Origin of the sequence: Herbiconiux sp., assembly GCF_023264855.1 — a bacterium.
Classification (GTDB): Bacteria; Actinomycetota; Actinomycetes; order Actinomycetales; family Microbacteriaceae; genus Herbiconiux.
The window spans coordinates 1-51282 of sequence record NZ_JAHFUW010000034.1 but is presented as its reverse complement, the minus strand read 5'-3'; the positions used below and the strand labels follow the sequence as shown (position 1 = coordinate 51282).

The 51282-nt window shown below is 70.0% G+C and carries 48 protein-coding genes; 28 read left to right on the top strand and 20 right to left on the bottom strand.

Translation table 11 applies throughout. From position 1 onward, the window contains the following. Positions 1–944 (bottom strand): ABC transporter substrate-binding protein (locus Q0D75_RS14045; RefSeq protein ID WP_291054492.1); only part of this gene is annotated, 944 nt, incomplete at its 3' end. Between the two features lie 162 nt (positions 945–1106). Then, a complete protein-coding gene (locus Q0D75_RS14040) occupies positions 1107–1826 on the bottom strand; it encodes a GntR family transcriptional regulator (protein ID WP_291054489.1) in 720 nt (239 codons plus the stop codon). A 193-nt stretch (positions 1827–2019) separates the two neighbouring features. Between Q0D75_RS14040 and Q0D75_RS14035 the strand changes: the two genes are divergently transcribed. From Q0D75_RS14035 to Q0D75_RS13985, 11 genes are all read left to right on the top strand, one after another. Beyond that, a complete protein-coding gene (locus tag Q0D75_RS14035) occupies positions 2020–2871 on the top strand; it encodes an SDR family oxidoreductase (RefSeq protein ID WP_291054486.1) in 852 nt (283 codons plus the stop codon). Between the two features lie 99 nt (positions 2872–2970). After that, complete coding sequence (locus tag Q0D75_RS14030; protein WP_291054483.1) at positions 2971–3900, top strand: NAD(P)H-binding protein; 930 nt, start codon at positions 2971–2973, stop codon at positions 3898–3900. Between the two features lie 14 nt (positions 3901–3914). Continuing rightward, on the top strand, positions 3915–4727 hold the full coding sequence (locus tag Q0D75_RS14025) for an N-acyl homoserine lactonase family protein (RefSeq protein ID WP_291054479.1): 813 nt from the start codon (positions 3915–3917) through the stop codon (positions 4725–4727). Position 4728: 1 nt separating this feature from the next. Continuing rightward, positions 4729–5664 carry an NAD(P)-dependent oxidoreductase gene (locus Q0D75_RS14020; RefSeq protein ID WP_291054476.1) on the top strand — a complete coding sequence of 312 codons (936 nt, stop codon included), beginning with the start codon at positions 4729–4731 and terminating at the stop codon, positions 5662–5664. Positions 5665–5668: 4 nt separating this feature from the next. Next, positions 5669–6091, top strand: coding sequence for a carboxymuconolactone decarboxylase family protein (locus Q0D75_RS14015; RefSeq protein WP_291054473.1), 423 nt, complete (start codon positions 5669–5671; stop codon positions 6089–6091). Beyond that, positions 6088–6984, top strand: a complete 897-nt coding sequence (locus Q0D75_RS14010; protein ID WP_291054470.1) for an NAD(P)-dependent oxidoreductase — start codon at positions 6088–6090, stop codon at positions 6982–6984. The genes Q0D75_RS14015 and Q0D75_RS14010 overlap by 4 nt, the downstream gene beginning before the upstream one ends. Then, a complete protein-coding gene (locus Q0D75_RS14005; RefSeq protein WP_291054467.1) occupies positions 6981–7736 on the top strand; it encodes a carboxymuconolactone decarboxylase family protein in 756 nt (251 codons plus the stop codon). The genes Q0D75_RS14010 and Q0D75_RS14005 overlap by 4 nt, the downstream gene beginning before the upstream one ends. Next, a complete protein-coding gene (locus tag Q0D75_RS14000; protein ID WP_291054464.1) occupies positions 7733–9298 on the top strand; it encodes an FAD-binding oxidoreductase in 1566 nt (521 codons plus the stop codon). The genes Q0D75_RS14005 and Q0D75_RS14000 overlap by 4 nt, the downstream gene beginning before the upstream one ends. Positions 9299–9350: 52 nt before the next feature. Beyond that, on the top strand, positions 9351–10733 hold the full coding sequence (locus tag Q0D75_RS13995) for an FAD-binding oxidoreductase (protein WP_291054461.1): 1383 nt from the start codon (positions 9351–9353) through the stop codon (positions 10731–10733). Positions 10734–10758: 25 nt separating this feature from the next. Further along, entirely contained in the window at positions 10759–11577 is an 819-nt protein-coding gene (locus Q0D75_RS13990) for an SDR family NAD(P)-dependent oxidoreductase (protein WP_291054458.1), read from the top strand. Then, positions 11574–12701 (top strand): zinc-binding dehydrogenase, encoded by a 1128-nt coding sequence (locus Q0D75_RS13985; RefSeq protein ID WP_291054455.1) that lies wholly within the window; start codon positions 11574–11576, stop codon positions 12699–12701. Before Q0D75_RS13990 ends, Q0D75_RS13985 begins: the two co-directional genes overlap by 4 nt. A 39-nt stretch (positions 12702–12740) precedes the next feature. Here Q0D75_RS13985 and Q0D75_RS13980 read toward each other — a convergent pair whose 3' ends face one another. From Q0D75_RS13980 to Q0D75_RS13970, 3 genes are read right to left on the bottom strand one after another with little or no spacing between them, the layout of a single operon-like run. Continuing rightward, on the bottom strand, positions 12741–13346 hold the full coding sequence (locus Q0D75_RS13980) for a phosphoribosylanthranilate isomerase (protein WP_291054452.1): 606 nt from the start codon (positions 13344–13346) through the stop codon (positions 12741–12743). 36 nt (positions 13347–13382) lie between these two features. Next, a complete protein-coding gene (locus Q0D75_RS13975) occupies positions 13383–14969 on the bottom strand; it encodes an FAD-binding oxidoreductase (RefSeq protein WP_291054449.1) in 1587 nt (528 codons plus the stop codon). A gap of 12 nt (positions 14970–14981) precedes the next feature. Next, entirely contained in the window at positions 14982–15380 is a 399-nt protein-coding gene (locus Q0D75_RS13970; protein ID WP_291054446.1) for a cupin domain-containing protein, read from the bottom strand. A 157-nt stretch (positions 15381–15537) separates the two neighbouring features. Between Q0D75_RS13970 and Q0D75_RS13965 the strand changes: the two genes are divergently transcribed. Then, positions 15538–16668 (top strand): flavin reductase, encoded by a 1131-nt coding sequence (locus tag Q0D75_RS13965; RefSeq protein ID WP_291054443.1) that lies wholly within the window; start codon positions 15538–15540, stop codon positions 16666–16668. Between the two features lie 26 nt (positions 16669–16694). Here Q0D75_RS13965 and Q0D75_RS13960 read toward each other — a convergent pair whose 3' ends face one another. Then, positions 16695–17540 carry an SDR family NAD(P)-dependent oxidoreductase gene (locus tag Q0D75_RS13960; protein WP_291054440.1) on the bottom strand — a complete coding sequence of 282 codons (846 nt, stop codon included), beginning with the start codon at positions 17538–17540 and terminating at the stop codon, positions 16695–16697. Positions 17541–17640: 100 nt separating this feature from the next. Here Q0D75_RS13960 and Q0D75_RS13955 point away from each other — a divergent pair, with 100 nt between their 5' ends. The 7 genes from Q0D75_RS13955 (at position 17641) to Q0D75_RS13925 (ending at position 27117) form a co-directional block, all read left to right on the top strand. Continuing rightward, complete coding sequence (locus Q0D75_RS13955; RefSeq protein ID WP_291054437.1) at positions 17641–17895, top strand: hypothetical protein; 255 nt, start codon at positions 17641–17643, stop codon at positions 17893–17895. Continuing rightward, positions 17892–19928, top strand: coding sequence for a hydantoinase/oxoprolinase family protein (locus Q0D75_RS13950; protein ID WP_291054434.1), 2037 nt, complete (start codon positions 17892–17894; stop codon positions 19926–19928). The genes Q0D75_RS13955 and Q0D75_RS13950 overlap by 4 nt, the downstream gene beginning before the upstream one ends. Then, positions 19925–21898 carry a hydantoinase B/oxoprolinase family protein gene (locus Q0D75_RS13945; protein ID WP_291054431.1) on the top strand — a complete coding sequence of 658 codons (1974 nt, stop codon included), beginning with the start codon at positions 19925–19927 and terminating at the stop codon, positions 21896–21898. Before Q0D75_RS13950 ends, Q0D75_RS13945 begins: the two co-directional genes overlap by 4 nt. A gap of 119 nt (positions 21899–22017) precedes the next feature. Beyond that, entirely contained in the window at positions 22018–23196 is a 1179-nt protein-coding gene (locus Q0D75_RS13940) for a substrate-binding domain-containing protein (protein WP_291054428.1), read from the top strand. Positions 23197–23259: 63 nt separating this feature from the next. Then, positions 23260–24474 carry a substrate-binding domain-containing protein gene (locus tag Q0D75_RS13935; RefSeq protein WP_291054425.1) on the top strand — a complete coding sequence of 405 codons (1215 nt, stop codon included), beginning with the start codon at positions 23260–23262 and terminating at the stop codon, positions 24472–24474. Between the two features lie 4 nt (positions 24475–24478). Next, complete coding sequence (locus Q0D75_RS13930) at positions 24479–26026, top strand: sugar ABC transporter ATP-binding protein (protein ID WP_291054422.1); 1548 nt, start codon at positions 24479–24481, stop codon at positions 26024–26026. After that, complete coding sequence (locus tag Q0D75_RS13925; protein ID WP_291054419.1) at positions 26023–27117, top strand: ABC transporter permease; 1095 nt, start codon at positions 26023–26025, stop codon at positions 27115–27117. The genes Q0D75_RS13930 and Q0D75_RS13925 overlap by 4 nt, the downstream gene beginning before the upstream one ends. A 33-nt stretch (positions 27118–27150) precedes the next feature. Here Q0D75_RS13925 and Q0D75_RS13920 read toward each other — a convergent pair whose 3' ends face one another. Genes Q0D75_RS13920 through Q0D75_RS13905 form a run of 4 tightly spaced genes read right to left on the bottom strand, consistent with a single transcriptional unit; the run spans position 27151 to position 30952 of the window. Further along, on the bottom strand, positions 27151–28077 hold the full coding sequence (locus Q0D75_RS13920) for an alpha/beta hydrolase (protein WP_291054416.1): 927 nt from the start codon (positions 28075–28077) through the stop codon (positions 27151–27153). Between the two features lie 3 nt (positions 28078–28080). After that, on the bottom strand, positions 28081–28764 hold the full coding sequence (locus Q0D75_RS13915; RefSeq protein WP_291054413.1) for a helix-turn-helix domain-containing protein: 684 nt from the start codon (positions 28762–28764) through the stop codon (positions 28081–28083). Positions 28765–28769: 5 nt separating this feature from the next. After that, entirely contained in the window at positions 28770–29975 is a 1206-nt protein-coding gene (locus Q0D75_RS13910) for an oxidoreductase (RefSeq protein WP_291054410.1), read from the bottom strand. Between the two features lie 53 nt (positions 29976–30028). Continuing rightward, on the bottom strand, positions 30029–30952 hold the full coding sequence (locus tag Q0D75_RS13905) for an MBL fold metallo-hydrolase (protein WP_291054407.1): 924 nt from the start codon (positions 30950–30952) through the stop codon (positions 30029–30031). A gap of 251 nt (positions 30953–31203) precedes the next feature. Between Q0D75_RS13905 and Q0D75_RS13900 the strand changes: the two genes are divergently transcribed. From Q0D75_RS13900 to Q0D75_RS13890, 3 genes are read left to right on the top strand one after another with little or no spacing between them, the layout of a single operon-like run. Continuing rightward, on the top strand, positions 31204–32406 hold the full coding sequence (locus Q0D75_RS13900) for an acyl-CoA dehydrogenase family protein (RefSeq protein ID WP_291054404.1): 1203 nt from the start codon (positions 31204–31206) through the stop codon (positions 32404–32406). Positions 32407–32414: 8 nt separating this feature from the next. Further along, positions 32415–32984 (top strand): flavin reductase family protein, encoded by a 570-nt coding sequence (locus Q0D75_RS13895; protein ID WP_291054402.1) that lies wholly within the window; start codon positions 32415–32417, stop codon positions 32982–32984. A gap of 46 nt (positions 32985–33030) precedes the next feature. Further along, entirely contained in the window at positions 33031–33417 is a 387-nt protein-coding gene (locus Q0D75_RS13890; RefSeq protein WP_291054400.1) for a RidA family protein, read from the top strand. Positions 33418–33465: 48 nt separating this feature from the next. Here Q0D75_RS13890 and Q0D75_RS13885 read toward each other — a convergent pair whose 3' ends face one another. Further along, positions 33466–34365, bottom strand: a complete 900-nt coding sequence (locus tag Q0D75_RS13885; protein WP_291054398.1) for an NAD(P)-dependent oxidoreductase — start codon at positions 34363–34365, stop codon at positions 33466–33468. Beyond that, entirely contained in the window at positions 34362–35744 is a 1383-nt protein-coding gene (locus Q0D75_RS13880; RefSeq protein ID WP_291054396.1) for a Xaa-Pro peptidase family protein, read from the bottom strand. Before Q0D75_RS13880 ends, Q0D75_RS13885 begins: the two co-directional genes overlap by 4 nt. A gap of 159 nt (positions 35745–35903) precedes the next feature. On the opposite strand from Q0D75_RS13880, the gene Q0D75_RS13875 reads away from it, so the two are divergent. Continuing rightward, positions 35904–36599, top strand: a complete 696-nt coding sequence (locus Q0D75_RS13875; protein ID WP_291054394.1) for a helix-turn-helix domain-containing protein — start codon at positions 35904–35906, stop codon at positions 36597–36599. Positions 36600–36604: 5 nt separating this feature from the next. Here the strand turns inward: Q0D75_RS13875 and Q0D75_RS13870 are convergent, their stop codons facing one another. Further along, positions 36605–37660, bottom strand: a complete 1056-nt coding sequence (locus Q0D75_RS13870; RefSeq protein ID WP_291054494.1) for an alcohol dehydrogenase catalytic domain-containing protein — start codon at positions 37658–37660, stop codon at positions 36605–36607. A gap of 5 nt (positions 37661–37665) precedes the next feature. Next, positions 37666–37977, bottom strand: a complete 312-nt coding sequence (locus tag Q0D75_RS13865; RefSeq protein WP_291054392.1) for a Dabb family protein — start codon at positions 37975–37977, stop codon at positions 37666–37668. Between the two features lie 175 nt (positions 37978–38152). On the opposite strand from Q0D75_RS13865, the gene Q0D75_RS13860 reads away from it, so the two are divergent. The 3 genes from Q0D75_RS13860 to Q0D75_RS13850 are packed head-to-tail and all read left to right on the top strand — an operon-like array spanning position 38153 to position 41282. Then, on the top strand, positions 38153–39181 hold the full coding sequence (locus tag Q0D75_RS13860; RefSeq protein ID WP_291054390.1) for a 2-dehydropantoate 2-reductase: 1029 nt from the start codon (positions 38153–38155) through the stop codon (positions 39179–39181). Further along, positions 39178–40137 (top strand): DMT family transporter, encoded by a 960-nt coding sequence (locus Q0D75_RS13855; protein WP_291054388.1) that lies wholly within the window; start codon positions 39178–39180, stop codon positions 40135–40137. The genes Q0D75_RS13860 and Q0D75_RS13855 overlap by 4 nt, the downstream gene beginning before the upstream one ends. A gap of 41 nt (positions 40138–40178) precedes the next feature. Beyond that, positions 40179–41282 carry a zinc-binding dehydrogenase gene (locus tag Q0D75_RS13850; protein ID WP_291054386.1) on the top strand — a complete coding sequence of 368 codons (1104 nt, stop codon included), beginning with the start codon at positions 40179–40181 and terminating at the stop codon, positions 41280–41282. 116 nt (positions 41283–41398) lie between these two features. Here the strand turns inward: Q0D75_RS13850 and Q0D75_RS13845 are convergent, their stop codons facing one another. From Q0D75_RS13845 to Q0D75_RS13830, 4 genes are read right to left on the bottom strand one after another with little or no spacing between them, the layout of a single operon-like run. Continuing rightward, complete coding sequence (locus Q0D75_RS13845; RefSeq protein ID WP_291054384.1) at positions 41399–43492, bottom strand: sugar-binding domain-containing protein; 2094 nt, start codon at positions 43490–43492, stop codon at positions 41399–41401. Between the two features lie 6 nt (positions 43493–43498). Further along, on the bottom strand, positions 43499–44377 hold the full coding sequence (locus Q0D75_RS13840; protein WP_291054383.1) for a carbohydrate ABC transporter permease: 879 nt from the start codon (positions 44375–44377) through the stop codon (positions 43499–43501). A gap of 4 nt (positions 44378–44381) precedes the next feature. After that, positions 44382–45260 (bottom strand): sugar ABC transporter permease, encoded by an 879-nt coding sequence (locus tag Q0D75_RS13835; protein WP_291054381.1) that lies wholly within the window; start codon positions 45258–45260, stop codon positions 44382–44384. A gap of 14 nt (positions 45261–45274) precedes the next feature. Then, positions 45275–46642, bottom strand: a complete 1368-nt coding sequence (locus Q0D75_RS13830) for an extracellular solute-binding protein (protein ID WP_291054379.1) — start codon at positions 46640–46642, stop codon at positions 45275–45277. Positions 46643–46761: 119 nt separating this feature from the next. Here Q0D75_RS13830 and Q0D75_RS13825 point away from each other — a divergent pair, with 119 nt between their 5' ends. Further along, positions 46762–47781, top strand: a complete 1020-nt coding sequence (locus tag Q0D75_RS13825) for a LacI family DNA-binding transcriptional regulator (RefSeq protein WP_291054377.1) — start codon at positions 46762–46764, stop codon at positions 47779–47781. A 43-nt stretch (positions 47782–47824) separates the two neighbouring features. Here Q0D75_RS13825 and Q0D75_RS13820 read toward each other — a convergent pair whose 3' ends face one another. Further along, complete coding sequence (locus Q0D75_RS13820) at positions 47825–48502, bottom strand: GntR family transcriptional regulator (protein ID WP_291054375.1); 678 nt, start codon at positions 48500–48502, stop codon at positions 47825–47827. Between the two features lie 4 nt (positions 48503–48506). After that, the gene (locus Q0D75_RS13815; protein ID WP_291054373.1) at positions 48507–49037 is read right to left on the bottom strand and encodes a VOC family protein; all 531 of its coding nucleotides are present in this window, start codon (positions 49035–49037) and stop codon (positions 48507–48509) included. A gap of 157 nt (positions 49038–49194) precedes the next feature. Between Q0D75_RS13815 and Q0D75_RS13810 the strand changes: the two genes are divergently transcribed. After that, a partial coding sequence (locus Q0D75_RS13810; protein WP_291054371.1) for an alpha-ketoacid dehydrogenase subunit alpha/beta occupies positions 49195–51282 on the top strand: 2088 nt, incomplete at its 3' end.

Genomic DNA, 51282 nt, shown 5'->3' with positions numbered 1-51282 from the left:
TGGATGTCCTCGAGGCGGTTCTCGCTCTGGTAGTCGAGCATCACCTCGGCGGCGGCCACCGCGGCGGGGGCGCCGAGGAAGGAGGAGAACTGGGTCTCGAACTCGGCGCGGTCGGCGGCGAGGGCGCCCTGGGCGCCGAAGATCGAGCACTGGATGGCGGCGATCGTGTTGGGGTTCTTCTCCGCGAAGGCGCGGGAGGCCACCCAGCCCGACTCGGCCATGCCCTCGTACTCACCCGATCCGTAGTCGAACACGGTCACGCTGCCGAGCCCGCGCACGGCGGCGAGGGTGGGGCCGACGGCGCTCGAGGCGTCGATCGTGCCCTGCTCGAGGGCCGCGGCCACCTCGCCGTAGGGCAGCTCGACCCACTTCACGGCATCCGGATCCAGCCCCTCCTGCAGCATGGTGTTGCGCAGCTTGATGGCGTGGCTGCTGCTGAGCGAGATGACGTTGACGGTCTTGCCCTCGAGGTCGGCGAGCTCGGTGATGCCCGAGCTCGGCAGGGCCTCGAGCGATCCGGTGCCCGGCGTGCTGGCCCAGCCCTCGGCGATCACCACGAGGTCCAGGCCCTGCTTGATGGCGTCGATCACGCCGAAGTAGCTGGTGTTGGCGGCCGCGGCGTCGCCCGAGATCACGGAGGTCACGGCCACGCCGCTGTTGTCCACGAAGTAGGGTTCGATGGTGAGCCCGTAGTCGGCGGCGGTCTGGTCGGCGGCGTACTGCAGCGGGATGGTGCCGGGACCCTTGATGCCGGTGAGTTTGACCTCGGTGGTCTCCGGGGCGTTCGGGTCGCCGGGGGTGAGTTCGGCGACCGGGTCACCGGATCCGGCCGAGCCTCCGGCGCCACCGGCCGAGCAGGCCGCGAGCGATGCGGCGAAGGCCAGGGCGAGTGCGCCTCCGAGCGCGCGTCGCCGGGCCGAAAGGTGCGGGGTGCGTGCGGGCATGATGACTACCTCTCCATTGAGTCACTGATCATCGTGTTTGTCCGACAATATGATGGTCACCCTGAATGGTCAACCCCTCCCCGTCCCGATCCAGAAGTCGAAAATGGCCCCTATCCACAGGGAATAGGGGCCATTTGCGACTTCTCGACGATCGGCGCGAGGCTAGGGGGCGGCGGTGCCCTTTTCGGCGAGGCGGAGGTGCTTGAGGGCGGTTTTGGAGGCGTTGCGGACGTGCGTGGCGCACAGCTGCGCGGCCTTCTTCGCATCGCGCTTCTGCGCGGCCGCGGCCATCGCCCGGAGCTCGGCGGCGGCTTCTTCGGCACGGCCCGGCTCGCCCATCGAGGTGGCGCGCAGGATGCGCACGCGCGCCTGGATGCCTTCGATGATGTTCTTCAGCGCCGGGCTCGCGGCGCCCTCGATCAGCACCTCGTAGAGGTAGTCCTTGGCGTCGAGGATGACCCGGATCTCGTGGCTGCCCGCCGTGGTGACGGCGAAGTGCTCGACGGCGTCGTGCAGCCGCGCGAGCTGCTCGTCGCTGGCGCGCTCGACGAAGCGCTCTACCAGAACCGACTCGAGCACGGCGCGGATCTCGTAGAGGTCTTCTGCCTCGGGCAGCGACGGGGCGCTCACGATGGCGCCGCGCTGGGGCACGACTGTCACGAGTCCCTCACTGGTGAGCTCGCGCAGGGCCTCGCGGATGGTGGTGCGGGAGACGCCGAGCTGCTCGATCAGCTCACGCTCCACCAGGCGCTGGCCGGGGCGAAGGGTGAAGTCGAGGATGGCGGCGCGCAGGGCCGCGATCACCTGTTCGCGCAGTGGCGCGGCGACCCGGTCGACATGGGCGCTCGTCCAGGCTTCGGAGAGGGTGTTCGGAGCGGTCATCGTGACTCCCTTACGGCATGATGTGTGCCGATCATACAGGGGCCGTGCGTCGGAGGCGGGAGCGCCGGGGTTGCAAGTGGTGCAATCCGATCGGCAATATATTACTGTCAGACAATCTGAGGTGAGTGACGGGACGCGACGGCGCGTCCGGCCACCCGGAGCGGCCCGCAGTGGCCGGACGGAAGGCGGCACGATGACGTACGCAGGAATCGACGGCAAGGTCGCGATCGTGACCGGAGGCGTCGGCGGCATCGGATCGGCCGTCGTGCAGCGCCTCTCGGAGGCGGGTGCGAAGCTGGTGGTCGTCGATCTCGACGGCGACCGTGCGAAGGCCGCGGCCGACGCGCTCGAGGGGGAGGCCATCGGGGTGGGGGCGGATGTCTCCACCGAGGCGGGTGTCGACGCCTACCTCGAGGCGGCCATCCAGACCTTCGGCTCCGCCGACCTGCACCACCTGAACGCGGGCATCGCCGGCAAGCCGGGCGTGCAGCTCACGGATGCGGCGGTGGACGAGTGGGATGCGGTGATGGCCGTGAACCTGCGCGGCCCGTTCCTCGGCACCCGCGCCGCGCTGCGGCACTTCGTGGCCACCGGCACCACCGGTTCGGTGGTGGTCACGGCCTCGATCGCGAGTCTGCGCGGCGCGGCCGACCTGCTCGCGTACACCACCTCCAAGCACGGCGTGATCGGCCTCGTGCACGGCGCCGCCGTGTACGCAGGCCCGATCGGGGTGCGCGTGAACGGCGTGGCGCCGGGCATCGTGCCCACCCCGATCTTCGGCGAGGCCGGCATCCAGGACATGAAGAAGCGCGCGAGCACCTCGCCTCTCCGCCGTGCGGGCGAGCCCGACGAGGTGGCGGCGGCCGTGGCCTTCCTGCTGAGCGAGGACGCCTCCTACATCACCGGAGCGGTGCTCTCGGTGGACGGGGGCGCGAGCGTGCAGAACACCAACCGCTACGGTGGCGGCGCGGGCCTGTGGGACACCGCCCCGGTGGACGCCGAGCTCGTGCAGGCCTTCGGCGCCGGACTGGCTGCGGGTTCCTGATCGAGCAGATTGTCATACGATATTGACATCATACAATCCGTGCGTCAGCATGGGACCGAGGGCCACATCGCGGCCCGGCCGTTTCAAAGGAGAAACCGCATGTACATCGTCACCGGCGTAGGCGGCTTCGTCTCGTCCGCCGTCGCCGAGCACCTCCTCGGGGAGGTCGATCCGGCCGAGATCATCGTCACCAGTCGCGACGAGCAGACGCTCGAACGCTGGCGCGCACGCGGCGTCGACGCCCGCCGGGCCGACTACGAAGACCGCGACGCGCTGGTCGAGGCGTTCCGCGGCGGTGAACGCCTGTTCCTGGTCTCGGCCATGGAGGCGGGCCCCAGCCGCCAGCGGCAGCACCGCAACGCCGTCGAGGCCGCGGTCGAGGCTGGGGTGCAGCACATCGTCTACACCTCCTTCATCGGCACGGAGCGGCCCGAGGTCAACTCGGTGGAGGTGGCCGATCACAAGGTCACCGAGGCTCTGATCCTCGGCAGCCGCCTGGGCTGGAACATCCTGCGCAACAACCAGTACGCGGATGCGATGGCCGAGAACCAGGCGGCCATCGCCATCACCTCGGGCCGGAGCATCGGCAACGCCGGCGAGGGTCGGGTGGGCTTCGTGGCCCGCGCCGACGTGGCCGAGGTGGCCGCCCGGGTGCTGCTCGGCGAAGGCGAGCCCGACACGGCCTACGACGTCACCGGCCCCGAACTGCTGACCTACCGCGAGGTGGGCGAGATGATCGCCGAGCTGAGCGGGGCGCCGATCGAGATCGTCGACCTCACCGACGACGAGATGTACGCCATGTGGGACGCACTCGGCGTGCCGCGCGACGCCACCGGCGACTTCTCGAACTCGCCCGTGCCCTGGGCCAGCGACGGCATGGTGACCTTCGGCCGGATGATCCGCGCCGGCCATCTGGGCCGCCTCACCGATGTGGTCGAGCGCTTCACCGGCCGCCCGCCGCGCGCCCTGCGCGAGCTCATGCTCGAACGACGTGCCGGCTGGCCGCCCGTGCCGGAGCCCGCCGCATGAGCGAGGATGCCGGAATGGACGACCCGTACGAGTTCACCATCGTGAAGTACGGCACTCGGCACGGCCACCGCGCCGAGGTGTACCTCAACTACCACCTGCACGGCGAGCCCGACGGCCCCATCGACATGGACTACTTCGTCTGGCTGGCCCGCAACGCCGAGCGCACCGTGCTGTTCGACACCGGGTTCTCCGAGCAGGGCGGGGCCAACCGCAACCGCAGCTTCGTGGCCCGGATCGCCGACATCTACGCCGCGCTCGGCATCGACATGCAGGCCGAGCACACCCTCGTGGTCACCCACGCGCACTACGACCACATCGGGAACCTGGCCGCGTTCCCGAACGCGCGGATCGTGATCGCTCAGGCCGAGCTGGACTTCTGGCTCTCGCAGATGGGCACGCGCCGGCAGTTCCGCTGGTCGACCGAACCGGAGGAGATCGACGCCCTGCGCGCGGCGCTGGACGAGGGCCGGGTCACCGCCTTCTCCGGCCGCTACGAGGTGGCGCCGGGCATCGAACTGCTCGAGGTGGGAGGCCACACCCCGGGCCAGGCCATCGCCCTGATCGACACCGCCGAGGGCCGCGTGCTGCTCGCCTCCGACGCCGTGCACTACTACGAGGAGCTCGAGGACGACATGCCGTTCGCCTTCGTGGCCGACCTGCCGAAGATGTACGCGGGCTTCGACCGCATCCACGAACTGCTGGCCGGCGGGGTCGAACACCTCGTCTGCGGCCACGACCCCGACACCCTCAATCGCTTCACCCCGGTGCAGGACGGCCCGCTCGCCGGGATCGCCGCCACCATCGGCTCGCCTGGGAAGGACACCTGACATGACCGATCGGATCGGCTTCATCGGCCTCGGCAACATGGGCGGCCGGATGACCCGCTGCATCGTCGACGCGGGCGTCGAGGTGCACGGCTTCGACATGCAGCGTGCCGCGGTGGAGTCCGCCGGCGCGATCCCGCTGGGCTCGTCGGCGGAGGTGGCGGCGCAGAGCGACGTCGTCTTCCTGTCGCTGCCCGACAGCAAGGTGGTGGAGAAGGTGGTGCTGCAGGATGCGGCGTTCCTCTCCTCCCTCGCATCCGGATCCGTCGTCGTCGACCTCAGCACCGCCGCCCCCTCCTCGACCCAGCGCATCCACGAGCGGCTCGCCGAACAGGGCATCGCCTACCTCGACGCCGGCATCTCGGGCGGCGCGGCCGCGGCCGAGAAGGGGGCGCTCACTCTCATGGTGGGCGGCGACGCGGCGGCGCTGGAACGGGTGCAGCCCGTGCTCGCGCACTTCGCCACGAAGGTGTTCCACATGGGCGCCTCCGGGGCGGGGCACAGCACGAAGCTGCTCAACAACTTCCTCAACGCCATCGCCCTCTCGGCCACGGCCGAGGTGATGGTGGCGGCCAAGAAGGCGGGGCTCGACCTCGCCACGGTGCTGGACGTGCTGAACGCCAGCTCGGGCGTGAACTTCGCCACCCTCAACCGCTTTCCCAAGATCATCACGGGCGACTACCTCAAGGGCGGCCTCACCAACGCGCTCATGATGAAGGACGTGGTGCTCTACGTCGACCACCTGCACGAGCTCGGGGTCGCCTCGCCCAACTCCTCGGGCCCGCTGGCGAGCTTCGGACTCGCCCAGGCACTCGGCTACGCCGACCAGATCAGCAACACCGTCGTCGATGCGATCGGGGACGTCTCGGGCCATGTGCGCCTGCACGATCCCGATCCGGCCGGCGACGGCGCGGCACGACCCACCGACACGAAGGACTGAGACCATGACCGACCAGGAGAAGACGACGCGCGACGACACGCGCCGCGAGACCTACGAGGCGGGCCTCGCGGTGCGCCGCGAGGTGCTCGGGGCCGAGCACGTCGACCGCTCGCTCGGCCAGGTGACCGAGTTCTCCCGCCCCATCCAGGAGCTCGTGACCGAGTACTGCTGGGGCGCGGTGTGGACCGACGACGGCATCGACCGCCGCACCCGGAGCCTGCTCAACCTGGTGATGCTCACCGCCCTCAACCGTTCGCACGAACTCGGCGTGCACGTGCGCGGCGCCATCCGCAACGGCGTGACCATTCCCGAGATCCAGTCCACGCTGATGCAGACCGCCGTGTACGTGGGCGTGCCCGCTGCGCTGGAGTCGTTCCGGGTGGCGGAGGCCAAGATCACCGAGATGAAGGAGGCCGGCGAACTGTGAGCGACGCGATGACCGTGGCCTTCGTGGGCCTTGGCAACATGGGCAGCCCGATGTCGGAGCGCCTGGTGGCGGCCGGCTATCCGGTGCGCGGCTTCGATCTCGCCCCCGCGGCGCGCGAGCGCCTCGAGGCGGCCGGCGGCGAGACCGCCGACTCCGCGGGTGCCGTGGTGGCCGAGGCCGACCTGGTCATCCTGATGCTGCCGAACTCCGCGATCGTCGAGGCGGTGCTCACGGGCGAGAGCGGCGTTCTCGCCCAGGCCCGCCCGGGCACGCTGTTCGTGGACATGAGCTCGTCGGAGCCGCTGCGCACCCGGGCGTTGGCCGAGGTCGTGCAGGCAGCCGGATCGCGGCTGATCGACGCGCCGGTCTCCGGCGGCGTCAAGGGAGCCGTCGCCGGCACGCTCACCATCATGGTGGGCGGCGCAGAGAGCGACCTCGACGAGGCCCGCGGGGTGCTCGAGGTGCTCGGCAAGCCCGCGCTGGTGGGCCCGATCGGGGCCGGCCACGCGCTGAAGGCCATCAACAACCTGATGTCGGCCGCGCACCTCTGGGTCACCAGCGAGGCGATGCTCACCGGCATCGAGTTCGGCCTGGACCCCACCGTGATGCTCGACGCCATCAACACCTCCAGCGGCCGGAGCGGCTCGACGCAGCTCAAGTGGCCGAACTTCATCGTGGGAGAGACCTACGACTCCGGCTTCGGCCTGAGCCTCATGCTGAAGGACATGCGCATCGCCACCGGCCTCGCCGAGAGCCTGGGCGTGCCGCACACCCTGAGCGACCAGGCCGTGGCGCACTGGAGCACCGCGAGCGAGGATCTCGGCCCCGCGGCCGACCACACCGAGGTGGCGCGCTGGCTGCGCGCTCAGGAGAAGGAGGGGAGCGCGGAATGACCGACGACGCCCGCAAGGCCGAGATCCGCCGCGAGTACGAAGCCGCCCACGGCGAGTGGGACGGCGGCACCCAGGCCGTGCTCGACCTGGACCCCGAGTTCCTGGCCGCCTACTCCAAGCTCGCCGCGGTGCCGGCGAAGGTGGGCGCGCTGCCCGAGAAGGTGCAGCACTTCGTGCGCCTCGCCGTGGCCGCGAACTCCACCCACCTGTACCTGCCTCCCGTGCGCGGCCACATCCGTCGGGCCCTGCAGGCCGGCGCCACCCCCGCCGAGGTGATGGAGGTGCTGGAGTGCTGCGCCACCCTCGGCATCCACTCGATGAACATCGGCGTGCCCATCCTCGTCGACGTGCTCGAGCAGGAGGGGCTGCGCACCGAGGCCGCCGCCCTCGACGGCTACCAGGAGAAGCTCAAGGCGGAGTTCACCGAGAAGCGCGGCTACTGGCACGCGTTCTGGGACGAGATCCTCGAGCTCGCCCCCGAGTTCTTCGACGCTTACACCGAGTTCTCCTCGGTGCCGTGGGTGAGCGGGCCGCTCGAGCCGAAGGTGAAGGAGTTCATGTACATCGCCTTCGACACCGCCGCCACCCACCTCTACACCTCGGGTCTCCGCCTGCACATCGAGAACGCGGTGCGCTACGGCGCCTCCGCCGCCGAGATCGTCGAGGTGATGGAGATCGCCGCCACCCTGGGCATCCACGGCGTCTTCGAGGCGGCGCCGCTGCTCGTCGACGAAGCGAGGAAGCTCTCATGACCCCGGATGCCACCCCCTATGTGCTGAGCGACGAAGCGGTGAGCCGCTTCCGCGAGGAGCTCGGCGACGAGGCCGTCGTCACCGACCGCGCCGGCCGCGACGAGTACGCCGATCCGTACTGGATCAAGGGCGACCGCACCTACGACTCCTCCGCCGTGCTCTACCCCGCGAGCACCGAAGAGGTGCAGGCCGTGGTGCGCATCGCGGCCGAGCTCGGCGTGCCGCTCTGGGTCTCGTCGCAGGGCCGCAACAACGGCTACGGCGGCCCCTCCCCGCGGGTGGCCGGATCCGTTCTGGTGAGCCTGCGCCGGATGAACCGGGTGCTCGAGATCAACGCCCAGCTGGCCTACGCCGTGGTGGAGCCCGGCGTGAGCTGGATGGATCTGCACGCGGCCATCGCCGAGGCCGGTCACGACGACCTGCTGGTCTCGGTGCCCGACCTCGGCTGGGGCTCCGTCGTCGGCAACTCGCTCGACAGCGGTGTCACCTACCTGCCGCTCGGCACCGACTTCCAGGCCCCTACCGGCATGGAGGTGGTGCTCGCCGACGGCTCGCTGCTGCGCACCGGCATGGGCGGCATTCCGAACTCCAAGGCCTGGCACGCCTACAAGCGCGGCCTCGGGCCGGTGCTCGACCCGCTGTTCGTGCAGTCGACCTTCGGCATCGTCACCTCGATGGGCTACTGGCTGATGCGCAAGCCCGAGGCCTACGCACCTCTCTTCCTCACCGTGCCGCGCGACCACCAGCTCGAGCAGGCCATCGACATCCTGCGGGAGCTCCGCCTGGACGGCGTCATCCGCGGGGTGCCCGTGATGCAGAACACGCTCACCCTCGCCTCGCACTTCCCCGAGCTGCTCGGGCAGATGCAGGCGGGCGGCACCCTCGGCCCCGAGCAGCTCGACGAGCTCGCCGACGTCTCGGGCGTCGGCCGCTGGGGCATGCGCACGGCGGTCTGGGGCGACGAGGTGGTGGTGGCCCGGCAGGTCGAGAAGATCCGTGAGGCCTGGTCGGCCATCGAGGGCGCCCGGATCGACCACCACCGCACCTTCCTGCGCGACGAGTGGGACCAGATCGAACACTTCGCCGACAAGGTGCAGGCCGGCATCCCGAACCTCGACATGCTCGAGTCGATGCCGCCCGACTTCGGGCACGTGGGCTTCTCGCCCGCCGTGCCGCTGGTGGGCTCGGAGATGCGCGCCGTGGTGGACACGCTCGAGCAGATCGTGACCCGCGACACGGGAGCGAGTTTCCTCGCGGGCATCTGCGTGGCGAGCGACCGGAGCGCCCTCGTGGTGAGCGGCTTCGGCTTCGACACCGCCGACGACGAGGCGACCCGCAACGCCTACGCCACCGTGAAGACGATGATCCGCGCGGTGGGTGAGCTCGGCTACGGCGAGTACCGCGCCCACCTCGACTTCATGGAGGAGGCCTCGGCCGAGTACTCCTTCGGCGATCACGCCTACCGCCGCTTCGTGGAGCGGATCAAGGACGCCGTCGATCCCGAGGGCATCCTCTCGCCGGGCCGGCACGGCATCTGGCCCGCGAACCGCCGCACCCCCTGAGCCCCGACCCCACCCGGCCCCATCCATCCGACGCCGTCCCCAAGGAGCAACGATGCCCCCGATCGCCGAGGCGGACCTCACCGCCTTCCGTTCCGCCCTCTCCGGCCCGCTGTTCGAGCGCGGCGACGAGGGCTACCAGGCCGAGATCGACGGCTTCAACTCGCTCTCGCCGATGCGGCCCGACCTGGTCGTGGGGGCGCAGGACGAGGCCGACGTGCAGACGGCGGTGCGCTTCGCCGCCGCGCACGGCCTCGAAGTGGTGGTGCAGGCCACCGGCCACGGATCCTACCGCGGGGTCGACGGTGGTGTGCTCATCCACACCCGCCGGCTGGACTCGATCGACATCGACGCCTCCGCCCTCACCGTCACCATCGGTGCGGGCGCACGCTGGATGGACATCCTGCCGCGCCTGGGCGAGCACGGCCTCGCCGCGGTGACCGGATCGTCGCCGAGCGTCGGCGCCGTGGGCCTCGTGCTCGGCGGCGGCGTGGGACCGCTCAGCCGCACGCTCGGCTGGGCCGCCGACCGGGCTGTCGCGTTCCGGGTGGTGATCGGCGACGGCAGCGTGGTGGTGGCCTCGGCCGAGAGTGAGCCCGAGCTGTTCTGGGCGCTGAAGGGCGGCAAGGTCGGTCTGGGTGTCGTGACCCGGCTCACCCTCGCGGTGCTCGACCTGCCCGAGATCTACGGCGGCGGCCTCTTCTTCGCCCAGGAGCACATCGACACGGTGCACCGCGCCTGGCTGGACTGGGCCGAGACGCTGCCCGAGTCGGCCAACACCTCCATCGCCATCCTGCGCCTGCCGCCCGAAGGCGTGCCCGAGCCGCTGGCCGGCCGCACCCTCGCGCACGTGCGCTTCGCCTACGTGGAGACGGGGGCGGATGCCGCGCAGCTCGCCGAGCGCGGCGAGGCGCTGCTGGCGCCGCTGCGGGAGGCGGCTCCGGTGTACCTCGACGGCGTGGGCGTCATGCCCACCGCGGAGTGCGGCTCGATCCACGCCGAGCCGTTCGGCCCGCTGCCGATCTGGGAGCGGGGCGAGTTCCTCGACCGCATCGACCAGGACTACGTGGAGCGCATCCTGGAGCAGGCGGGCGGATCGGCCGAGTCGCCGTTCGCCACGGTCGAGACCCGGCTGCTCGGCGGCGCGGTCGCCCGCGACCCGAAGGCGCCCAACGCCATCGGCGGGCGAGGCGCCGCGTTCTCGTTGCTCGTGATCGCCGCCGTCGTCCCGGGCCTCAACGACCAGGCGCTGCCCGTGGCCGGCCCGGCCCTGTTCGACGCGGTGGCCGGCTACTCACACGACGAGATCAACTACAACTGGGCGGGGCATCCGAGCCCCGAGGTGTTCGCGCGCCTCTGGCCCGCCGACACGGCCGCGAAGCTCGCCGGGGTGCGCAAGCGCTACGACCCCGCCGGCACCTTCGGCTTCGGCAATTGATACCCCCTTATAAGAGGAGCACTTCATGACCAGCATCAGCGGGCGCGTCGCCGTCGTCACCGGAGGGGCCTCCGGCATCGGCCGCGGCATCGCCGAGCAGCTCATCGCCGAGGGCGCCGAGGTGGTGATCGCCGACGTGCAGCAGGATGCGCTCGACGCCACCGCCGCCGAGATCGGGGCCGTGGGCATCCGGGTCGACGTCACCGACCCCGCGAGCGTCGAGGCGCTCGCCGCCGCCGTGCTGGAGCGCTTCGGCCGGGTGGACATCGTGGTGAACAACGCCGGTGTCGGCCCGCTCGCCCGCGTGGCGGAGCTCTCCCTCAGCGACTGGAAGTGGCTGGTCGACGTGAACCTCTGGGGGGTCATCCACGGGGTGACGACCTTCCTGCCGCTGCTGCAGGCCAATGAGGAGGGCGGGCACATCGTGAACACCGGATCGATGGCCTCGTTCGCGCCGATGGCCGGCGGCGGCGCCTACTCCGTCACGAAGTTCGGGGTGCGGGCGCTCACCGAGTCGCTCGCGCTGGAGCTGGAGGAGGACGGATCGAAGGTGCACGTCACCCTGCTCGCGCCCGGCACCGTGCGCACGAACATCAAGAACAGCCTGCGCAACCGGCCCGAGGGCCTCGCCGGGGCGCTCGCCGACGTCGACATCTCCGAGGGGGTGGCCGCAGGGCTCCGCTGGATCGACCCGATCGAGGCGGGCGCGATCGTGACCCGGGCCATCCGCAACGACGACCTGTATGCGCTCACGCATCCGGACTGGTGGAACATCGTGGAGGAGCGGCATCAGGCCATCGAGGACGCCTTCGTGAAGTACCCGGTGGACGGGGCCTCCGCATGAACACCTGGCGGGGTGCCGCGGGCGTGCTGCGCACCATCAAGCAGCCGTTCTCGATCGAGGAGGTCGAGCTGCTGCCCCTGGATCCCGGCCGCGTGGTGGTGAAAACCCACGCCAGCCCGTTCTGCTCCACGGATGTGAAGAACTGGAAGGGGCTGCTCTACAAGATCCCGCCCACTATCCTCGGCCACGCCTCGATCGGCGAGGTCGTGGAGATCGGATCGGCGGTGCAGGGCATCCGGGTCGGCCAGCGCGTGGTGGTACCGGGCACCCCCGAGTGCGGTCAGTGCTACTACTGCGCCATCGGCGAGCCCTGGCAGTGCGGCGAGCTCTTCGACCTCGGCGGCATCTACCCCGACATCGCCCGGGGCGACGACGGCGCACCGATCTCCTGCGCCGGCTGCGTGGGCGGCTACGCCCAGTACATGTCGATCTCGGGCAACCAGGTGTTCCCGATCGAGTCCGACCTGCCCTCCGACGTGCTCTCGATGCTCGGCTGCGGCATCACCACGGGCGTCGGCTCGGTGTTCAACGTCGCCCGGGTGCAGCCCGGCGAGTCGGTGGCCATCGTGGGCGCCGGCCACCTCGGCCTGTGGATGCTGCAGGCCGCCCGGCTCGCCGGGGCCGGAACCGTCGTCGTGGTCGAGCCGCACGACGGCCGTCGCGCCCTCGCGGGCGAGCTCGGCGCCGACGTGCTGATCGACCCGGGATCCGCGGGCGACACCGAGGGTGCCGCCTCGGCGCTCGCCGCGGTGCGCGCCGCCACGGGCGGTCGCGGCGCCGACGTCGTGCTCGAGGCCGCGGGCCCCGCCCTGGCGCAGAGCTTCGCCGTGCAGTCCTCCCGCCGTGGCGGCCGCACGGTGCTCACCGGTTTCGAGATCGGCGGCGCCACCCTGCCCCTGCCCCAGGTGGAGACGGCCCTACAGAGCCGCCGCATCCTGAGCTCGCAGAACGGGCAGGTGCACATGAAGAGCGACCTGCAGCGCTACGCCGGCTTGCTCGAGCGGGGCCTGCTCGACCCCGCGCCCATCCTCACCCGCACCTACGCGATCGACGAGCTCGACCTCGCTCGCGACCGCTCCGCCACCTACGACGACGTCTGCGGAATCGTGGTCTTCGACCACTGACCGGCTGCCGGTCCGGCCGGAGCGTTCGCTGCCGGGGTTCTAGCGGAAACGGGCTTCCGACACGAAGGCTCTGACGAGGTCGTCGTCCTTGACTCCCGGGGCCGATTCGACGCCGCTCGAGACGTCGACACCGGACGGTCGCGCCGTGACGATCGCGTGACGGACGTTCGTGGGGTCGAGCCCGCCCGCCAGCACCCAGCGGCCGCCCGGGCGATGGTCGTGCAAGGCGCCGAGGTCCCAGCGCTCACCGGATCCGGGTCGGGGTGAATCGATCAGCAGCAGTTCTTCGCCCCACGATCCGACGTCACCGTCGCCGAGCGCGGTCGCTCTCCACACCCTCGGGAAGAGCGCGACGGCGCGCTCGACCTCGGGCCGATCGAATCCATGCACCTGCAGCACGTCGCAGGATGCGGCGACCGCCGCGGCGACAGCATCCTCCGGGCTCAGGCCTTTGGTCACCACCACGGTGGTCGCCCGCCCGGCGACGTGTTCGACGAGCCGACGCGCGGTCTCGGCGTCGACGAATCGAGGGCTCTTCTCGGCGATGACGAAGCCGACGGCATCCGCGCCCGAGCCGACCGCCACGTCGACGTCGGACGCTGTGCGAAGGCCGCAGATCTTGACCAGGATTGGTGTCGAGTTCATGCAGGCGAGCTTAACGCTCCCGTTCATCCGGCTCCGTCAGACGTAGGAGGGGCCGTCGCCGTCGCGGTACTTCAGGGGCCACACGCCGTGCCGGCCGGGGGAGAGGATGCCCTTCGGGTCGACCGCGTCTTTGATGGCCTGGGTGAAGCGGCGGTAGGCATGGTCGCCGAAGGAGTACTGCTCCGAGGCCAGATCCATGAAGTCCAGGTGCGCGCGGTACTCGCCGTAGCCGAGCTCGGCCACCTCCTCGATCAGCATCTTCACCGTCTCGAAGGTGCGCGCCACATCCGCCTCGTTGGTGCGGTCGAAGCTCACCGAACTGACGATCATGGCGCTGCGGTCGTTGGTGGGGAAGATGGCGCAGACGAAGTTGGTGCCGGTGCGCTCGATCACGCGCGCCTTGATCCGCTCCACCACCTCGACGACCTCGGAGCCCTTGAGTGGCACGATCGGCGAGAAGCCCACGTGCCCTACCCAGTCGGGCATCTGCTCCATCATCTCCATCGTGGGGATGCCGGCCGAGATCTTCTGCATGAAGGTGGAGATCTCGCCCCAGTTCTCTTTCGTGAAGCGGCCGAGCTCGTCGATCCGCGAGCCCTCGATGGCCGACCAGGCCTCCTTGATACGGGCGAGGTGGTGCTCGATCACGGGGCCGTCTCCCCAGAGGGCCGTGCGCACGCCCCAGCGGCCGATGCCCGTGGCATCCGCGAGCCCGTCGAGCCTCTCCTCCGACCAGGTGGCGTCGGCCCCCGGGAACATGCCCATGTGCTCGGGGAACTGGGTGCCCATGGTGATCAGGTTCTGCAGGTTCGGCACGCCCCGGATGACGCCGTCGAGCCGGAGCTCCCGGATGATGTCGATCGCCTGTGCGAGCTGATGGTCGCGCGGCACCGAGAGGTAGAGCGGCGCGTACTCGCGCGGGCGGCGCATCAGCCACACGCCCATCCGGGTGACGATGCCGTAGTTCGACTGCGTGAACAGCGGATCCAGCGTCGGGCCGAGGCCGCGCTTGTAGACGTGCCACGACTTCGACTCGGGGATGGCGCCCATGCCGGTGCGCAGCAGCGATCCGTCGGCCAGCACCACCTCCATGCCCGTCGGGGCCTGGAAGTCGGTGCCGAGCGGCAGGTACGTCATCCCGTTGTCGAGCGAGTTGCCGATGATCGAGCCCCAGCCGATGTCGGGCACCGAGAGCATCAGCTCGTCGCCCAACTCGTGCAGAGCGGCGTGCAGGTCGAGCCAGCGCACGCCCGGCTCCACCACGGCGTAGGCCAGCTCGGTGTCGATGTGCAGGATGCGGTTCATCTCGCGCAGGCTGATCAGCAGCGAGCCCGCCACCCGGGGCGAGGGGCCGCCGTAGCCGTTGTTGCGTCCCTGCGAGGAGGTCCACACGGGCAGGTCGTGCCGGCCGGCGATGCGCACGATCTCCTGCACCTGCTCCACCGAGGTGGGGAACACCACGGCCGAGGAGTCGTAGCGGCGGTCGTCATGGAACCAGTAGGGGTCGCGGAAGGTGTCCCGCTCCTCCTCGGTGAGCAGCAGGGCGTCGCGGCCGACGAGGGCGATCAGCTCGTCGCGGGCGGCGTCGGTGAGCACGGCGGGTTCGGGTGTGCGGGAGGGCATCGGATGCTCCGCTCAGGCGTTCTCGGCGTCGGCCGCCGCGGCGTACTCGTCGTCGGAGACCTCCTCGAGCCACTCGGTGTCGCCGAGCGTGATGGCGGTGTGGCCGAGCAGCGACTCGGCGGTGCCGCCGTGCCAGTGCCGCTCGCCGGGCTCGATCCAGACGGTGTCGCCCTCGGTGATCACCCGCGGTGTGCCGTCGGCACCGCAGACGTAGCCCTTGCCGCGGAACACCTGCAGGATCTGGCCGCCGGAGTGGTGGTGCCAGTAGGTGCGCGAGCAGGGGGTGAACAGCACCGTGTTGATCTTCACGTCGCTGCGATCGGTGATCACCGGATCCTGCAGCACCTGGCCCGTGAAGGTGCCGGTCGCGGTGATGGATTTGGCGCCGGATCGGCCCGAGATGATGCGCATGCTGCTCTCTTCCGTGAACTTCGTCGTCCAGATTGTCAGACAAAACTATAGGGGCCGAGGGGCCCGCCGTAAATAGTTGTAGCTGTTGTAACTAAATGCTAGCATCGGCTCACCCGCGGCGCTTCTCCCGTGGGCAGTCAGCGCAAAGGGGCGGGACATGACCGAGGTCGACATCACAGCGGACGGGCCGAGCAAGGGCGAGTTCCGCGACGTCATGGGGCGGTTCGCGAGCGGCGTGACCGTCATCACCACCCGCATCGACGGTGAAGACCTCGGTGCGGCCGCGAGCGCGGTGAGCTCGCTCTCGGACGAGCCGCCGAGCCTGCTGATCTGCCTGAACGTCACCTCCACCACCGCGCAGGCGATCGTGAAGACGGGCGCCTTCGCCGTGAACGTGCTGGCCGAGGACTCGGCGCCGATCGCGCAGCGCTTCGCCAGCAAGGCGCCGGACAAGTTCGCCTCGATCGCCTTCGAGCGCGGACGCACCGGCGCGCCGCTGATCTCCGGCAGCATCGCGCACTTCGAGTGCGTGGTCGACGAGACGGTGCGCGGCGGCACGCATTACGTGTTCCTGGCGCGGGTGGTCAACGTCGCATCCACCCCCGGCAACCCGCTGGCCTACTTCCGCGGCTCGTTCGGGCGCATGGAGACGGCTCCGGATGCCGCCGCGCTGCACGCCGTGCGCGACTACGTGGTGGGCACCGTCTCCGACGTGGCCGTGCCGCTGGACGCCGAGTCGATCGCCGCCGAGCTGGAGATCGAGGTGGGCCGCAGCTACCAGGCGCTGGTGGCGCTGGTGGGCGAGGGGCTGGTGCGCCGCACCGGGGCCACCTTCGAGGTGGAGCCCGTGCCCGACCAGGTGATCTTCGACTACTACGCGGCGAAGCTGGCGATCGAGATCGGGGCGGCGGCGCAGACCGTCGGCTCGCTCGACACCGAGCAGCTGGCCGAACTGCGCCGGCTGCTCGAGGTGACCCTGGCGCACAGCGTGGACGGGCAGTTCGGCGACCCCGCGGGCTGGATCCGCGCCAACGCGGCCTTCCACGAATACCTCGTGAGCCTGGCCGGGAGCACCATCCTGATGGAGACCTACAAGGGGCTGCGGCTGCCGGCGATGGAGCAGCGCTCCATCAGCCAGTCGACCCGGGCCACCGGCCAGCTGCACGAGGACCACCGCACCATCGTCGAGGGCTACGAGGCGGGCGACGTGGAGCTCGTGCTGCGCACGCTCACGGCGCATGCCCGCCGGCCCCAGGAGACCCGGGCGGCCGCGGCTTCGGCCTCGTGACCGTGGCGCCGCGGCCGCCGCGGGAGTCACATCACCATGCCGCCGTTGACGTTCACGGTCTGGCCGGTGATGAACTGGGCCTCCTGGCTGCAGAGGTAGACGATGGTCGCCGCCATCTCGGAGGCCGGCACGACCCGCGGAATGGGCTGCAGCGCCACCATCGTGGCCAGCAGCTCCTCGTCGTCGGGCAGCATCGAGGTGCGGGTGGCGGCCGGCGCCACCGAGTTGACGCGGATGTTCTCGCCGCCCACGAGGGCGGCGACGGCCCGGGTCATCCCGAGCACCCCGGCCTTGGAGGCGGGGTAGGCGGCCGCCAGCGGGTACGGCGCGAGCGCTCCCACGCTGGAGATCGTGACCACCGCGCCGCCGCGCTCGCCGTTCTGCCGCAGCAGGGCGAGGCCCGCACGCACGCAGTAGAAGGTACCGGTGAGGTTCACCCGGATGACGAGGTCCCAGGCGGCGTCGTCGATCGTGGCGGGCTCGGGATCGCTGTTGTTCTCGCGCAGCCGCCACGGCGCATCCGAGATGCCGGCCGCGGTCACCAGGGCGTCGAGGCGGCCGTGCTCGCTGCGCACCCGCTCGAACGCCGCATCCACCTGGGCGCTGTCGCCCACGTCGACGGCCAGCGGGGTGACGGCGTCGACGCCGGCCCAGACGGCCTCGAGCGCCTCGGCCGAGAGGTCGAGGGCGTAGACCCGAGCGCCCTCGGCCACGAAGCGCTCCGCCACCGCCCGGCCGATGCCGGAGGCGGCGCCGGTGACCAGTGCCACCCGTTCCGCGAAGCGGCGGGCGCCGTACGTCTCCACCTCGGTGCGGCCGACCAGGACGGCGGTGCTCTCGTCTCGTCGGGGCTCGTCTCTTTCAGGCATCATCGCCCTTTCGCTTGTAATCGTCAGATCGTCGTACAACAATGAAGCCGACCGTAGACGAAAGTCACGGCCGCCGCCACAGATTTCGAAGGAGAGATCTCTCGTGCACACTTTCCCCCGACCGCGATCCGAGCGGCTCCACGTGGAGCGGCCCGAGGTGCAGGCATCCTGTCCCGAATGCGGCAGCAGCGACGTGCGCCGCTACCGCGTGCTGAGCGAGGGCGGCTGGTGGACGGCCGTCAAGTGCCAGGACTGCCTCGCCTCGCTCGAACGCACGCCCGCACCCCCGCTCGGCTCCTTCGTGCCGCTGGGCACCACGGTCCCCACGGGTGCTCCCGCGGACGGGGCCGCGCGATGATCGGCGTCGACGTGGGCGGAACCTTCACCGACGTGGTCTCGATCCGCGACGGGCGGGTTGAGGTCACCAAGGTGCCGAGCAGCCGCACCGACCCGGCCGGATCCGTGGTGGAGGGCGCGCGACGGCTGGGCGTCGACGGCAGCGCGGTGTTCAACCACGCCAGCACGATGGGCCTGAACGCCGTGCTCGAGCGCCGGCTGCCCAAGGTGGGGCTGCTCACCACCGAGGGCTTCCGCGACGTGCTCGACCGCGGCTCGGTGCACCGCCCGCTCAGCGCGCAGACCGATCCGTCCTGGCGCCGCACATTCGGCGACGCCGCCCGCCCGCTGGTGCCGCGCTACCTGCGCCGCGGCATCGTGCAGCGCACCACCGCCGACGGCGGCACCCTCGTGGAGCTCGACGAGCAGCAGGCCCGGCACGAGATCGGCATCCTCGGCCGCTGCGGAGTGGCCGGCATCGCGATCTGCCTGATCAACGCCTACATCGACGACCGGCACGAGCAGCGCCTGCGTGAATTGGTGCGCGAGGAGCTCGGCGACGAGGTCGAGGTGTCGATCTCCTCCGCCACCTCGCCGCTGGCCAAGGAGTACGAGCGGGCCTCCACCACCGTCGTCGACGTGGTGATGAAGCTCCTGTTCAGCGAGTACGCGGGGCAGCTGCACACCGACCTCGGCGAGCTCGGCTTCCGCGGGCAGCTCAACTTCGCCGACTGCGCGGCCAATCTGCTGCCGTGGGAGGAGGCGCTCGAACGGCCGTTCCGCATCCTGTTCGCCGGGCCGGCGGCGGGCACCGTGTCCAGCGGGCATCTGGGGGCCGCGATCGGCCGCCGCGACCTGCTCTGCGCCGACGTGGGCGGCACCTCTACCGACGTCTCGATCATCGTCGACGGCGCGCCTTTCGTGCAGAACACCTTCGAGATCGAGCACGACCTCATCATCAACGCCCTCTCCACCGAGGTGTCCAGCGTGGGCGCGGGTGGCGGCAGCCTCGTCACGGTGTCGTCGTCGGGCGGCCTCCTGGTGGGCCCGGGCAGTGCCGGCGCCGATCCGGGTCCGGCCTGCTACGGCCGCGGGGGCATCCGGCCGACGGTGACGGATGCCGCGCTGCTGATCGGCATCCTCGACCCCGCGGGCTTCGCCGGCGGAGAGTTCGAGCTCGACCGGGACGCCGCCGTGCGCGCCTTCGAGTCGCTGGAGACCCCGGTGCCGTTCGAGGAGCGGGTGCGCACGGCGTACCGGCTCGCCGTGGCGCACATGGCGGAGGAGATCCTCAACGTGGCCGTGCGGCACGGCGTCGACATCCGCGATTTCAGCCTGATGGCCTACGGCGCCGCGGGCGGGATGCTGCTGCCGGCGGCGCTGGAGCTGCTGCCGCTCGCCGAGGTGGTGATCCCGCCGCATCCCGGCCTCTTCTCGGCGATCGGCCTGCTCTCCACCGACCAGGTGTACTACGAGGCGGAGAGCGCCTACGTGGTGTTCGGCGCGGAGAGCGCCGAGGGCATCGACGCGGTCTACCGGCGGATGGAGCAGAAGCTGCGCGAGCGGCTCGGCTCCGCGGCCGACGGCCTGCCGGTGCGGCGCAGCTTCGACGGGCGCCTGGTGGGCCAGAGCTGGGAGACCCCCTTCGTGGCGGTGCCCGAGGGGCCGATCACGGCGGAGAGCATCCAGGGCGTGGTGGCCGGGTTCCACGACACCTACGAGCGCCGCAACGGCAACCGCTTCGACGCCTTCCCCGTGGAGGGCGTCACCTACCGGGTCGAGCTCGTCGTGCCCTCCGAGAAGGTGGACTACACGCCGGCGCCCGCCGTCGAGCCGTTCCCGGCCGTGCCCGAGGGCACCTCGACGCTGAGCTTCCTCACGCCCGAGCCGGTGGAGGCGGAGTGGTTCACCCGCTCGGCGCTCACCGCGGGGGCCACGGTCACCGGCCCCGCCGTCATCCGCGAGGAGCTGAGCACCACCTTCGTCCCCGCCGGCCAGCAGGCCGTCGTCGGCCGCTGCGGCGAGCTGATCATCACCTCCAGGAGCGACGCATGAGCATCACCGCCCCCACCCAGGCGACCGTCCCCACCGCGGCCACCGGTCGCCGCCTCATCCGCGACCTCGACGAGGCCGCCTTCGCCGCGCACTACGGCTGCGACCGCTACACCGCCACCGTGCTCGGCAACCGCTTCGACTACCTCGTCGAGCACATGAGCGCGCGCCTGCTCACCGGCGCCTTCTCCCCGGTGCTGCGCGACTTCTACGACCTCGCCTGCACCATCGCGGGGCCGCCGGAGCTCGGTTACCCGGTGCCGGCCGCGAGCAACGGCATCGTGCTGATGGCGGGCACCACCATCGACGCGGTGCCCACCATGGTGCAGGAGTTCGGCGTGGGGCGGCTGAACCCCGGCGACGTGCTGATCGCCAACGACCCGTACCGCACGGGCAACCACAACAACGACCTGGTGTTCACCCGTCCTGTCTTCGTCGACGGGACGCTGGTGGCCTTCGTGACCCTCAACGCCCACCAGCTCGACATGGGCGGCACGGTGCCCGGCGGCTTCAGCGCCACCAAGCAGAACGTGTTCGAGAACGGGCTCGTGCTCTCGCCGCGGCTGCTGGTGCAGGGCGGCGTGAACGTTCCCGAGACCTGGAACGTGATCTTCGACAACGTGCGGATGGCCGAGGTGCTCTACCCCGACATGCTCACGGTCTGCTCGAGCCTCGAACTGGGCGAGCGCCTGGTGCAGGAGTCGATCGAGCGCTACGGCCTGCAGGCCTTCCACGGCTCGATGCGGTACGCCACGGATGCCGCGGCCGAACGGATGGCGCTCGGCATGGCCGAGCTGCCCGACGGCGACTGGGAGGCCGAGCACGGCGTCGACTGCGACGGCGTGGACGACACCGAGAGCTACCCGGTGCACGTGGCGATCCGCAAGCGCGGCGACCGCATCGAGGTGGACTTCTCCGGCACCCACCGGCAGGCCCGCAGCTCCATCAACGCGACCGTCTGGGAGGTGAAGACCGCCATCGGGGTGGCCCTGAAGTACAACTTCGATCCGCGCGGCCGCTTCAACTCGGGACTCTTCCGCAACATCGACATCGTGATCCCCGAGGGCACCGTGGTGTCGGCGCTCCCGCCGGACGGGGCGGTGTTCCTCTACTTCGAGCAGAGCCAGGTCATCCTCGCCACCGTGCTGATCGCGCTCGAGAAGGCGCTCGGCGAACGGGCCATCGCGGGCGACCGCGCCGGCACCAATCTGCACACCGCCTTCGGCGCGCATCCGGACGGCACCCCCTGGGTGTCGGCCATGCAGTGCGGCGGCGAGATCGGCCCGTTCGGGGCGAACCGGCACGGGGATGCCGACACGCAGTGCATGAGCTACCTCGCCAACGGCGTCGCCCCCTCGGTGGAGGCGATCGAGAAGGAGAGCCCGGTGGTGATGCTGCGCCACGAGCCGGTGCCCGACACGGCGGGCCCGGGATTCCACCGCGGCGGCAACGCGATGCTGCGCGACACCCTGTGGCTGACGGATGCCGCCCACTCCATCATCGAGCTGCGGCACAAGTCGGTGACCGGGTTCGGCGTGCACGGTGGCGGCCACGGCGTGAACGGCGGGGTGTGGATCTTCCCGCCCGGCGAGGGCGGAGACGCCGTGGTGCCGGGAACGGACTCCGAGGCGTTCGGTCGCGGCGTCCCGTGGGCCGGTGTGATCGACCCCGCCAGCAACACGCCGTCGCCCGACGGTGAGTACATCTACCCCTTCTCCGGCGCCAACACGAGCGTGCGACAGTCGGTGCTGCGTTACATCACCAACGGCGCCGGCGGCTGGGGCGACCCGCTGGAGCGCGAACCCGAGCGGGTGCTGCGCGACGTGCGCGACGAGTACGTCACGATCGAGGGTGCAGCGCGACTGTACGGCGTCGTCGTGAGCGGCGATCCGCACGAGGATCCCGAAGGACTGGTGCTGGAAACGGCGGCGACGGCGGCCCTCCGAGAGCGTTTGCGTGCTGTAAAGCCCTGATGCACATTCGTGACGAATTGCCTCTGGTGTTCGTCAAGCCCAAGTGTATGATTACCTCATTGTCCGACAAAGATTGTCGGACGTTATGACAAAGACGTCACCAGAAAGTGAGCAATCACATGCAACGACGCATCACAGCAGCTCTGCGCGCGGCCGCATTACTCGCCGCCATCTCCCTCCTGGCCACCGGATGCTCCGCCACCGGAAGTGACGGAGGCGACTCCGCGGGGGCGGTCGAACTCACCTACCAGAGCGCCGACGGCGAGTGCGCCACCGGCCCCGCCGACGGCGTGGACTACGACGCCGCGAACGCGCTCATCCAGTCGTTCCAGGTGCCGGCGACCGGCCTGATCCAGACCGAGCCGCTGCCGGAGCCCGTCAGCGCCGACACCACCGTGGTCTTCCTCAACAACGACACCGCCGTCGCCGGCATCATGTACTCGAGCATGGAGCTCGCCGCCGCCGCTGCGGGCGTGAACCTCGTCAACGTCAGCACGGGCACCGACGCCCAGAGCATCAACACCGCCCTCAACTCCGTGGTGGAGATGGAGCCGGATGCGGTGATCTCGGTGGCCATCGACGCCACCTTCTACCAGGACCAGCTGAAGCAGCTCGAGGCCAAGGGAATCCCGGTGGTCTACGCCTCCCAGCCCAACGCCGAGGACTTCGGTCTCGACGACACGCTCGGCGGCCTCAACGCCTCGCTGGTGAACGGGCAGGTGCTCGCTGCGGGCGCCGTCGCCTTCACCTGCGGTACCGGCAACGACTTCGTGTTCTACAACGTGCCCGAGCTCGGCTTCGCCGCCATCCAGCTGCAGGCCGCCCAGGACTACCTGAAGGAACTCTGCGCCGACTGCACGCTCCGGGTGGTCGACATCTCGATCATCGACCCGAGCCCGGCCGACAAGATCGTCAGCGACCTGCAGTCCCACCCCGAGACCGACTACTTCATCACCCCGGTCGACCAGTATCAGATCGGTCTCGGCGAGAAGGCGAACCTCGCCGGCCTCACCAACGCCTACGGCTTCGGCCAGTCCTCGCTGCCGCCGAACATCCAGCAGCTCTCCGACGGCCTCCAGTCCGCCGGGTTCGCCGTCGACCTGAACATGTTCATGTGGCTGCTGCTGGACGAGGCCTTCCGCAAGGCGCAGGGCGTGTACGAGCCCTACACCGACTGGGAAGCCGTCAACCGCGCCGTGTCCCTCGTGCTCACGCCCGCCAACGCCGGCCAGTTCGTCGACGGATTCCAGGCCTACCCCGGCATGGAAGCCGACTTCAAGACCCTCTGGGGCAAGTAGCCGGCAACCCACCGGCCGCCACCATCCACCGACCTTCCTCGTTCACCCGAAAGAGAGAATTCCATGCACCGTCGCATCCTGAACACCTCGACCCGCAAGCTGCTGGGAGCCGTCGCCGTTCTCGGCGCCTTCTCCCTCGTGGCCGCCGGCTGCTCCTCCGAGGGCGGTGACGCCGGCAGCACCGGCGCCGCCGGAGGAGACACCTCGCTCACCTACATGGCCGACGACGGCAGCTGCGCCACCGGCCCGGCCGACGGCGTCGACTTCGACACGGCGGACGCCCTGGTGAAGTCGCTCGAGGAGCCGACCACCGCCATCCTGCCCACCGAGAAGCTGAAGAGCCCGGTGGACCCGTCCACCACGGCCGTGTACCTCAACAACGGCACCCCGGTGGCCGCGCTGTTCCAGGCCGGCCTGCAGTCGGCCGCCGAGGCCGCCGGCATCCAGTTCGTCAACATCGACACCGGCACCGACGCGCAGAGCATCAACTCGGCGCTGAACTCGGTCGTCGAGATGAAGCCCGACATCGTGTTCGACCAGTCGGTGGACGCCCGCTTCTTCCAGGACCAGCTGGAGGAGCTCAAGGCGGCCGGCACGGCCATCGTCTACGGCGGCCAGCTGAACGCCGAGGAGTTCGGCCTCACCGACTCGCTCGGCGGCGCCGGCAGCATCCAGTTCAACAGCGAGGTGCTCGCGGCCGCGGCCGTGTCGCTCACCTGCGGCACCGCGACCGAGTTCGTGATGTACTCCATCCCCGAGATCCCGGCCTCCGAGATCCAGAACACGGCGGTGCCCGCGGCGCTGAAGGAGCTCTGCCCCGACTGCTCGATCCGCACGGTCGACATCTCGATCGCCGACCCGAGCCCCGCCGACAAGATCGTCAGCGACTTGCAGGCGCACCCCGAGACCCAGTTCTTCATCTCGCTCGCCGACCAGTACCAGATCGGTCTGGCCGACAAGGCCTCGCTGGCCGGCCTGACCAATGCCTACGGCGTCGGCCAGTCCTCGCTGCCGCAGAACATCCAGCAGATCGCCGACGGTACCGAGGTGGCCGGCTACGCGGTCGACTTCAACATGTTCATGTGGCTGCAGGTGGATGAGGGGCTCCGCACCATGCAGGGCATGGAGGTTCCTTACCTCGACGGCGACTGGGCCGCCGCCGGCCGGGCCATCTCGCACATCGTCTCGATCCGCAACGCCGACGACTACCTGACCCCGGCCGGGTACGTCGCGCTGGACGGCTTCGAAGACCAGTTCACCACCCTCTGGGGCAAGTGACCCGATGACCGACGACACCACGACCACCGGCCCCGCGGCCGCTCCGGCGCCGCGTGACACCGCGCCGCTGCTGCGCATCGAGGGGATGATCAAGGACTTCCCGGGAAACCGGGCGCTGGACGAGGTCTCCCTCGACGTGCACAGCGGCGAGGTGGTCGCGGTCGTCGGTCACAACGGATCGGGCAAGTCGACGCTGGTGAAGATCCTCGCCGGCGTGTACACCTCCGACGGCGGCGAGGTGGAGCTGTCCTCCCGCGACGGGATGGACACCGAGCTGCACATCATCCACCAGGATCTGGGGCTCGCGAACGAGCTCACGGCCGTCGAGAACCTCGGCATCACCCACTATCAGGGGGCTGCTTCGTTCGCGCCGTTCGACCGCAAGAAGGAGCGCGCGAAGGCGCGGCAGCTGATCGGCCGCTTCGGCGAGCCGTTCGACGTGGACGTGCCGATCAGCCGGCTCGCTCCCGCGCAGCGCTCCATCATCGGCATCGCCCGGGCCCTGGACGGCTGGCAGCATCCGCGCAACGTGCTCATCCTCGACGAACCCACCGAGGCCCTGCACGCCACCGAGGTGCGTGTGCTGTTCGATGCCGTGAAGAAGCTCGCCGCCGACGGCGCCGGGGTCATCTTCATCTCGCACCGTCTCGACGAGGTGCTCGACATCGCCGACCGCGTGGTGGTGCTGCGCGACGGCCGCAAGGTCGCCGACGAGTCCCGCTCGTCGCTGGACCACGACCGGCTGGTCTCCTACGTCACCGGCATCCCGGTGGGCGAGGCCGAGCACGGCGAGAACGCGCGGGTGCACGGCGAGGTGGTGCTGGAGATCACCGGTCTCACCGGCGCGATCCTCGAGGACGTCGACCTGCGGGTCAGCGCCGGCGAGGTGGTGGGTGTGGCGGGCGTGCTCGGCTCCGGTCGCGAGACCCTGCCGGCGATGATCTTCGGATCGATCGACGCCGACGTCGACAGCTTCACCCTCGCGGGCAAGCCGTACCTCAAGCGCTCGCCGGGGGAGAGCATCCGTCGTGGTGCCGCGTTCGTGCCGGGCGACCGGGCCAAGCTCGGCTCGGTGCGGCTGATGACGGCGCGGGAGAACGTGACTCTGCCGGAGCTGAAGACGCTCACGAACTCGCTCGGAGGCATCAGCCTCGGCAAGGAGCGCGAGCACGCCGAGACCCTGATCCGCACCTACGACGTGAAGCCGCCGCGCTCGGAGCAGACCTTCGCGCAATTCTCGGGCGGTAACCAGCAGAAGATCGTGTTCGCCAAGTGGCTGCGCAACAAGCCCCGGCTGCTGCTGCTGGAAGAGCCCACGCAGGGCGTCGACATCGGCGCCAAGCAGGCGATCTACGACGCGATCGACAACGCGGCGGAGGGCGGCGCGGCCGTGCTGGTGTGCTCCTCGGAGGCGAAGGAGCTGGTGCGGCTGTGCGATCGCGTGCTCGTGCTGCGTGAGGGAAGGATCGCCGCCGAACTGGCGGGCGACGAGCTGACGGAGACGCGGCTCGTCATCGAAGGCTATGGATTGAAGAGCGAGGACGCACCGTGAAGAAGACCGAATCCATCTCGATCGCCCAGGAGGCGCCCGAGACCAGCGGATCCGCGCGGCCCGGCGGGCTGCGCAAGGCGCTGTCGTTCAGCAACATCAGCGCCATCTACATCTTCATCGTGCTGTTCGCGGTGTTCGCGATCATCACCCCGAAGACCTTCCTCACCGCCGGCACCTGGCTGGTGCTGCTGGATGCGCAGTCGATCACGGTGCTGGCCGCCATCGCGGTGCTGATCCCGCTGGTCAACGGCGTGTTCAACCTCGCGATCGGCGCGGAGGTCGGCTTCGCCGTCATCCTGGTGGCCGTGCTGCAGACCAAGCTGCAGCTGCCGTGGGGCATCGCGATCCCGCTCACCATCCTGGTGGGCGCGCTGATCGGCATCGTCTCGGGCCTGATCATCACCAAGGGCAAGATCGACTCGTTCATCGCCACCCTGGGTATGAGCTCGATCCTGCTGGCGGGCCTGGCGTTCCTCTCCGAGAACCGCCAGATCATCGGTCTGGAGGACGGCTTCCGGCTGTTCGCCACCGGCGGCCTGCCGCTGGACCCGAACAACCCGAACTTCAAGCTCACCAACCCGGTCTTCATCATGCTGCTCGTGGCCGTGGTGGTCTGGTACGTGCTCGAGCGCACCCCCATCGGCCGGCGGATGTACGCCGCAGGGTACAACCCCGACGGCGCGCGGCTCTCGGGCGTGAACGTGGGCAGGCTCCAGGTTGCTTCGCTGGTGGCCGGCGGCATCATCGCCTCGCTCGCCGGTGTGCTGCTGGCCTCGCGCATCAACGCGGGTGACCCCACGGTGGGCCCGGGCCTGCTGCTGCCCGCGCTGACCGCCGTGTTCCTCGGATCGACCCAGTTCAAGGGCGGCCGGTTCAACGTGTGGGGCACCGTGATCTCGGTCTACGTTCTGGCCGTGGGCATCAAGGGCCTGCAGCTGCTCGGCGCACAGAACTGGGTCAGCGACCTGTTCAACGGCGTGGCCCTGCTGGCCGCCGTCGGTCTCTCCCGCTACGAGCGCACGGCCCGGCGCGGCAGCGCCATCCGCCGTGCCACCCCGCGCTTCGGCCGCTCGAAGACCCCGACGGAGTAGTCCTCAGGGACCTCGATCGCGGTGCCCGTCGCTCTAGGCGCCGGGCACCGCGGCGAACGCGGCCCGGAGCTCGGCGCCGATCATCCGCCGGGCGGTGTGGGCCGGGCCGATCACCCCGCCCATGTAGACGAACGGATGCACGAGGCCGTCGAAGGTCACCGAGACCACGGGCACTCCCGCCGCTCCGAGCGCGTTCGCGTAGGCGACCCCCTCGTCGTGCAACGGGTCGCACTCGGCGGTGACGATCGTGGCAGAGGGCAGCCCGGCCAGGGAGGCGCTCGCCGCGGGGGAGAGCCGCACGTCCGCGCGGTCGACGCCGGGCGCATAGGTGTCGAAGAAGTAGGCCATGTCGCGGGCGGTCAGGAAGTGCCCTTTCGCGTAGGTGAGGTAGCTGCCCTCTCTCGGCATGCGGGCGTCGACCGCGGGGTAGATCAGGGCCTGGTGCACGAGCCCCGGATGCGCCCCGGCGAGCTGCTGGGCCGTGACGGCGGCGAGATTGCCGCCCGCGCTGTCCCCGGCCACCGCGACCCGGCGCACGTCGAGGGGGAAACCCGCCTCGCCCGTCAGCACCGCGGTGGTGACGGCGAGCGCGTCCTCGACGGCGGCGGGGAACGGGTCTTCCGGCGCCTTGCGGTAGTCGACGCTGATCACGGTCGCGTCCGCCGCCACGGCGATGGCCCGGGCGGTGGTGTCGGCGATCTCGAGGTCGCCGAGAACCCACCCGCCGCCGTGGAAGTAGACGACGGCCGGCAGCGCCTCGTCGAGCGGCCGCGGGCTGTACACGCGCACGCCCACTCCGGCGATCCGGCGATCCTCGACGACGGGGAGGGAGGCGGCCTCTCCGGTGAGCGGCAGCGCGTTCTCGAGGTCGGCGCGGTTCTGCTCCGCCGTCTGCGTGTCCAGCGGCGGGGCATCCTTCACGATGTCGAGAAAGGCGCGGGCGTGCGGGTGGAGGGTCATGGTCTAGCCCCAATCGTCGTGGTTGTGCAGCGCGTTCAGCACGTCGCTGAGGGAGCCCGGCCGGGCCCGGGTGACGCGGTCGCGCGGCGAGGTCTCGCCGCTGCCTGCCGGCTGCTCGGGCGGGTTGCGCAGCGTGAACCACACCCCCCGGGCGGGCTCGGCCGAGTCGTTGAGGTACACGTGCGGCTGTGTGGTGTCGAAGTGCACGGAGTCCCCGGCGCGGATGCGGTGCTCCTCGAAGCCGAGCCGCAGGGTGAGCTCGCCCTCCAGGAGCACGCCGAAGTCGTAGCCGAGGTGGCGGCTCCAGAGCGCGCCGGCCGTCGTGGACGAGTGCGGCCGGTAGGTCACCATGAGCGGCTCGACGATGCCCGCCGCCCCGCCGGCGAGCAGCTCGAGCCGCACCCCCGACTCCAGCTCCACCACCGGATTCTCCTCGAACCGCTGCACCGGCCCGGGCCTGCGGCGCGTGTCGCGGCCGGCCTCGATGCCGAGCAGCTCGTCGACCGAGATCTCCAGCCGCACGGCCAGCTGGTAGAGCGTGTTGAGCGAGGGCTGCACCTTGTCGTTCTCGATCTGCGAGAGCAGGCTCGGCGTCACCCCCATCGAGTCCGCGAGGGACTTGAGGGTGAGGTTCTGTGCTTCGCGCACGGTCTTGAGGCGGGCGCCGATGGCGGAGAGGGAGTTCACGTCACTCATACTGCCGGGAGAACGGCCCGGGCCTCGTCGACGAGACCGAGCAGCACCTTGCCGTAGACCTCGTATCCGGTCGAGGGCAGGGAGTGCGCGTGCCGGGCGGCCGTGGCCTGGTCGCGCCAGAACCGCTGGATGGCGTTGACATCGGCGAAGGCCGCCGAGCCGTGGGCCGTGAGCAGGGTGTCGATGGCCTGGGTGACCGACTCCACGGCCCAGCCCACCCCCGCCCGCACATGGATGCGCTCGGCGTAGTCGCGATAGGTTCCCGCCTCGGCCTCGGCCTGCAACTGGTCGGCGAGGTTGCCGAGGAACAGCTCGGCCGTCTCGAGCAGGAGTGCCGCGCGAGCGATCGCGAGCTGGAATCCCACCGACTCGGACTGCCGGTCGTAGCTCGTGTAGGCGATGGCCTTCGTCGACGCCTTGGCGATCACCAGGTCGAGCACGGCGCGACCCATCCCGAGGTGGGGGCCGACGAGTTTGAGCACGAGCGAGGGCACGAAGGGGGTCTTGTACGAGAGCTCGGGGTTGACGCCCTCGCCCGGATACTCGCCCTCCAGGGCGGGGGTGAGGGGGAGGATGCGGTGGTCGGGAACGAAGACGTCGTCGGCGACCTGGGTGTTGCTGCCGGTCGACTTCATGCCCGCGACGAACCAGGTCTGCTCCGTCGTCAGATCGGCTGCGGGGATGAGCGCGAGACCGCCGTCGATCACGTTGCCGCCCTCGTCTTCCAGCGGCACCCCGAGCAGCGACCACTCGGCGTGCGAGGATCCGGTGCCGTAGTTCCATTTACCGGTGACCCGGTAGCCGCCCTCGACCTTGACGGCCTTCGACGTGGTGGCGAGCACGATCGAGACGAGCGTGTCGGGGTTCTCGCCCCAGACCTCCTGCTGCGCCCGGAGGGGGAGGAGTGCGGTCACCCAGGCGCCGGAGTCGTAGATACCGAACAGCCACGCGGCGCCGCCGTCGCCGAGGCCGATCTCCCGCGCGACGGCGATCGCCGCGCGGGCGGTGCCGGCGTAGCCCCCGAAGCGGGTGGGCACCGAGAGGCGGAAGGCGCCGCTCTGCACGAGCGCCGCGATCGAGGCATCCGGGATGCGCCGGTTCAGCTCGCCCTCCGCGGCGTTCTCGAGCAGCACGGGCACGACGTCGCCGACGCGGTGCACGAGCTCGGCGATCTCGGGGGCGAGGGAGCGGTCGGTGACCATCGAAGACCTCGATCTGTGTCGTTGATCTGTGTCGTTCATCTGTGTCGTTCGGCTCAGCGGAACAGCTGCGGGGCCGAGTGGGGTTTGCGGGAGTGGTCGTCGGCGCGGAGGGTGATCTCGGAGACCGAGTTGCCGGTCTCGGCGATCCACGAGGTGTGACGCTCTGCGATCTGCGAGTCGTGCCCGGGGATGATGCGGGACGTCTCGCGCTTGAGCTCCTTCTGCAGGGTGCGGTAGACCTCGAGCAGGGTGAACGAGTTGCCCTGCCCGTAGCCCGGGGCCCACATCTTCTCCACGTTCGAGTACCAGTAAACCGTGTCGCCCGCCGCCACGTAAGGCCCGTTGGACGTCTCGATGGAGAACCACTGCGACCCGAAGGTATGGGAGTCCTTCGCGAGTCGTGCCGTGATGCCGGGCAGCAGTTCCTCATCTCCCTTGACGAACACCACCCGTCCGTCGACGATGCCCTGGGCCGCGCGGGCCAGGTCGGTGGGGTCGAACGAGGAGAACACCCAGGACTGTTCCGCCTCCGGCTGCTGGAGCGTGGAGGCCACGGCCTCCGACCAGCCCGTGAACTCGTCGAGCTGCACGAAGAGCTTGGCGTTCGGGAAGGCCTCGAAGTTGCCCATGTGGTCGAAGTGCATGTGGCTGACCAGGATGACGTCGACGTCTTCGGGGGTGTAGCCGACCGAGCCCAGCACGGCCGCCGGGTCGTGCCAGTTCGAGAAGTCGTACCGGTTCAGCCAGTAGTCGTTGCGGAACCCGCAGTCCACGAGGGCGACGTGCTGTTTTCCGCCGACCTCGCCTCCCACCACGAGCGTGTAGAGCATCGGGATGCGGATGATGCCCGCGTTGCTGAAGATGCCCGAACCCCCGAAGAAGTCGTGCGGCATGTCGGCGTGGCAGAACTCCAGCGACCAGATCGAGTAGTCGGTCGCGGCATCCGGGCCGGCCGTGCGGGGGAATGCATCAGACATGTGGTCTCCTTCGACGCGTGGTGAGCTTAAGTGAGAATTACATTGAGTGCCGAGAAAATTAGCACGCATGAATCTTGTTTGTGTTGCGTGCATGTAAATAATCGGCAGTGACACTGCACATAACCCGCCAGATCCCCGTTCTCGCGCCGAGGATGTCTCCAAAGGATTTCAGTGAGGCTTGACAAAGACCATCACGCCTGAAATTCTCTGGAGACAGTCCGTCATATCCGCAATGAGCGTGAGGAGTTCCCATGTCCGTGGCAGCCATCCGGCCGGAGATCGAGGCCATCGTCGAGAAGATCGATGCCTTGCGTCCGCAGCTCATCGCGGGAGGTCGCGAGGCCGACCAGAGCCGTCGCATCCCGTCAGAGGTGTTCGACGCCGTCGCGGCCACGGGCGCGTTCGCGATCTCGGCTCCGACGAAATTCGGTGGGCTCGCCGCGAACACGCGGGAGGCCCACGCGGTCGCCCGGGCGATCGGTCGTGGTGACGGGAGCCTGGCATGGGTGGACGGCATCCTGGATTCCGGCGCCTGGGTAGTGAGCCTGATGGACGAGCGCGCCCAAGAGGATGTCTGGGGTGCGGACGGTGGGCTCGACTCGCTGATCTCGATCGTCCTGGCCACCACCTCGGACTCCACGCGCGTCGAGGGCGGGTACCGGGTGAACGGCAAGTGGGGGTACGGCACGGGGAGCCTGCAAGCCACCTGGTCGTTGTTGGGGATTCCGTTGAAGAACGAGGCGGGCGACGTCATCGACGCCGGGCTGGCCCTCATCCCCACGGCCGACCTCACGTACGAGGACAACTGGTTCGTGGCGGGGATGAAGTCCACGGCCAGTGTGATGCAGATCGCTGAGGACGTGTTCGTGCCCGAGCACCGCATCTTCCCGCTCACGGCGGCCGTCGAGGGCACGTATCTCGGTGAGAACCCCGAGGCCTCCTACGACACCATCTTCGTCCCCTCCCTGTTCATGAAGCTCGTGGGACCGCACCTCGGGATGGGGCGGGCGGCGCTGGACTTCGTGATCGCGAAGGCCGAGAGCAAGTCGATCGCATACACGGGGTACGAGAAGCAGGCCGACTCGGCGATCTTCCAGTCGGCCGTGGCGAAGGCGGCCGTGCAGTTGAGCGCGGCCGAGGCCGTGGCGCAGCAGGTCGCCGACCAGATCTACGCGGCGACCGAGGCCGGATACTACGCGCCCTATGCGGAGCGCATCGAGATGCGGGCGAAGGCCGGCTGGGTGGTCGAGACGATCACGACCCTGATCAACGAGCTGATCACTGCGCACGGTTCGGCGGGCTTCGCAGAGTCCTCGGTGCTGCAGCGTGTCTGGCGCGACCAGGCCACGGCGGCCCGGCACGGTCACACCCTGTCGGCCAGCGGCTACGAGGCGTTCGGCAAGGTGCTCTTCGGCCGGGAGGACGAGGCGCGCTTCGTTCTGCCGATCGTCTGAGACTCCGAATGTCTGCGCAGCTGACGGAGCGGCCGGTCTCGGCCGAGGAGTTCCGGCATGCGTTCCGGTCGCACCCCGCGGGGGTGGCGATCATCACCGCGGACGCGGGAGACGGGCCGGTGGCGATGACGGTGAGCTCGGTGGCGTCGGTCGCGATCGATCCGCCGACGCTGATGTTCTCGGCATCCGGAGCCTCCTCCAGCACACCCACCATCCGGCGCGCCGAGACCGTCGTGGTGCACATGCTGACGTCGGACCAGATCGCGCTCGCGAAGCTGGGCGCGCGCAGCGGCGCCGCCCGGTTCGGCGACGACGTCGACTGGGGGCGGCTGCCCACCGGCGAGCCGTACTATCCGGCGGCGAACTGGCTGCGGGGTCGCGTCACCCAGCGGGTCGAGGTGAACGGGTCGACGCTCGTGATCGTGGAGGCCATCGAGGCCAAGCCGCGTGACGACGGCGAACTCGCGGAGCCGTTGCCGCTGGTGTACCACAACCGGTCCTGGCACGTCCTGACTCGCAGATCGACACTGCCCGAGACGGCCGGCCCGTTCCTCACGGTCTTCGGGCGCGACGAATAGCATCGAACGAGCATCTCCGGATGCTCCTCAAGGAAATGAGAGCAGCATGACCAACGACCGCATCAGCCGCATCCCCGCCCCCGTGGTTCCCGGCATCTCCGACAGCACCCGGGTGACGGCGGGCGACCTCGTGTTCATCTCGGGCCAGGTCGGCTTCGAGGCGGATGGCTCGGTGCCCACCGACTTCGCCCGCGCGATCGAGCTCACCTACGGCGAGGTCGAGCGCGCCCTCACGGCCGCCGGTGCGACGTGGGAGGACGTGGTGCGCGTGAACGTGTACATCACCGAGCTCGACCAGGAGAAGCTGAAGGTCTGGCGCGAGACCCGCAACGCCCTGGTGAAGGTGCCCGAGCCCTCGGCCAGCACCGTCATCGGCGTGCACTCCCTCTATAACGGCGCCACCATCGAGGTGGATGCGATCGCCGCGGTCTAGGGCGCACGCCCCGGAGCGGTCGCAGGCCGGCCGCTCCGGGGCGGTCTGCTAGAGCAGGTCGCGGCGGGAGACCTCGGCGATGGCGCTCCAGTCGGCGTCCTTGAGGTCGGGATCGGCCAGCGCGGCGTCGAAGACGGCGATCAGGGCCGGCAGCGTCGCGGCGGTGACCCCTCCGGCCTCGGCGACCTCCTGGGCGAGCCCGAGATCCTTGCGGCCGAGGGCGATGTGGAAGCCGGGCGGGGTGTACTCGCCGCGCGCGATCATGCCGCCGTAGCCGCTGTACACGACTCCGCCGAACAGCGTGCTGGAGAGCAGCTCGGTGAACAGCGCCGGATCCACGCCCTGGCGTTCGGTCATCGCCACCGACTCGCCGATCGCCTGCATGGCGTGGATGATGTTGTAGTTCACGGCGGCCTTGACGGCGTTGGCGGCGGAGGCCCGTTCGCCCAGCCGCCAGGTGCGTTTGCCGAGCTCGGCGAAGTAGGGCTCGACGGCCTCCAGGGCCGCGGCCGGCCCGGCGGCCAGGATGTTCAGCTGGCCGGCAGCGGCCACCGGCGGGCGGCCGAGCACGGGTGCGGCGACGTAGACGGCCCCGGCGGCCTCGAACGCCGCGGCGAGCCGATCGGCCAGCGCGGGGCTGATCGAGGCCATCACGACGTGCGTGCGGCCGCGGAGCGAGGCGATGGCCGCCTCGTCGAGCACGGCCTGCACCGCCTCGTCGTTGGCGAGCATCGAGAACGACAGCTCGGGCTCGAGCGCCTCGGCGGGTGTCTCGGCCCGCCGGGCGCCCGCCGCGACGAGCTCGTCGACGGCGGCGGGCGACCGGTTCCACACCACGACGTCGTGACCGGCGTCGAGCAGGCGCCGGGCCATGCCCGACCCCATCGAGCCGAGGCCGAGGAATCCGACGGTGGTTCCGGCGAGCGTGGCCGTGGTGCCCTCGCTCATGCTTCCCCGCGACCCCAGGTCGTGTTCAGGTGCGACTGCGAGTCGCGCTGCAGGTTCAGCGGCCCGTCGATCGTGTAGTAGCGCTTGCCGGCCACCAGCAGTTCCTCGGCGGGGAACTTGGTGATGACCTCGCAGCCGTCGGCCGTCACCACGACCTCTTCCTCGATGCGCGCCGCACCCCAGCCGTCGGCCGACGGCCAGTACGTCTCCAGGGCGAACACGTTGCCCTCCTGCAGCACCTCCGGGTGGTCGAGCGAGGTCAGGCGCGAGAAGATCGGCTTCTCCCAGATCGACAGGCCCACACCGTGGCCGTACTGCAGGGCGAAGGCGGCCTCCTCGTCGGCGAAACCGAACTCCTCCGCCTTCGGCCACACCTTCACGATGTCGGCGGTGGTGGCACCTGGCTTCACCAGCGCGATCGCGCGGTCCATGTACTCCCGGGCGCGGGTGTAGGCGTCGCGCTGTGCACTCGAGGCCGAGCCCACGGCGAAGGTGCGGTAGTAGCAGGTGCGGTAGCCGTTGAAGCTGTGCAGGATGTCGAAGAAGGCCGGGTCGCCGGGGCGGATCAGGCGGTCGGAGAACACGTGCGGATGCGGCGAGCAGCGCTCGCCCGAGATGGCGTTGACGCCCTCGACGTACTCCGACCCCAGGTCGTAGAGCGTCTTGGCGACCAGGCCCACGGCCTCGTTCTCCCGCACGCCCGGGCGCAGGAACCGGTAGAGGTCTTCGTAGGCGGCATCCACCATCGAGGCGGCCTGGGTGAGCAGGCGGATCTCGTCGTGGGTCTTCACCCGGCGGGCCTCCATGAACACCTGCTGGCCGTCGACGACGGTGATGCCCTCCTGCTGCAGGGCGAACAGGATGGGCAGCTCGATCACGTCGACGCCGAGCGGCTGGTTCTGCAGGCCGAACTTCTCCAGCTCCCGCTTGATCTTCTTGGCCACGCCCTGGGCGATCTCGGCCTCGGGCGGGAAGGCGCCACGCAGGGTGGAGATGCCGGCACGGGCGCCGGACTCCAGGCGGGGACGCTTGGCGCCCTCGTGCGGGGCGTTGGGGTCGGCGTCCATCTCGGCCGTGGTGGTGTCCAGCCACGGGTTGTAGAGCTTGTGGTGCTTCGCGGCCGATCCGAAGTCCCAGACCACCGGATCGGTGTTGCGGGTCAGCAGCGAGAAGCGGATGAGCTTGTCCATCGCCCAGGTGCCGATGTGGGTGGAGCTCATGTAGCGGATGTTCGAGAAGTCGAAGGCGAGCACCGCCCCGAGCTCGGAGCGGTCCAGCTCCGCCTTCAGACGGGCCAGTCGCTCGTCGCGCAGGCGGTCGAAGTCGATCCGCGCCTCCCAGTCGACAGCGTTCGTGCCGGTGGTTCCGGTGCTCTTCATCGAGTCCTCCTCGTAGATCGGATGGTGCCTTCGCACTTTACGCGCGTACAGTCATGCTTAACACTACAACACGGCCTCCGGGGCCCTACAATGGATTCCGGCGGAAGAATCGACGAAAACGACGGTGCTTCCGGTCGGATGAGTTCGTTGGGAGCCAGCATGCCGGACAGTCTCGGTGCACGCCTGCGCGAGGCGCGCACCAAACGCGGTCTCAGTCTGCGGAGCGTGGCGCAGTCGCTCGGCGTCTCGGCGTCGCTGATCTCGCAGGTCGAGATCGGAAAGACGCAGCCCTCCGTCGCCACCCTCTACGCCCTCGCCACGTACCTGGGCGTCTCGCTCGACGAACTGGTCGGCATGGCCCCGGTCGGCGATGCCCCGGCGCCGATGTTCGGGCACACCGGGCCCGCGCTGCCCGACGTGCAGCGCCGTGCGGAGAACCCCGTCATCGAGATGCAGAACGGCGTGCGCTGGGAGCGGTTGGCGGTCGGCGCGGGCGGCCCGGTCGATGCCCTCCTGGTGACCTACGAGCCCGGCGCCTCGAGCTCGATCGAAGACAAGCTGATGCGCCACGCGGGCTTCGAGTACGCCTACCTGCTGGAGGGCGAGCTCACCCTGCACCTCGACTTCGACACCCACCTGCTGCATCCGGGCGACTCGCTGCAGTTCGACTCGGTGCGGCCGCACCTGTACTCCAACCGGGGCTCCGTGCCGGCCAAGGGCATCTGGTTCGTGTTCGGCCGGCGACAGCAGAACTCCGCTCTGCCCGACGCGCCGCAGAGCAGCACCGCGTCGCCCGGCGGTCAGCCGGGCTCCGCGGTGGACGTGCTGCGGGCGATGGACGAGCTCACGGCCTGACGGAGTCAGGCGCGGGAGTGCACCGCGGGTCGTGAGTCGGTGGCCCACGGGTCGATCAGCGTCTTGATCTGCGCGGAGCGCCCCTCCAGCAAGGGCTGCAGGGCATCCTCGGCCAATCGATCGAGCGGAATGACCTCGCCGGCGATGTCCGACCAGTCGGACCGGGTGCCGAGCAGGCGCACCGCCTCGGGGAAGTCGGTGGCGAAGACGTGGGCGACCGTGCCCAGGATCGTGTATTCGTTGAGGGTCCAGCGCCCGAGCGGCAGCTCCGGCTCGCCGCGCTGGATGCCGACCGGCACGATGGTGGCGCCGGGACGGGCGGCCTCGAGAACCGATTTGAGGCCGGGGCCCGATCCGCTCACCTCGAAGAACACGTCGACGTCCATGCCGAGCTCGTCCAGCCGTTGGGCGAGCGGATCGGTTCCCGCCTTCAGCGTCTCCGAGGCGCCCAGGCGGGTCGCGAGCTCGAGCCGGTCGTCGTTCAGGTCGACCACGAGCACGCGTGCTCCGGTGGCGGCGGCCGCCACGGTGATGAAGGCGCCGATGCCGCCCACACCCACGATGACCGCATCCTGACCGGCCGCGAGCCCGCTGCGCCGCACGGCGTGCACCGCGATGGCCATCGGCTGGGTGAGCCCCAAGGTGTCCGGCGAGAGGCCGCTGTCGCTCACGTCGAGGGTGATGGCGGCGGGGGAGACCACGTAGCCGGCGAGGCCGCCGTCGTGGTGGAAGCCGATGGTGGAATACGTGCGGCACAGGTTGGTGCGGCCCTGGCGGCACGGCTTGCACTCGCCGCACGAGATGCCGGCGCCGCTGACCACGGTGGCACCGACCGGCGGGGCGGTGACGCCCTCGCCCACGGCCTCCACCACGCCGGCGAACTCGTGCCCGAGGGTCACCGGCGGCCGGGCGAGCACCAGGCCGCGGCCGAACTCCGTCGCGTCGCTGCCGCACACCCCGCACACGGCGACGCGGATGAGCACCTCGCCGGGGCCGGGCTGCGGAACCGGGCGGTCCTCGACGCGGAGGTCGCCCACGTCGTGCAGCACCGCGGCGCGCATCCCGCTCACGCGAACGATCCCTCGCTGATCGGCAGCTGCACGGCGGAGCGCTCGGCCAGCATGCGGCCGAGGTACTTCTCGTACACGGCGAGGTGGGTGGGGTGGTCGAGATAGGCGTCCAGCCCGGCGGCGTCCTCCAGCAGGGCGGCGACCCCGTAGTCCGAGCCGGCCGGGCGCAGGTGCAGGTTCGGACCGGCCGTGTACGACTTGATCTCGGGGATGTTCACAGCCATCTCCGACAGCGCGGCGGTGAGCTCGGCCACGTCGGCCTCGGTCACGTCGTCTTTCCATCGGAATGCGGCGATGTGAAGGATCATCGTTCTCTGCTCTCTACGTTGAGGGTGCTGTCATGAGATGACGGCCTGTCCAGAAAGACGCTGGGCTGTCCAGCATCAATTTACACTTCGGGCTGGTTGAGCCAGATTACCAGCCTATATCGTGGGCTATGTACATCAATGCTGTATTTTCTACAGCGCCAAAGGAGGCGGCTGGATGTCGGGAAAACGGATCGCGGTGCTGGGTGCCGGGGCGAACGGGGCGTCGATCGGCGCCGACCTCACCCGGGCGGGGGACGACGTGCTGCTGATCGAGCAATGGCCCGCGCACGTGGAGACGATGCGGGCCGACGGGCTGCGCATCATCACGCCCGCCGAGGAGCAGCAGGTGCGTCCGCGCGTCATCCACCTCTGCGAGGTGGCGGAGCTGAAGCAGTCCTTCGACGTGGTGCTGATGCTGATGAAGGCCTACGACTCGCGCTGGGCGGCGGAGCTCATCCGTCCCCATCTCGCCGACGACGGCCTCCTGGTGGGCGTGCAGAACGGCATGACCGCCGGGGTGATCGAAGACGTGGTGGGCGCCGAGCGCACCCTGGGCGCCGTGATCGAGTGCTCGGCCACGATGGACGAGCCGGGCGTGGTGCACCGGCACACCGGGGTCGACCGCTCCTGGTTCGCCGTGGGCGCGCTGCCCGGCGGACCGGTGGAGCGCATCGGCGAGGTGCAGGAGCTGCTCGGGCGCTCCGGCACCGTGCAGCGCTTCGACGACATCGAGGCGGCCAAATGGATGAAGCTGGTGAGCAACAGCACCCTGCTGGTGACCTCGGCCGTGCTGGGCCTGCCCATGCTCGACGCCCTGCACACGCCGGGCTTCCGGGACGTGATGGTGGCCGCCGGCAACGAGGCGCTCGCCGTGGGGGCCGCGGCCGGGCATCCGGTGCTGCCGATCTTCGGGCTGAGCGCCGAGGAGATCGCCGAGCCCGACCGGGTCGTCGACATCATGACCGACAAGCTCTTCGCCGGCTTCGTGGTGCCCGGCGCCACCACCACCGTGCTGCAGGACTGGCGCAAGGGCCGGCACAGCGAGGTCGACGACCTCAACGGCCACGTGATGCTGCGCGGCGGCGAGCTCGGCGTCGCGACCCCGGTGAACACGGCGGTGGTGCGGCTCGCCCACCGCATCGAGCGCGGGGAGATGCAGCCCGGCGTGGAGCACCTGCCGGTGCTCGCCCGGGCGCTGATGTGAAGGCCTCGCCGCTGCTGGCCACGGCGGCGACCCTCGCCGCCGGCGCCGCCGTGGCCGTGCAGACCTCGGCGAACGGTCACGTCAGCGTGGCCACCGGATCGCCCGTGCTCGCCACGGCCGTCAACCACGGCACGGCGCTCCTCATGGCGTTGGTCGTGGCCGGTGCGATGGGGGCGTTCCCCCGGGCCGTCCGCTCGCTCCGGCAGCGTCGCACGGAGGTGCGCCGCTGGTGGTTCCTCGGCGGGCTGATGGGGTTCGCGGCCGTGCTCACGATCATCACCGTGACCCCCGAGGTGGGCGTGGTGGCCGTGGCCGTGGCGGTCACGCTCGGTCAGCTGGTCGGCTCGGTGCTGGCCGACTCGCTCAGCCTGGGGCCTGGCGGCCGCCGCTCGCTGAACCTGCTGCGCTCGGTGGGCCTGGGTGTAGCCGTGCTCGCCGTGCTGGTGGGCGCCGTCGGCCGTTTCGACCTCGGCAACGTGCTGGTCATCCCCGTCGTCGTGATCGCCGGCGTGCTGATCGCGCTGCAGCAGGCCGCCAACGGCTGGCTGGTGGTGGTGACGGGCGAGTTCGCGGTGATGTCGGTGATCAACTTCCTCATCTCGGGCGTCTTCGTGGCCGCAGCGCTCGTCGTCTCGCTGCTGCTGCACCCGATCGACTTCTCCGCGCTGCCGCCGTGGGCGCCACTGGGCGGGGCGCTCGGCGCGGCCATCGGGGTGGTGACCGCGCTGACCGTGCGCACCATCGGCGTGCTGAGCGCCATCCTGTGCATCGCGGCCGGTCAGGCGATCGCGGCCGTGCTGCTGGACCTCCTGGTGCCCGTCGACGCACTCGGGCTCACCCCCACCGCCGTGCTCGGCGCGGCGCTCGCCGTCGTCGCGGTGGCGATCGCCGGCCTCGGCTCGATGGCCGCCTCGCGCCGGCGCGCCGCCGCCGCCGCTCCCGAACCCGTCCTGTGACCTGCGGCCCGTAGGGGGCCGCCCGCACCCTTGGAGGCACCGTGCCCACATCCGTCCGAGCCGCTGTCGCGCATCGCGGCGCCACCGAGTTCCAGATCGAGACCGTGCTGCTGCGCGACCCCGCGGCCGAGGAGGCCATGCTGCGCATCGACGCCAGCGCCTTCTGCTACAGCGACTGGATCGCGCTGCGCGGCGACACCGGGCTGCCGGCGCTCGATCCCGATCCGTATCCCGTCGTGCTCGGTCACGCGGCGGTCGGCACGGTGTTGGAAACGGGGGCCGGATCGCGTCACCGCGCGGGGCGTCGCGTGATCGTGACGGCGACCCCGGAGTGCGGCGAGTGCTTCTGGTGCCGCAGCGGCCGCATCGACCAGTGCGAGCGCCTGTTCGTGCCGGCGCCGGTGATCGGCGCCCTCGAGGGCGGGCGGGAGGTGCGGGCGCCGGGGAGTTCGGCGACCTACATCGAGCACACGGTGATGCGCGACATCCAGGTGTTCCCGGTCGACAGCGATCTGCCGGATGCCTGGCTGGCGATGGTGGGCTGCGGCATCGTCTCGGGCATGGGCGCTGTCGTGAACGTCGCCCGGGTGACGCCCGGCAGCTCGGTCGTGGTGGTGGGTTGCGGGCAGGAGGGGCTCTGGATGGTGCAGGCCGCCCGCATCCTGGGAGCCGAGCGCATCATCGCCGTCGAGCCGCTCGCCGCCCGGCGTGACCTGGCCGCGCGGGTGGGCGCGACCGACGTGATCGACCCGGCCGACGGCGATCCGCTCGACGCCGTGCGCGCGCTCACCGCCGGCCGCGGGGCTGACTTCGGCTTCGACGCCGGTGGCTCGGTCGCGGCGGTGCAGCAGGCCTTCGCGATGACCCGGCTGGGCGGGGTGACGACCTTCACGTCGTATGTCGCCCGCGACACCGTTGTCGAGCTGCCGCTGTTCGACCTGGCGCTGCGCGGGCGGGATCTGCGCAGCTCGCAGAGCGGCCGGCTCGACATGGCGCGCGACCTCGCCCGCTTCCTGCCGATGCTCGAATCCGGCGCGGTCGACGTCGAGGCGATGCTCGGCGGCCTCCGCCCGCTCGACGCGATCGGTGAGACGCTGGCCGCGGCCCGTGACCGCACCGAGATCACGCCGATCGTGGTGCCCTGAGGCTCGTCGAGCGGCCGGACGGCCGTGCTCGACCGATCGGGTTGCGCGGGACAGTGACCTCAGGGTGGCGCGCGCCGCGTTGGCAGGAGACGCGCGCCACGACTCGAGGGCTCGCCTCAGGGGGCGGGCGCGGGGCGGGCGCCCCGGCGGTTCGGCTCCTCCACGGGGGCCGCGTCGATGAAGCTCCGCGCCCGCACCGCTCCCGTCTCGTCGACGAGGTGCAGAGCGAGGCGAGCGGCGGCGACGGGCGGTTCGATCGACAGCCTGACCGGCTCGCCGAGAACGAACGGTTCGACCGCCGGAACGGCCACCGAAGTCGGCGAGGTGAGCGACGCGGGCAGGGGTGAGCCCGCCGGGATCCATCGGGCCTGCAGGTGCCCCGCCACCGGCTCCGGCCCGTGGTGCGAGACGTGCACGGTCAGCTCGAACGGCTCGGCCGGCACGTCGATGTCGGCGCCGGCCGCCCGCGGCACGAGGTCGATCACCAGCATGGTGTCGGCATTGATGTCGGCCGGGCGCAATCCGCCCCAGTCCTTCCGGCGGCGTTCGGCATCGAGCAGTCCGGCGTTCTCGTGTTCGACGTCGGCGAGTTCGGTGTAGACGTACCCCGAATAGCGTTCATGCCGGCGCAGCTCCTGGGTCTGCCAGCGCAGATGCCAGGCGCGTTCGAGGCTCGTGTATCCCTCGCCGTACTCGCTGTTCAGCAGCGGTACCCCGTTGCGCGGGAAGTCGGGTGAGCCGTAGAGGCTCTTGTCGACCACGAAGTCCGGCCCGAGCTTCACCGGAAACGCCTCCCGCGCCCCGGAAGCGAGGTCTCGCACGCTCGACGCCCAGGTGGCCGGGTCGGGCTCGTAGTAGTGCCAGTCCACTAGGTCGCTTTTCACGTGCGCCCAGCCCGAGTTCTCGACCAGAGGCCGGGTGTGGTCGAGAGCGGCCATCGTGTCGTAGGCGTGCGTGGCGGCTTCAGCGCGTCGGCGGCTGCCCGGGATGTCCCAGTCCAGCCCCCACTCCTCGTTGTAGAGTCCCCACACCACGATCGACGGATGGTTGCCGTCACGCCGCACCATCGGCTCCAGCTGATCCTCGAACAGCCCGGCCGCCTCGGGGCTGAAGCGGCTCGGGGCGGCGGGCTCGGCCCAGACGAGCATCCCGAGCTCGTCGGCGCGATGCAGCCAGCGCGGTTCCTCGAGTTTCAAGTGCTTGCGCACCATCGTGTACCCGAGCTCCCGCGCGAGGTCGAGGTCGGCGAGCAGCGACTCATCGCTCGGCGCGGTCAGGCCGGTACCCGGCCAGTAGCCCTGGTCGAGCACACCGCGCAGATAGAGCCGTGATCCGTTCAGCCTCAACTGGCCGTCGTGCCACTCGAGCGAGCGCAGCCCCGTGGTGGCCACGACCCGATCGGCGCCCGGGCCCTCACCGACCGTCACCTGCACACGGTAGAGATGCGGATGCTCGGGCGACCAGAGACGCGGCGTCTCGAGGTCGAGCCGTCCTGCCGCCACGCCGTCCGGCCCGCTCATCAGCGCCAGCGACTCCTCCCCGCCGACGACCCGCACCTGCACCGGCACTCCGGCGGACCGGTCGCCGGCCACGTCGACGGAGACGTCGATGCCGGTCAGGGAATCACCTCGCAGCGTCACCGATCGCGCGTAGCTCCGGCCGCGGGCCTCGATCCATACGCTCTGCCAGATGCCCGAAGTGGGGGTGAACGAGACCCCGTCGTAGTCGTCGCGCGGGATCGAGCGCTGCTTGCCGTGCACGATCGAGCGCTTGTCGGCCGGCGACTCCACGGTCACCTCGAGCAGCGCATCCCGGCCGGGCCGCACGTGCTCGGTCACGTCGAACTCGAACGAGGTGTAGCCGCCCACGTGGGTTCCCACCTCCGTGCCGTCGATCGACACGGTCGCCCTGTGGTGCACGGCACCGAAGCAGAGCACGGTTCGTGCGCCCTCCCAGTCGGCGGGCACCGAGAGCACGCGCCGGTACGTGGCCGCCTCGAGCCAGGTGCGCTCGATGCCCGAGGCGGGCGTCTCCCAGGCGAACGGCACCGTGATGCGGGCCGAGCCGTCGATGCTCGAGAAGTCCCACTCGCCGTTCAGGCTGAGCCAGCGCTCCGAGCGGTCGAGGTCCGGTCTCGGGTACTCGGCTTTCGGCACGGCGACGATCGGGGTGGAGGTCGTGGTGGTTGCGATGTCTGTCGCGATGGTCATTCTGGTTCAGCCCTTCACGCTTCCAGCGAGGATTCCGTTGATGAAATGGCGCTGCAGTGCGATGAAGAGCACGAGCAGCGGGATGAGGGCGACCGAGCTCGCGGCGAGCAGCTCGCCGGTCACGGTCGCGTAGTCGGCACCGATCCGGTTGCCGGTGATGTTCTGGGAGAGGGTCGACAGCACCACCTGCAGCGTCGCCATCCGCTCCGACGAGGCGATCACCACCGGCCAGACGAAGTCGTTGTAGATGTTCATGACCGTCAGTACGGCGAGCCCCGCGAGACCCGGCCGGATGACGGGCAGCACGATGCGCCAGAAGATGCCGAACTCGCTGCAGCCGTCGACCCGTGCCGCGTCGAGGAGTTCGTCGGGCACGGCGCTGATCACCTGCCGCATCCAGAAGATGGCGAACGCGTCGACGGCCCCCGGCAGGATGAGCGCCTGGTAGGTGTTCACCCAGCCGAACTCCTTCATCTCCAGCAGCAGCGGGATGATCAGCACGATGGTCGGCAGCATCAGGCTGATCAGTACCGCGCCGAAGATGAGGTTCTTGCCGATGAACGAGTACTTCGCGAAGGCGAAGGCCGCCAGCGGGGCGAAGAACAGCGTGATCGCGCCCTTGAAGACGAGCACGATGCCGGTGTTGAGGAAACCGGAGGCGATCGGCACGTCCTGGAACATCGCCGTGTAGTTGTCGAGCGTGAACGTCGACGGGTCGAACAGCAGCGGCGAGCGGATGATGTCGTTGGCCGGTTTGAAGGCCGACAGCAGCGCCCAGACCACGGGGGCGAGGAACGCGACGGTGAGCAGCACCAGGAAGAGCTGCGAGCCGATGGCCGGCCGGCTGCGCCGGCCGCTGGCGCGAGGAGTGGTGAGTGCGGTCATCCGGTCAGTCCTTCGCTCGCAGCAGCCGCACGAACACGAGCGACAGCGCCATGACGACGATCACGAGCAGGAAGGAGTTGGCGGCTCCGGTGCCGAGGTCGGCGCGCGTGATGTGGTTGTAGAGGTAGTAGCCGGCCGTCGTGGTGGAGTTGTACGGTCCGCCCTGGGTCACCACGAAGGGCTCCGCGAACATCTGGAACACCGCGAGCGTCTGCAGCACGACGGCGAACATGATGGTGCGCCGCAGCAGCGGAACGGTGATGCTCCACAGCGTGCGCACCCGGCTCGACCCGTCGAGCGAGGCGGCCTCGTAGACCGAGGAGTCGATCGACTGCAGCCCCGACAACAGGATGATGATGATGAACCCCGTCGTCTTCCAGAGGAACAGGAGGGCCAGCGTCGGCTTGGCCCACTCGCTCGTGGTGAGCCAGCCGATGTCCGGCAGCCCCACCAGGCCGAGCAGGCCGTTCACCGCCCCGTAGTTCGTGTCGAAGACCACCACCCAGATCTGCGCCACCGCCACGAGCGGAGTGACGAAGGGCACGATGAAGGCCACCCGGTAGAAGCCGCGCAGGCGCAGCTTCGCGTTGTCGAGCAGCACCGCGGCGATCAGGGCGATCACCAGCTGCGCCGGGATGATCAGCAGCCAGAGCACACCCGAGTTGGCGAGCGAGTTCCAGAAGCCGGGGCTGGTGAGCAGGTAGGTGTAGTTGTCCCAGCCCACCCACTCCGCCGCACCCGATCCCCGCCAGTTCGTGAAGCTCAGGCGGGCGGTGAAGATGAGCGGGTAGATGCTGAACGCGATGAACACCGCGACGAACGGGAGCACGAACAGATAAGGAGCCAGTCTGCGCCGGGCCCGCGCGGCGGTCATCACGGTCATGGTTGCGCCCGCCCCTACTGCCGGTCGATCAGGTTGGTCTGGATCTCGTCGCTCGACTGCTCGACCACCTGGGCCGGCGTGAGTTCGCCGTCGAGCATGCGCTGCAGGTTCGTGCCGAGGTAGTCGACGGCTCCGGCCCACCACGAGGGTGTCGGCACGCTCGCCGGGATCTCGGCTCCGGCCTCGGTGGCCACGGCCCAGAGGTCCTGGTCGCCGAGCGCGGGCACCGGCTCGAAGAGGGGAGCGCTCGGGTCGGCGGCGGGCTGGTAGCTCGGGATCGAGGTGTTCAGTCCGGTCGGGTAGACCGAGCTGGGGCCCCAGACGGCGCTGTAGCCGGACTCGTCGAACATCAGGAAGCTGTAGAACAGGGCGGCCAGCTCGGAGTTCGCGCCGTCTTTCGGGATGGCGAACGACGACCCGCCCATCGCGCCGCTCCGCGCGCCACCGGTCTCCCAGGCGGGCAGTGACATGGCGCGCCAGTCGCCCTGGGTCTGGGTCAGCAGCTGCTGCGGGGCGAAGTCGAACCAGATGGCCCAGGGGTAGAACACCTCGTTGCCGTTCTCGAGCTCGGCGATGTCGGTAGGGCCGAGGTATTCGGCTCTGGTGCCGAGGCCCTCCTGCTGCACGGTGTCGAGGTAGGTCAGGATCTGCTCGTACTCGGGGCTGTCGAGCCGCAGCTGCCCATCGGCATCGGCGAGGCTGGTGCCGAGCTGGCTGGCGTACATCTCCAGTTGCAGCTGGCTGAGGAACGGCGACTGCTCGAGGTGGATCGGCGCCGCGCTCGGCACCGCCTGCTTGTAGGCGCGCGCCGCGTCGAGCAGCTCGTCGTAGGTGGTGATGGCGGTGGCATCGATGCCGGCCGCCTCGAGCGCGGTGGCGTTGTAGTAGAGCAGGCCCGGGTTCGAGTCGAAGGGCACGCCGTAGATGCCGCCGTCGACCGAGTTGACGTCGAGTTTCTGCGGCGCGATCTCCTCCGAGTAGGGGGCGAGCACGTCGGAGAGGTCCCAGAGGTAGTCGCTCAGCCCGGCGATCTTCGCGTCGTCGAGGAAGACGCCGTCGGGCACGTCGGTGCCCGTGATCAGCGTGTTCTGCAGTTTCGCATCGATGTCGACCGACTCGTGGTTGACCGTGACGTCGGGGTACTTCTCGTTGAAGGCGGCGATGGCCTCGTCGAACACCTCGAACAGGTCGCCCGACCTGTCCCAGATGGTGATCTCGCCCGAGGGTGACTCCTCGGCGGGAAGCTGCAGCAGGTCGGCGGCGGCGTCGGTCTGAGAGGCCGAGCCGATGTCGGGGCCGCAGGCCGTGAGCCCGAGGGCGACGGCGGCGGCGAGGCCGAGCGCGGCGGCCCGGGTCGCCGCTCGAGGCAGGTGCTTGTGCAAGGGACACTCCTTTGTGACGGTGCGTTTTGCCAACGTAAGCAAAACAGTAGCCTGCGTTTGCTCACGATGCAAACGCTATGCTGGCGGCATCCTGAACCGAGTCCGAAGGAGGCGACAGGATGCCGGCAACCCTCCGTGACGTCGCCGAGCGGGCGAGCGTGTCGATTCGCACCGTCTCGAACGTGGTGAGCGGCTACGAGCACGTGAGCGACCGGATGCGTGCCCGCGTGCTCAAGGCCATCGACGAGCTCGACTACCGCCCCAATCTCGTCGCACGCACCCTGCGCACCGGCCGCACCGGGGTGCTGGCCCTCGTGGTGCCCGAGATCGACGTGCCGTACTTCAGTCAGCTCGCGCGCGACGTGATCAACGCGGCCGGCGAGCTCGGCTACCGGGTGATGATCGACCAGACCGGGCACGACCACCAGCGCGAGCGCGAACTGCTGACCGGGGGAGACCGCACCATGCTCTTCGACGGCATCCTGTTCAGTCCTCTGGTCACCAAGGCCGAGCTGCGCGAGATGAACAGCGAGAGCGGCATGCCGCTGGTGCTGCTCGGCGAGCACGACTTCGACGGCCGGTTCGACCACGTGGCCATCGACAACGTGCAGGCCGCCTATGACGCGGTGCGGCACCTGGCGGAATCGGGTCGCACCCGCATCGGCGCCCTCGGCACGCAGCCGGCCGAGGACTACGCCACCCCGCAGCAGCGCTCGGCCGGTTACCGCCAGGCGCTGTCCGACTCCGGGCTCGACTTCGTGCCGGAACTCACCCGGCCCGCGGCGCACTACAGCCGCGCCGAGGGCTACGAGGCCGCCCGCGAGCTGCTCGCCGCCGACGAGGCTCCGGATGCGATCTTCTGCTATTCCGATCTGCTCGCGATGGGCGCGATGCGCGCCGTGTTCGACACCGGCCTGAGGGTGCCCGACGACATCGCCATCGTCGGGATCGACGACATCGAGGAGGGCCGGTTCTCGCGGCCGTCGCTGAGCACGGTGTCACTCGACACCCCGTTCATCGCCGCCCAGGCGGTCTCGCGCATCGTCGAACGCATCGACGATCCGAACCGCGAGGCGGTCGAGGTGGTGGCGCCGCACCGGCTGATCGTGCGGGAGAGCAGCGCCCCGGTTCCGTCGTGATCGTGCGCTCCCCGCAGCGCCTCGCGGGGGAGGGGCGGGCGCTTCAGTGGGCGTCGGCGACGGGGTCGAAGATCTCGGGGTGGCGGGCCAGCTCCAGCCGGGTGCGGCGGATGTGCAGGGCGAGCACCTGTTCGGCCTCGTCGGCATCGCGCCGGCGGATGGCGGAGACCAGCAGGTGGTGCTCGTGGTGCGCGCTGCGGTCGCCCTCCGAGCGGAACACCGAGGTGTAGGCGCGGCGGTAGGGCTGCGTGCGGTTCCACAGCCGCAGCACGGTGTCGCCGATCATGGTGGTGTCGGCGGCGGTGTAGCAGGAGAGATGGAACTCGCGGTCCAGGCGCAGGAAGGCCTCGATGTCGGAGGAGTTCTCCATCTCGGTGGCGAGCTGCTCGAGCCGGTCGATGCCGGCCTCGTCCAGCAGCGGCACGTTGTAGCGCAGCAGCAGCGGTTCGAGGCGCTCGCGCACCTGGTAGATCTCCTCGCACTCGCGCAGATTGAGGCTCGCCACCCAGGCGCCGGTGTTGGCCACCACCGTCACCAGGCCCTCCGCCTCCAGCAGGCGCAGGGCCTCGCGGGCCGGCACCCGGCTCGCGCCGTGCCGCTCGGCCACGTGCTCCTGCCGGATGCGGGTTCCCGGCCGGTACTCGCCGGCCAGGATGGCGTCGCGCAGCTCGGCGGCGACGCGGGCGCCCGCCGCGCCGTGGGTGTTGAACTCGAGGGTCACGGGGTCATTCTGCCGGATGGGCCGGATGCCACAGCCGCACCGGCGCATCCTTCTCGTAGGCCTTGCCCTCGGGGAAGCTCACCAGCTCGAACTGCATGCCCCAGGGACTGCGGAAATACACCCATCGCTGACCCTCGGCGGCCTGCTTGCTCGCCGTCGGATCGCCCATCACCTCGACCCCGTGCGAGCGCAAGTACTCGACGGCCAGGTCCATGTCGTCGACGTACAACGCGATGTGGTGGCCGCCGATGTCGCTGTTCCGGGGCTGGGGCGCCTGCGGGCCGGCGGCGTCGTAGCCGAAGACCTCGAGATTGGAGCCGTTGCCGAGCCGGTAGAAGCGGATCTCGGTGATCGCGGTGCGGGGATCCACGCCGATGTGGGTCTGCATCCAGTCGTCGTCGGATCGCTTGGCGCCGAGGGTGTAGATCGGCGTCGCGCCGAGAACGCCCACCAGGAACTCCTCGGCCTGATCGAGATCGGGCACGGTGAAGCCGATGTGGTCGACTCCGCGCGCACCGGGGATTCCGTGGCTCATCCATCCTCCTTGGTGGCTCGATTGTATCCATTGTCGGATCAGCGAGACCAAAAAGCCAGGATGAATTGCCGTCGGGGTTGAAATTGGATTCAATCCCTCGTATCGTTCAGTCAACGACCTGGGCGCCCCGCGCGTCCCCGCGGAAGGAATGGCGAAGATGCCGAAGTTGCGCCGATTGCAGACCGGAGTCCCGTGGCACGAGCTCACGACGACGCCCGCCGACTGGAAAGCCGCTGATCCGCAGCTCCTCGGCACCATGCTCGCCGAGCTGCACCTCATCCGGGCGTTCGAGGAGACCGTGCTCGAGCTCGCCGGTGAAGGCCTCGTGCACGGCCCGGCGCACTCCAGCATCGGCCAGGAGGGCGGCGCGGTCGGGTCGATCGTGGGGCTGTCGTCGGCGGATGCCGTGAACGGCTCGCACCGCGGCCATCACCAGTTCCTCGCCAAGGCACTCACCCACGTCTCGGGCGGCGTCATCGACCCGGCCGAAGCCGTGACCGAGCCCATCCAGGCCGTGCTGCAGCGCACCCTGGCCGAGATCCTCGGCCTGGCGCAGGGGTACTGCTCGGGCCGCGGCGGCTCGATGCACCTGCAGTGGTTCGAGGCGGGCGCGCTCGGCACCAACGCCATCGTGGGCGGCGGCGCCCCGATGGCGGCCGGCAACGCCTGGGCGCAGAAGCACTCCGGCACCAGCGACATCACCATCAACTATTTCGGCGACGGCGCCGCCCAGATCGGCTCGGTGCTCGAGTCGATGAACCTCGCGGCGGCGTGGAAGCTGCCGGTGATGTTCTTCATCGAGAACAACATGTACGCGGTCTCCACCAAGTCGGACGAGATCACCGCCGACACCCGGTTCTCGGTGCGCGGGCAGGGCTTCGGCATCCCGTCCTGGCGGGTCGACGGCATGGATCCGCTGGCCGTGCACCTGGCCATGAAGGCCGCCGAGGAGCGCATGCGTTCGGGCGAGGGCCCCGCCATCATCGAGGCCGAGGTCTACCGCTTCTTCCACCAGAACGGCCCCTACCCGGGCAGCGCCTTCGGCTACCGCCCCAAGGAAGAAGAGGGGCAGTGGAAGGCGCGCGATCCGCTGGACCGGATGGCCAAGGAGATGATGGCGCTCAAGCTCATCGACGAGGCCGGCGTCGTCTCCGTGCGCGAGCAGGCCAAGGCCGCGATGAACGCCGCCGTCGCCGAGCTCGTGGAGGCCGACCCCGACTCCGACGGCAAGCGCCGGATCATCCCCTCGCTCTGGCCCGACCCCGGCTACGTCAACGTGGGCGTGCGCGGCGACGCGAGCGAGCTCGCCGAACTGACCGTCGCCGACCCCGCCTCCTACGAGGGCGAGTGGCGCGACCTCAAGTTCGTCGACGCCGTCTCCGGCGTGATGGACCGGCGGATGGCCGAAGACCCGCGCATCGTCGTGATGGGCGAAGACGTGCACCGGCTGAACGGCGGCACGAACGGCGCCACCAGGGGTCTGGCCAAGAAGTACGGCTCGGATGCGCTGACCGACGGCCGCGTGCTCGGCACCCCGATCAGCGAGAACGCCTTCACCGGTCTCGGTGCGGGTCTGGCACTGGACGGCCGGTTCCGCCCCGTGGTGGAGTTCATGTACCCCGACTTCATGTGGGTGGCCGCCGACCAGGTGTTCAACCAGATCGGCAAGGCGCGGCACATGTTCGGCGCCGACACCCCCGTACCGTTCGTGCTGCGCACGAAGGTGGCGATGGGCTCGGGCTACGGCTCGCAGCACCTGATGGACCCGGCGGGCATCTTCGCCACCAGCCCCGGCTGGCGGATCGTCGCCCCGTCGAACGCCGCCGACTACGTCGGCCTGATGAACGCGGCGCTCGCGCTGGAGGATCCGGTGCTCGTGATCGAGCACGTCGACCTCTACGGCACCGCCGACCGCGTGCCCGAGGGCGACCTCGACTACATCATCCCGCCCGGCCAGGCCGCGGTGCGGCGCACCGGCTCGGACGTGACCGTGATCAGCTACCTCTCCATGGTGCGGCACGCGCTCGAGGCGGTGGAGCAGACCGGGATCGACGCCGAGGTGATCGACCTGCGCTGGCTCGACCGCGCGTCGATCGACTGGGACACCATCGGGGAGTCGATCACCAAGACCAACAGCGTGCTCATCGTGGAGCAGGGCGCCCAGGGCACCTCGTACGGCGGCTGGCTCGCCGACGAGATCCAGCGCCGCTACTTCGACTGGCTCGATCAGCCGATCGAGCGGGTG

What these genes read in the sequence shown, in the direction of transcription:
- Q0D75_RS13945 (WP_291054431.1), top strand. Translation starts at nt 19,925, where the DNA reads ATGAGCATCACCGCCCCCACCCAGGCGACCGTCCCCACCGCGGCCACC.
- Q0D75_RS14015 (WP_291054473.1), top strand. Translation starts at nt 5,669, where the DNA reads ATGACCGACCAGGAGAAGACGACGCGCGACGACACGCGCCGCGAGACC.
- Q0D75_RS13905 (WP_291054407.1), bottom strand. Translation starts at nt 30,952, where the DNA reads ATGTCTGATGCATTCCCCCGCACGGCCGGCCCGGATGCCGCGACCGAC.
- Q0D75_RS13920 (WP_291054416.1), bottom strand. Translation starts at nt 28,077, where the DNA reads ATGACCCTCCACCCGCACGCCCGCGCCTTTCTCGACATCGTGAAGGAT.
- Q0D75_RS13985 (WP_291054455.1), top strand. Translation starts at nt 11,574, where the DNA reads ATGAACACCTGGCGGGGTGCCGCGGGCGTGCTGCGCACCATCAAGCAG.
- Q0D75_RS13815 (WP_291054373.1), bottom strand. Translation starts at nt 49,037, where the DNA reads ATGAGCCACGGAATCCCCGGTGCGCGCGGAGTCGACCACATCGGCTTC.
- Q0D75_RS13885 (WP_291054398.1), bottom strand. Translation starts at nt 34,365, where the DNA reads ATGAGCGAGGGCACCACGGCCACGCTCGCCGGAACCACCGTCGGATTC.
- Q0D75_RS13840 (WP_291054383.1), bottom strand. Translation starts at nt 44,377, where the DNA reads ATGACCGCACTCACCACTCCTCGCGCCAGCGGCCGGCGCAGCCGGCCG.
- Q0D75_RS13860 (WP_291054390.1), top strand. Translation starts at nt 38,153, where the DNA reads ATGTCGGGAAAACGGATCGCGGTGCTGGGTGCCGGGGCGAACGGGGCG.
- Q0D75_RS13865 (WP_291054392.1), bottom strand. Translation starts at nt 37,977, where the DNA reads ATGATCCTTCACATCGCCGCATTCCGATGGAAAGACGACGTGACCGAG.
- Q0D75_RS13890 (WP_291054400.1), top strand. Translation starts at nt 33,031, where the DNA reads ATGACCAACGACCGCATCAGCCGCATCCCCGCCCCCGTGGTTCCCGGC.
- Q0D75_RS13825 (WP_291054377.1), top strand. Translation starts at nt 46,762, where the DNA reads ATGCCGGCAACCCTCCGTGACGTCGCCGAGCGGGCGAGCGTGTCGATT.
- Q0D75_RS13965 (WP_291054443.1), top strand. Translation starts at nt 15,538, where the DNA reads ATGACCGAGGTCGACATCACAGCGGACGGGCCGAGCAAGGGCGAGTTC.
- Q0D75_RS14035 (WP_291054486.1), top strand. Translation starts at nt 2,020, where the DNA reads ATGACGTACGCAGGAATCGACGGCAAGGTCGCGATCGTGACCGGAGGC.
- Q0D75_RS13870 (WP_291054494.1), bottom strand. Translation starts at nt 37,660, where the DNA reads ATGCGCGCCGCGGTGCTGCACGACGTGGGCGACCTCCGCGTCGAGGAC.
- Q0D75_RS13930 (WP_291054422.1), top strand. Translation starts at nt 24,479, where the DNA reads ATGACCGACGACACCACGACCACCGGCCCCGCGGCCGCTCCGGCGCCG.
- Q0D75_RS14025 (WP_291054479.1), top strand. Translation starts at nt 3,915, where the DNA reads ATGGACGACCCGTACGAGTTCACCATCGTGAAGTACGGCACTCGGCAC.
- Q0D75_RS13875 (WP_291054394.1), top strand. Translation starts at nt 35,904, where the DNA reads ATGCCGGACAGTCTCGGTGCACGCCTGCGCGAGGCGCGCACCAAACGC.
- Q0D75_RS13940 (WP_291054428.1), top strand. Translation starts at nt 22,018, where the DNA reads ATGCAACGACGCATCACAGCAGCTCTGCGCGCGGCCGCATTACTCGCC.
- Q0D75_RS13980 (WP_291054452.1), bottom strand. Translation starts at nt 13,346, where the DNA reads ATGAACTCGACACCAATCCTGGTCAAGATCTGCGGCCTTCGCACAGCG.
- Q0D75_RS13845 (WP_291054384.1), bottom strand. Translation starts at nt 43,492, where the DNA reads ATGACCATCGCGACAGACATCGCAACCACCACGACCTCCACCCCGATC.
- Q0D75_RS13990 (WP_291054458.1), top strand. Translation starts at nt 10,759, where the DNA reads ATGACCAGCATCAGCGGGCGCGTCGCCGTCGTCACCGGAGGGGCCTCC.
- Q0D75_RS14005 (WP_291054467.1), top strand. Translation starts at nt 6,981, where the DNA reads ATGACCGACGACGCCCGCAAGGCCGAGATCCGCCGCGAGTACGAAGCC.
- Q0D75_RS14020 (WP_291054476.1), top strand. Translation starts at nt 4,729, where the DNA reads ATGACCGATCGGATCGGCTTCATCGGCCTCGGCAACATGGGCGGCCGG.
- Q0D75_RS14000 (WP_291054464.1), top strand. Translation starts at nt 7,733, where the DNA reads ATGACCCCGGATGCCACCCCCTATGTGCTGAGCGACGAAGCGGTGAGC.
- Q0D75_RS13970 (WP_291054446.1), bottom strand. Translation starts at nt 15,380, where the DNA reads ATGCGCATCATCTCGGGCCGATCCGGCGCCAAATCCATCACCGCGACC.
- Q0D75_RS13910 (WP_291054410.1), bottom strand. Translation starts at nt 29,975, where the DNA reads ATGGTCACCGACCGCTCCCTCGCCCCCGAGATCGCCGAGCTCGTGCAC.
- Q0D75_RS14030 (WP_291054483.1), top strand. Translation starts at nt 2,971, where the DNA reads ATGTACATCGTCACCGGCGTAGGCGGCTTCGTCTCGTCCGCCGTCGCC.
- Q0D75_RS14040 (WP_291054489.1), bottom strand. Translation starts at nt 1,826, where the DNA reads ATGACCGCTCCGAACACCCTCTCCGAAGCCTGGACGAGCGCCCATGTC.
- Q0D75_RS13935 (WP_291054425.1), top strand. Translation starts at nt 23,260, where the DNA reads ATGCACCGTCGCATCCTGAACACCTCGACCCGCAAGCTGCTGGGAGCC.
- Q0D75_RS13900 (WP_291054404.1), top strand. Translation starts at nt 31,204, where the DNA reads ATGTCCGTGGCAGCCATCCGGCCGGAGATCGAGGCCATCGTCGAGAAG.
- Q0D75_RS13895 (WP_291054402.1), top strand. Translation starts at nt 32,415, where the DNA reads ATGTCTGCGCAGCTGACGGAGCGGCCGGTCTCGGCCGAGGAGTTCCGG.
- Q0D75_RS13835 (WP_291054381.1), bottom strand. Translation starts at nt 45,260, where the DNA reads ATGACCGTGATGACCGCCGCGCGGGCCCGGCGCAGACTGGCTCCTTAT.
- Q0D75_RS13960 (WP_291054440.1), bottom strand. Translation starts at nt 17,540, where the DNA reads ATGATGCCTGAAAGAGACGAGCCCCGACGAGACGAGAGCACCGCCGTC.
- Q0D75_RS13995 (WP_291054461.1), top strand. Translation starts at nt 9,351, where the DNA reads ATGCCCCCGATCGCCGAGGCGGACCTCACCGCCTTCCGTTCCGCCCTC.
- Q0D75_RS13950 (WP_291054434.1), top strand. Translation starts at nt 17,892, where the DNA reads ATGATCGGCGTCGACGTGGGCGGAACCTTCACCGACGTGGTCTCGATC.
- Q0D75_RS13880 (WP_291054396.1), bottom strand. Translation starts at nt 35,744, where the DNA reads ATGAAGAGCACCGGAACCACCGGCACGAACGCTGTCGACTGGGAGGCG.
- Q0D75_RS13975 (WP_291054449.1), bottom strand. Translation starts at nt 14,969, where the DNA reads ATGCCCTCCCGCACACCCGAACCCGCCGTGCTCACCGACGCCGCCCGC.